Genomic DNA, 54,986 nt, shown 5'->3' with positions numbered 1-54,986 from the left:
CGAGCGCGGAGAGGGTGAGAACCATGGCTCCGCCCACGAACGCGGTTCCTGCCGTGCTGCGCGAGATGCGCATCGTGCCTCCTGGTGTATCAACAGCCCAACGCCAGGGAGTACGGATGGCAGTGGCGAAACAATCACCGTTCCGGAAGGAATCTTCTGTCGCCGGCACCCGGTGACGACGACCGGTGCGGTGGTACGGCACCGGGTGCCCCGACTTGTGAACTCAGGCCTCGTACGAGGCATTCTGGACGGTGCGGGTCGCCTTGTCGCCGTCGTTCCGCTCGGCAGACCGGCCCGCAAGCAGGTGGCCACGGCGGCCCGTACCCGTGTGACCAGGGATTTCTTGCCGTCGAAGGATGTTCCCGGCCAGATCCCGTTCAGCGGGCTGCCGCCATCGCCGCTCCGGAAGGGATGAGGGCGCCGGATCCGGAGGTGTCGAAGATCACATGCGGATCCGGGCGCCGGAAGCAGGCGTGCGACGACACGCGCAGCAGCAGAGCGGGCGCATGCCGGCCGCCGCCGACGGCCGCCCTGCCCGGGCGGCAGGGCGGCACCCGGCCGGGCGTCAAGCCGGTCGAGCCGAACGCGTCAGCCAGTCGTACGCGGCCCGTGCCGTGAACTCCCGCTGGCCACCTCGCAGCAGCAGCCCGGCAGTGGCGAACTCCGGCGCGTCGGCCTGCGCCGCGACATACGGGATCGCGATGCAGCGCATGCCCGCGGCGTGCGCGGCCGCCGCGCCCGGGGCGGCGTCCTCCAGCACCACGCAGTCGGCCGGGTCCGCGCCGAGCCGGCGGGCCGCCTCCAGGAAGACGTCCGGAGCGGGCTTGCCGTGCGCGACCTCCTCGGCCGAGACGGCGATGCGCAGGTGCGCGTCCAGGCCCGTGCCGGCCAGGATCGCCTCGATCGCCTCGGGTGAGGAGCCGGAGGCCACGGCCATCGGAACGCCTTCGGCCGCCAGCAGTTCGACGAACGCGCGCATCTCGGGGTACGCGTGCGTGGAGGCACGGGCCAGCCCGAGGTAGTGACGGTTCTTGACGCTCAGCAGCTCCTCCACCGGGGCCCGCAGCCGGTACCGCTCCCGCCAGTCGGCGATCGTCTCCCGGGTGCTGATCCCGACGTAACGCTCGTGCTCCGCCCAGGAGAAGTCCGGCACGCCGTACTCGGCGAGGGTCAGCCGGCCCGCCTCGTAGTAGTTCGGCTCGCTGTCCACGAGTGTGCCGTCGAGGTCGAAGACGGCCGAGAGTGTGTCGAGAGTGCTCATGGGGCCCAGGATGCCAAGGCGTCCAGTGCGTCAGGTGCTGTGCCCGAGCCGTCCGGCCGATCGACCCCAGCAAGCGGACCGAGAGCTTTGGTTTAGACCTGGAGGGTTTGGCTGCTAGCGTCGCTCCGGTCGGTGCGAAACCGGTCGGAGACCGGTGGGGACCGGCAGGATCAGCCGCGGACGGCGGAGAACCGGAGGGGATCAGGCGTGACGGACGGCAGACGGCGGGCGTTCATCGGATCGTTCACGGCGGCGGGAGGCCCGGGCATCGTCACCGTCTCTGTCGCCCTCGACGACGGCGCACTGACCGTCCTGGGCGCCCTGAACGATCTGCCCGACCCCTCCTGCCTGACGCTCTCGCCCGACGGGAGGACGCTCTACGCGGTCAGTGAGACGGCCGAAGGGGCCGTGGCCGCATACCGGGTGCCCGGTGCCGGTGCCGGAGACGTACCGGAGCCGGTCGGTTCCCCGGTGACGGTCCATGGGGACGGGCCGACCCACCTCTGCGTCTTCGCCGGACACGTCCTCACCGCCAACTACGGTTCCGGCAGCGTCACCGCCGTCCCCGTCCGCACCGACGGCGGCCTGGGGCGGTCCGCGTCCGGGGTGTTCCGGCACACCGGCTCGGGCCCCCACCCGCAGCGCCAGCAGGGGCCGCACGCCCACCAGGTACTGCCCGACCCGAGCGGCCGCTGGGCGGTCGGCGTCGACCTCGGTACGGACTCGGTGCGGGTGTACACCCTGGCCGACGGCGCTCCGGCGCAGCACCGGGAGGTCGCGCTGCGCCCCGGCTCCGGCCCCCGTCACCTGGCCTTCCACCCGGACGGCGCACGCGCGTACGTCCTCAACGAGCTCAGCCCCACCCTGGTCGTCTGCCGCTGGGACGCCACCGAGGGCGAGCTCCGGCCACTTGCCGAGATCCCGGTCCTGCCCGGCCCCCCGGCGGGCGACGCCTACCCGTCGGGCGTCGCCGTCTCGCCCGACGGGCGCTTCGTGTGGACCGCGACCCGCGGCGAGGACGTGCTGTCGGTTCTCGCGGTCGAGGGGCACGCAGACGGGGGGGCCGGAACGGCCGGGGCGGCCGGAATGGCCGGGTTGCGGCTGACCGCCACCGTGCCCTGCGGCGGTCACTGGCCCCGCGCGCTCACCGAGTCCCGCGGCTTCCTGTACGTCGCGAACGAGCGCTCCGGGGACGTGACCTGGTTCGCGGTCGACCCGGACACGGGCGCACCCCGGCGCGGCGGTGCGATCCCGGTGGCAGCGGCGTCCTGTGTGGTCGTCGACTGAGAGCGGCCCATGAGAGCCGCCCACCTCGGCGGACACAAGCCGAAAAGCCCGCCCCGATGGTCGGAGCGGGCCTTTCGGTGTCGTACGAGCGGATGAGCCGTCCCGGTCAGTGCGCCGGAGTGCTCTGCGCCTGCTGCGGGGCGATGCCCAGCGCGGACGTGTACTTGGCAAGGGCGAGCTTGCCGATCGCCGGGTAGGGGCCCAGCGCCTCGGAGGCGGCGCAGTCGACCTCCTTCGCGGCCTCCTCGACCAGGCTCGCGTCGATCTCGGGACCGATCAGGTACGGCGCGAGAGCCAACTGCTGCGAACCGGAGTTGCGCAACTGCTCGGCCACCGACGCGATCGAACCCTCCTCGTCCAAGGCCGCCGCCATCACCGGCACGGCGAGACGCGCGGCGAGCAGCATGCCGGTGATTCCGGCCGCCTGCACGGCCTCGTCACCGCCCACGGAGGCGAGGATGATGCCGTCCGCGGCGGTCGCCACGGTGAACAGCCGGGCCCGGTCGGCGCGGGCCAGGCCGGCCTCGGACAGCCGCACGTGCAGAGCCTCCGCGAGCAGCGGGTGCGGACCGAGCACATCGGTCAGCTCGGCGGCGACGCGGCTGTCCATCAGCGCCTGACGGACCTGGCGCAGCAGCGAGCTGTCCGGACCGGCGAGCAGCGGCACGACGACGGCGACGGGGCCGTCCGGTTCCTTGACGTCCACGCCGGCGGCGCGAGCCTGCTCGAAGCGGGCGGTGCGCTCCTCGGCGGCGTACGCGAGTACCGCCTGCAGCGTGGGAAACTCCTCGTCGTCTCCGTCGAGGTAACCGATCCGGGCGTCCAGACCGGGGAGCTCGGAACGGGCGATGCTCACGACCTCGTCCGCGAGGGATCGGGTGGCACTGCTCGGAGTACCCGGCACGGCGAGGACGAGCGCGGGCGCGCCCTCGGGAGCCACCAGAGGCTCGGGACGGCGGTGCCGTCCGGGCTGGCGGGGGCGCGGCATTCGTACTGGCAGGCCGGACGCGGGCCCAGTGGGGGTGCTCATGGAGCGGAATGTTAGTGGTTTCCTGGGCTCCTCTGTTCGGGGAGGGTACGTCTGCGAGACATCCATCCGGATATGTCTGATGTGTTATGTGCCGGCATCGGGTGCGGCGATGCCCCCTCCACCTGCCGGACTCGTCACGCACAGCATCTTCTCGTCACCCGGAAGGGTGAACGAACCGGTCGCGAGGTCGGTGGCGATACGCACCGCCCCGTGCAGCGGATTGCCCTCGGCCGTCACCCGCCGAGCCCTCGGCAGCCGTTTCGCCAACTCCTCGCCCAGGGGTACGAGAAGAGGGTCGCCCATGTTGAACAGGCCACCGGTGAGCGCCACCAGAGGCTCGATCGAACCCGAACCCGAACCTGCGCCGGCACCCGAACCCGTGCCGGCACCCGTGCCCGGACCCGTCTCCGGGCAGACGGCCGCCGCCGAGTCGGCCATGTGTCGGGCAGCCGCCCGCAGGATGTCCGCGGCGACGGCGTCATCGGCGGCGCACTCCGCCACCCGGGGAGCGAAGGAGGCGAGGACGGCCGGCCGGTCGGTGCGCGGATACAAGTGGCCGGGCAGTGCGGCCGCCGGGCCGAACATCTCCTCGGCGCACTCCAGCAGCCGGCTGGAGCCGCCGTCCCGTCCGTCATGGGCGCGCAGCGCCGCCTCCAGGCCCGCCCGCCCGATCCACGCGCCGCCGCCGCAGTCGCCGAGCAGATGCCCCCAGCCGTCCGCCCGGCGCCACCCGGCCAGATCGGTGCCGACGGCGATCAGGCCCGTACCGGCGGCGATCACGGCGCCCGGCCGGGACCCCAGAGCGCCGACGTAGGCGGTGACGGCGTCGGCGGCCAGTGCCACACGCCGTACCCCCAGCTCCCGGGTCAGCGCCCCCGGCAGCTCGGCGCGCAGCGCGTCCCCGAGGCTGGCCAGTCCGGCCGCACCGACGGCCGCCGTGTCCAGTCGCCCGATTCCGGCCTCGGCGGCCAGTCCCCTTGCCATGGGCACGAGTTGCTCCATGAGGTGCTCCGGGTCGATCCCTCGGGCACCGGTCCGCACCGGTTCACCGGAAGCACCCCGGGCGAGCGGACCGCGCCCGGCGGCACCGACGACGACACGCAGCCCGGAGCCCCCGGAATCCACGGCGACGAATCCGGGTCCGGCGGACGGAGACACCGCGTTCCCCACCTCCTTGACGACCATGACGCGGAGGAACACTAGCGTCCGGACGCCTTTTCGGCGTAGGGGCCGGGCCGCTTGGTACGGGGTGTCGGTGTGAGCCACTAGAGTGATCCGGCGTGGCACCACGACCCTTGCATGAACTTGTTGAGCCCGGCTGGGCGGAGGCCCTGGAACCGGTGGCCGGACGCATCGCGGCCATGGGGGACTTCCTGCGCGCCGAGGTGGCGGCCGGCCGGACGTACCTCCCGGCGGGAGCGAACGTGCTGCGGGCGTTCCAGCAACCCTTCGACGACGTACGCGTCCTGATCGTCGGTCAGGACCCCTATCCCACACCGGGAATGGCGATCGGCCTGAGCTTCGCGGTCTCGCCGGACGTGCGGTCGCTGCCGGGCAGCCTGGAGAACATCTACCGGGAACTGAACGCGGACCTGGGCCTGCCCAGGCCCGCCAACGGCGATCTGACCCCGTGGACCGAGCAGGGGGTCCTGCTGCTCAACAGGGCGCTCACCACCGCCCCGCGCAAGCCGGCCGCTCACCGGGGCAAGGGCTGGGAGGAGGTCACGGAGCAGGCGATCCGCGCCCTCGCCGCGCGGGGCGGCCCGTTGGTGTCGATCCTGTGGGGCCGGGACGCGCGCAACCTGCGTCCGCTGCTCGGGGACTATCCCGCCATCGAGTCGGCTCATCCCTCGCCGATGTCGGCGGACCGGGGTTTCTTCGGCTCGCGTCCGTTCAGCCGGGCCAACGACTTCCTGGTCCGGCAGGGCGCCGCCCCCGTCGACTGGCGGCTGCCGTCGGCCCAGGAGACGAACACGGCGGTTCAGCAGGGACGTTGACGCGGATTCCCGGGCCCGCCAGGAGGACGACCCCGACGGCCCGAGTCCCGCGGTGCGCATCTGACCGGTCCGCACCGCGGGGCCTCGGATCTCTCCGGCCCTCACCTCCCCAGTCCCCTCAACCCCCTCAGACAACCGCGGCCCGCACGCACAACACGTCCGGCAGATGCGCCGCGAGCTGTTGCCAGCTGTCGCCGTCGTCGGCCGACGCGTACACCTCACCGTTACGGTTGCCGAAGTACACGCCTGCGGGGTCGGCGCCGTCGTGGCACATCGCGTCGCGCAGCACCGTGCCGTAATGGTCCCCCTGTGGCAGGCCCGCGGTGAGCGGCTCCCAGCTCCTGCCCGCGTCCGTGGTGCGGAAGACGCGGCAGCGCCGGTCGGCCGGGACCCGGTCGGAGTCGGCGTTGATCGGGAACACGTACGCCGTGTCACCTTGATGCGGATGCGCCACCACCGCGAAGCCGAACGTCGACGGCAGGCCCTCGCCGATGTCCGTCCACCGCGCGCCCGCGTCGTCGCTGCGGTAGACGCCCCAGTGGTTCTGCAGATACAGCCGGTCCGGTGTCGCCGCGTCCCGGGCGACCTTGTGCACGCACTGCCCGAACTCCGGGTTCGGATCCGGCAGGAACACCGCGGAGACCCCGGAGTTGGAGGGGTCCCAGCTGACGCCGCCGTCGCGGGTGCGGAACACGCCCGCCGTGGACACGGCCACCGTCACCGCACGCGGATCCCGCTCGTCGGTCAGCACGGTGTGCAGACCCTCGCCGCCACCGCCCGGCACCCACTTGGAGCGGGTCGGATGCTCCCACAGCGGGCGGACCAGATCGAAGGTCTCCCCGCGGTCCTCCGAGCGGTAGAGCGCGGCCGGCTCGGTGCCCGCGTACACCACGTCCGGCTCCGCCGCGGCCGGATGAAGCTGCCAGACCCGCTCCAGCGACGCCCCCGTGTCCGTGGGGAACCTGACGGCGGGCCGCGCCGGTTCGGTCCAGGTGCGGCCCAGGTCGTCGGAGTGGAACACGGACGGGCCCCAGTGCGCGCTGTCCCCGCCGACCAGCAGCCGGGGGACCGGGTCCCGGGTGTCGACGGCGATCGAGTACACCGCCTGGGCGTTGAACCAGGGGCTGTCGTCGAACTCCCAGACGCCACCCCGTCGGCGCCCGATGAACAGGCCTTTACGGGTGCCCACGGCGAGCAGTACCTCGGTCATGCCGATCACCTCCGCGACGTCGCCGACGCCTTCGTCGACGCATCCGTTCCGGACACCGGCCAGTGTGCACCCCGCCACTGACAGTCACTTGTGGATCAGGCGTCGTCGCAGGTCGGGCCGGTGCGGCGGCCTACGGGGCTGGAATCGCGCGGTCCACGATCGAGCCCAGGTCGGCCCCGTCGGGCAGCGTGCCGAACGAGTGCCCCCAGTCACCGCCGAGCCGCGTCGCACAGAAGGCGTCGGCGACCGCGGACGGGGCGTGCCGGACGAGGAGGGAGCCCTGGAGGACCAGGGCCAGCTGTTCCACCAGCCGCCGGGCCCCCGCCTGTGAGCCCTCCGACAGACGGCCCTCGAGTCGGCTCACGGCCGCGTCCAGACGGGCGTCCGCCCCGCGGCTGAGCGCGAGTTCGGCGAAGAACGCCTGCGCCGTGGCCGTGTCCCGGCCCAGCGCCCGCAGCACATCGAGGGCGTTGACGTTGCCCGAGCCCTCCCAGATCGACAGCAGCGGGGCCTCACGGTAGTGCCGGGGCATGCCCGACTCCTCGACGTAGCCGTTGCCGCCCAGGCACTCCAGGGCCTCGGCGGTGAAGGCCGGACCCCGTTTGGTGACCCAGTACTTGCCGACGGCGGTCGCGATCCGGCGGAACGCGGCCTCCTGCGCGTCCCCGCGCACCGCGCGATCGGCCGCCCCGGCGAGTCGCAGGGTCAGCGCTGTCGCGGCCTCCGACTCCAGGGCGAGATCGGCCAGCACGTTGCGCATCAGCGGCTGGTCGATCAGCCGGGCCCCGAAGGCACTGCGGTGGCGCACATGGTGCCCTGCCTCGACGAGCGTCTTGCGCATCAGCGCCGCCGACATCATCACGCAGTCCAGCCGGGTGCAGTTGACCATCTCGATGATGGTCTTCACGCCCTGTCCCTCCGGGCCGACCAGCCAGGCGACGGTCCCGTCGAACTCCGGCTCGGAGGACGCGTTGGACCGGTTGCCCAGCTTGTCCTTCAGCCGCTGGATGCGGAACGTGTTGCGTGTGCCGTCCGGCAGGACGCGCGGCAGCAGGAAGCACGACAGGCCTCCCGGAGCCTGCGCCAGCACCAGGAACACGTCGCACATCGGCGCCGACGTGAACCACTTGTGTCCGTGCAGCGTGTACACACCGGGCTCCGCGGTCGGCGTCGCCCTCGTGGTGTTGGTCCGGACGTCGGAGCCGCCCTGCTTCTCCGTCATCCCCATGCCGGCCAGCAGCCCGCGCTTCTCGCCCGGCACCCGCAGGCCCGGCTCGTACTCCCGGCTGGTCAGCAAGGGCTCGTACACCCGAGCCAGCTCCGGCTGCCGGCGCAGGGCGGGTACCGCCGCGTACGTCATGGAGGTCGGGCAGCCGTGCCCCGCGTCCGTGTGCCCCCATACGAGTCCGCCGGCGGTGCGCGCGACATGGGCGCCGGGCCGGTCGTCCGCCCAGGGCGCGCCGGCCAGCCCTTCGGTGACGGCCGTGCGCATCAGGTGGTGCCAGCTCGGATGGAACTCGACCTCGTCGATCCGGTTCCCGTACCGGTCGTGCGTGCGCAGTTCGGGCTCGTGGCGGTTGGCCCGGTCGCTCCACTCCTGCACCCGGGCACTGCCGGCCAGCCTGCCGAGCCGCCGCAGATCCTCCTCCGCCCAACCGGCGCCCTCGCGCCGCACCCCCTCCAGGAGGGCGGTGTCGTCGGAGGCGTCGTAGGGGGTCAGGGGAGCGGGCTGATTCAGGACCTCGTGCGTGGCGTACCCGCGGGGTGCCGCGAGTGCCTTCGGTGCCGCGTGTCCCTCGGGGGAGGCGGCGAGTCCGCCGTGCTGCTCATGCGCGATTGTCGTGGCCATACATCGAGTGTTGCATCATCTCTACGGTTGTAGCAATGATGCAACGCATGTCGTCCGGCAGTGCGCCGCAGGGTGAGCAGCGCGCCGTACAGTACGCATTCATGCGGATGAACGACCCGGAGCGAACCGGTGACCTGCGACTGCGTCCCCTGTCCGCGCGGTCGGTCGTGCTGAGCCTGCTGCTCGGCACGCACCCGCCGCAGCTTCCGGCGCGGGAACTGGGGCGGCTCGTGGAGCGCTTCGGCGTCGGCGGGTCCACGCTGCGGGCCGCCCTCAGCCGGATGGTGGCCGCCGGTGATCTGTTGCGCACCGAAACCGGTGCGGGTTACCGCCTCAGTGACCGGTTGCTCGACCGCCAGACCCGCCAGGACGAGGCCGTACGGCCGAGCACGCGTGCGTGGGACGGCGACTGGGAGATGGTGGTGATCACCGTGACGGGTCGCGGTCCCGCCGAGCGGGCGGATCTGCGTACCCGGCTGGCCGCCCTCCGGCTCGCCGAACTCCGCGAGGGCGTGTGGCTCCGGCCGGCCAACCTGGACCGCCCGCTGTCCGTGCCTCTCGACCGGGTGGCCCAGCGCTACACGGCCCGCCCCGACAGGCCCGCCGCCGACCTGGCCGGGAGTCTGTGGCCGCTGGACGCCTGGGCGGGCACGGCCCGCGCGCTCCTCGCGCACATCGACGGCGTCGACCGCCCCGCCGACCGGCTCGCCGTCTTCGCGGCCGTCGTACGCCACCTGCTCACCGATCCCGTCCTGCCTGCGGCCCTCCTGCCCGCCGACTGGCCGGGCGACGCGCTGCGGGCCGCGTACACCGACTACCGGCGTGAACTCATCGGCGAGATCCGCGCGAGCGTGGGCGGGCCCGGTGGGTCCGGCGAGATCAGTGGGACCAGTGGAACCAGCGGGCGCACCGGTGACAGCGGACCGGGCGGGCGGAGGTAGCGCGGAGGCGGCGGGCGGGGCGCGAAGCGGCGGCCGTACGGAGCACCGCGCGGGGCGCTCCGTACGGCCGCCGCCTCACCGTGGGGAGCCGTTGTGCGGGGAAGGGCTACCTGTAGGTGATGTCGGACGACCCGTACTTGCAGTACGTGCCGTCGGCGTCCGAGCCGTTGGTGCCGGGCTCCTTGCCGGTGTTGTTGCCGATGTACTTCTGGCAGGGGATGATCTTCTTGCTGCTGTCCCCGATGACCGTGATGTTGCGCAGGGTCGCGCTGTCGCCGTAGTTGGTGTTGATCCCGGCGATCCTGCCGCCCTTCCAGTTCACCTCGATCGTGTTGAGGTTGATCGTGCGCTTGTACTGCGTGGAGCAGTTGCCGCAGGAGCGCACGAAGGTGCCGAAGTTCTTGACCGCGAAGTTCGACACGTTCAGCGTTCCGGCGCCGTTGAACTGGAACACCTTGTCGCTGGCTTCCTTCGCCCCGCCGCCGCTGACGGTGTAGACCGATGACGACGACTTGCCCTTGAAGGTCGCCGCGTCCTCGCCGACGTCCTCCCACCACACGTTCTGCAGCGTGCAGGACCCCTTGCAGTGGACGCCGTCGGCGGCCGGGGCGCCGAGGACGACGTTCTTCAGGACCGCGCCGTCCGCCAGCTCCAGGATCGGGCCCTGGTCCTCGTCCTGGCTGCCGGAGCCCAGGGCGCCGGTGCCGTAGAGGCGCTTCATCCCGTAGTCCTTGGTGCCGGACACCGAGATGGTGGAGGAGACCCCCTCGCTGCCGTTGGGGGTCGGCCAGGTGGCGGCGCCGGCCGGGGAGGCGCCTGCTGTCATAAGCATGCCAACCGAGAGCCCGAGGGTGGCCAGTGCGCCGGTCAGCGCCCGCCCGTGGGCGCGCGGTGTTGTCACCGAAGTCATGTTCCGGTTCCTTCTGTCGTGATGTGGGGGTGTCGGCGACGCGGGGGTGCGGAGGTGCCGTGGGTGTGCGAGGTTCACGTCGCTGAACGGAACGTAGAGGGAAAGCGCTTTCTGGTCAACGCCCCGTACGGCAGGTATTCGGCCATCTGCAGCGGCAGTGAGCGCGTTCTCCAGTGGAGAGGTGAGGGCGTCGTGGCCCCGGCTCCTCGGCCGCACGGCCGAAGTGGCACCCGCTCCGCTGACAGGGTGCCCTCCACCGGTCGGGGTGCGTGTTCGTCCGTAGGGAAAGTGCTCACGTGGTTACGTTGCGAGCGTGCTTGAGGAGTCTTTCCTTCATCTTTCCGATCGTTCTCCGGCGGACGGTGCCGTGTCCGTGCGGCCTGCCTGGGAGGTGCGCGAAGGGGAGCACACGACGCGCTGGTTCGATGTGCGGCTGACCTTCGCGGACGGAGCCGGGGTCGAGGCGCTCGCGATGGTGTCCGGGCACAGCGTCTGCGTCGAGGACGTACGGGCCCGGCCCGCGCTGTCGCTGGAGGACCTGGCGCTGTTCGCCGACTGGATCGAGGGGCCGCTCGCGCGGGCCTGCGGCACCGAGGACGAACCGGCCGCCGGTGCCCCGTCCGGTACGGGGGAGCGGCGGACCCGCGTGGTCGGGCCGCAGGAACCCGTGGGAAGGCGCTTCGTGGCGCGGGAGTACCGCGCGGCCCAGGAGGAAGGTGCCGACCCGGTGCTCGCCGTGATGTGCGCGACCGGATACAGCCGGCGCGGGGCGCTGCGGGTCATCGGCCGGGCACGTGACGCGGGCCTGCTGAGCCCGCGTCACACCCGGCGGTGAACGGCTCCGACGCGGGCGTCACAGGAGATCGCGCATCCGCGTGATCTCGCTCGTCTGCTGGGCGACCACGTCGTCGGCCATCTCCTCGATCTGGATGTTGTTGCCCTGCGCCTTCACGTCCGTGGCCATGGTGATCGCCCCCTCGTGATGGGTGATCATCAGTGTGAGGAAGAGCTGGTCGAAGGCCTTCCCCTCGGCCGCGCGCAGGTTCTTGAGCTGGGCCGGGGTCGCCATTCCGGGCATCGCCGCGTGGTCGTGGTTGTGCTCGTCGGCCTTCTCGGTCTTCTTGTGCGTCGTCAGCCAGCCCTCCATCGCCTTGATCTCCGGCTGCTGCGCGGCCGCGATCCGCTCGGCCAGCTTGACGATCTTCGGCGACTCGGCGCGGTCCGGGACGAGTTCGGTCATCTCCAGGGCCTGGGAGTGGTGCTCGATCATCATGCGGGTGTAGGAGACGTCCGCGGAGTTGGGGGAGTCGTCCTCGGCGCGCTGCTCTGCGGCCTCCGCGGCCGACAACGTCCGGTTCGGCTGTCCGGGCTCGCCCGGTGCGATCACCGAAGGCCCCTTGGCGGCAGCCGACTTGGCGTCGTCCGTATCGGAGTCGCAGCCCGCGAGCCCGAGTACGACCAGGGCGGTCAGCCCGGTCGCGACGACGGACACGCGTGACACACGGCGGAAGAGCACGGGACCTCCTGTGGCTGGGGGACCCCTCTGGGGAGGGTTGCGGGACACCTCGTGAGTGCCGACGACTGTCCTAGCACGCTTCCGCGCGGCAGTGAGCAGAAAACTTCGTTGCGAGTGCGTTGCCCACTGTTGTTATGTGCATGATCAGGAAGATACTGCCGGTGCACCACCCGTTCCGAGTCGAACGGTACAAGGGAGGAAAGACAGTGATCCTGTTGAAAGATCCCCGAACCCGGCGCAGACGGCTGGGAGTCGTCGCAGCGGCCGGGGGACTGCTGGCCGCGCTGCTCACCGCCGCACCGGCCGCGGCGATCCCCGACCCCGGGGACGAGCCGACCGCCCCGAAGGAGATGTCCCGAAGCGCGCAGGCCGAGGCGCGTGAGGCCATCGAGAGCGGCGAGATACCCGCCCAGGACGAGGTCGTCCGCTCCGACAACATCCGGCACGTGGCCAACATCCCCAAGGACGCGCTGACCGGATTCAACTCGGACCTGGCGTTCCAGGGCCGGTACGCCTTCGCGGGCAACTACGACGGCTTCCGCATCTTCGACATCAGCAACCCGAAGTCACCGAAGACGGTGGCCCAGGTGCTGTGCCCCGGCTCCCAGAACGACATCTCCGTCTCCGGTGACCTGCTGTTCCTCTCCACCGACTCCTCGCGCAGCGACAGCAGTTGCAACAGCACCACGCAACCGGCGACCGAGAAGTCCTCGTGGGAGGGCATGAAGGTCTTCGACATCAGCGACAAGCGGAACCCGCGCTACGTCGCGGCCGTCGAGACCGCCTGCGGCTCGCACACCCACACGCTGGTGCCCGAGCGCAAGAACGTCTACATCTACGTCTCCTCGTACTCGCCGAACGCCGCCTACCCCGACTGCCAGCCGCCGCACGACGGCATCTCCGTCATCAAGGTGCCGCGCAAGGCCCCGCACAAGGCGGCGGTGGTCGAATTCCCGGTGCTGTTCCCCGGTGAGGGGCCGGACGGCGGCGGAAACCCGGGCGCGCCCACCAACCCGGGCGTCTCCAAGACCACGGGCTGCCACGACATCACCGTGCTGCCGTCCGAGGACCTCGCCGCCGGTGCCTGCATGGGCGACGGCATCCTGTTCTCCATCAAGAACCCCGAGCGCCCCAAGGTGATCGACCGGGTGCAGGACAACGTCAACTTCGCCTTCTGGCACTCGGCGACCTTCAACCAGCGGGCCGACAAGGTCGTGTTCACCGATGAGTTGGGCGGCGGTGGCGCCGCCACCTGCAATGCGGCCGTCGGACCGGACCGGGGCGCGGACGGCATCTACGACATCGTCGGCAAGGGCGACAAACGCCGGCTCGTCTTCCGCAGCTACTTCAAGATTCCCCGTCACCAGGCGGACACCGAGAACTGTGTGGCCCACAACGGCTCGTTGATCCCGGTCAAGGGCAAGGACATCCTGGTCCAGGCCTGGTACCAGGGCGGCGTCTCCGTCTGGGACTTCACCGATTCCTCGAAGCCGAAGGAGATCGCCTACTTCGAGCGGGGTCCGCTGGCCACCGACCGGATCGTCACCGGCGGCTCCTGGTCGGCGTACTACTACAACGGCTACATCTACTCGAACGACATCGAGAAGGGCCTCGACGTCCTGAGGATCGACGACCGGCGCACGGACCCGGCCGACAGGATCCAGCTGCGCGAGCTCAACCCGCAGACGCAGCCTGACTACTTCGACGACAGGGACTAGGACCTGTCCGGGGCGGGGCGGCGGGGTGGGGCTGAGGGTCCCGGGGCCGGCTCGGTCGCGAAGAACCGCGACACATCCGTCCGGTCCGACGCGCCCGTTCCGCCGGCCGCGTCCGTCCGGTCCGTTCCGTCCGTCCGACCGGTCCGGTCCGACGCACCCGTCCCGCCCGGCACCTCGGTGCCGGGCGGGACACCCAGCTCCCAGTCGAGCCGGTAGCGCTTGAACAGCTCCGTGCGCAGTGCCTCGACGGGCATCGGCGCACCCGGCAGCAGGGCCGAGAACACGGCGCCCATCAGCAGGGCGCGCAACATCGAGTAGTCGCTGTCGACCTCGCTGGAGCCGTGCCGGGCGACGGTGTCGCTGAGTAGTTCGGCCAGGCGCCGCTGCTCGGGGCAGGGCAGGAAACCCTCGGCCTGCAGCAGTCCGGCCATGTGCTGGCGCATCAGTACGGGGCGGTCGCGGGCCAGGCCCAGGATCGCGTCGATGGCCCGCGCCATCCGCTCCCGCCCGTCGTCGGTGCGCGGTTCGCGCTCCAGCGCCTCCTCCAGTGTCCGGTGCATCAGCCGGTGCACCGCGGACTGCACCAGGTGGCGCTTCCCCGGGAAGTAGTACGAGACCAGACCCCGGGCGGACCCCGCGCGGTCGGCGATGTCGCCGAGCGTCGTCGCCTCGTATCCGCGCTCGCTCACCACCTCGACGGCGGCTTGCAGAAGCCGTTCCTTCGAACGCCTCCGCAATTCTTCATTGACCGAGGGGCTGCGCGGGGACATGCTGGACTCCTGCGTTGACTGGCTGGCAGCCAACTATACTCAACGCGTCCGGCCGGATCCCCTGGTGGGTCCACTCCGGGCTGCCGTTCTCCTCGGGCGACGCGGGGGATCGCCCGAGGAGAACGGCGCTGACGAGATGCCCCCTCCCGCCCTGCGGGCGACCGCCCGGGCCGTTGTGGTGCGTCCGGCCCTCGTGCGTCCCGCCGGACCGGCACCGGGAAGTGGTCACGGAGGTCCCGCGGGAGATTTCCGGGAGACGCGGACCGTGCGGTCTCACGGGTGTCGACGCCGGTGGACGCGCACCGCCACGGCCACGACCAGGGCGCCGAAGAGCCACCCCCCGAGCACGTCCGTAGCCCAGTGGACGCCGAGCCAGACGCGGGTGAGACCGACGCCGGCCACCGAGAGCGCCGCCACGGTCGCGGCCCACACCCACACGGTCCGGCTCACACCGTGCCGGTGCAGGAGCCACAGCAGGAGACCGAGGACGACGGTGGCGGTCATGGCGTGGCCCGACGGGAAGGCCGCGTAGTGGGCCGAGTCGACCGGGTTCGCCCACACCGGGCGGGCGCGGCCCACCGCCGCCTTGAGGACCTGCTGCAGCACCGTCCCCACGGCGCAGGTCACCACAAGCCACACCGCGGTCCAGCGGGCCGCGTACCGGAACACCAGCAGCAGTGCGACCGCCCCGGCCAGCAGGCGCATGGTCCACGGGTCCCAGACCCAGTCCGTCAGGACGCGGGCCGTCTGCGTCAGCCCCGGCTCTTCGACCGCCCAGCGGTGCGTGGTACGGGCGATGTCGCCGTCCACACCGGTCAGCGGGCGCCACTCGGTGCCGACCAGGATCAGCAGCACCACCGAGCACAGAGCCGGTACACCGAGGGACAGGACAGCCAGGCGGTGCCGGTGCTCCGGTGGCCGGGGCGGCGATTCGAGGTCGGGGGGAGACATGTGGGGGGAGTGCATGAGGCGATCCTCGCCGACCGCCGGGGCCCGGGGCCAACACCGACGCCCCGATCGCCCGGGAGCCCTGAAGCGAAGAGGGCTTCAGCGTATGCCTCCGAGCAGTCCTACTCCAGCGCCCGCAGCCCGGGGGCGAACGCGACCAGGATCGGGATCACCGGAACCAGTGACGCCACGGCCGTCAGCCGCAGCCCCGCCGTGAGCCGGTCCGGCCAGGGGGCCCGCGCGAGCAGTCTGGGACCGACGACGGCGGTCAGGGCACCGAGCAGCAGCGCCACGGGGAGCATCATGCGGCCGGCCCATGAGCGCGGAGGACTTTCGGGTACGGCCCATCGGGCACAGTGACGCGGGCGACGGTCCCGCTCGTCGGCCCGCGGCCGGCCGCCCCGCCTCACATCGTCAGCAGCATCGCCACCATCGCGATCCCCATGGACAGCCGGCACGCCCGCGCCAGCTCGGGCCGGTCCCCCCAGCCCGAAGCTCCGGAAGGCCCCGCGCCGGTGGCCGCCAAGTGCTCCGGCGCGGCGGCCACCGGTACCAGCCGTACGCCCGTCACCAGCACGTACCCGGCGAAGTACAGCAGCAGGAGCCCGGTCAGCGCGGGTATGCCCGCGCCGCCGTGTCCGTGCTCCCCGCTGGGGGAGGCGGCCATCACCACCGCCATGTAGGCCATGGCCCCGGCGCCCACCGGATGGTGCAGATGGCGCGGGCTCCCACGCCCTGCCCACAGGGCCTGCACCGCGGCCGCGCCGAACACCACCGCACAGGCGGGCCACGCCCACGAGGGCGGGGTGAACACCGCCGCCGGTACGGCCATCGCGGCCATGCCGAAACCCATCAGCGCCTCACCGCCCGCAGCGCGGCGCTGCTCCTCGACGCTGCTGCGCATCCGCAGCAGACAGTAGGCGCCGGTCGCCGCGCAGAGCGCGACCAGCAACCAGCCGAACGACGCCGGTCCGTGCACGCGCACCTCCCCCGGACCCGCTCCACGGTCGGTCAAGGCATGCCCCCGCCCGGCGGTGTGCACGCGGGCGCACAGGCGTACACGGGGAGCATTTGGGGGAGCAGCGCAGGTCACGTAGATGTTTTACGAGTAAAAGACCTGGTAGCGTTGTACGACATGAGCAGTGCGACCCCCCGTCCCACCCCGAACCCCACCCCCACGCCGAAGCCCCGGCGCTTCCCGCTGGTCGACGTACTGCGCGTCGGACGGCCCTCCAACATCTGGTTCAAGCCCGCCTTCAGCGTGGTGGCCGCGGTCGCACCGCCCAACCTGATCCTGGTCGCCCTCGGCCGACTGGACCTCGCCGCCTACACCATGGCCGGCTCCCTGTGCGCCCTCTACGCCCACAACCGTCCGTACGCCGCCCGCGCCAAGGCGCTCGCGGGCGTGGTGCTCGGCATGGTCGGCAGTCTCGCCGTGGCCCTGGTCGCCGCCTCACTCACCAGCGACGCCGTGGTCCTGGTCGCCATCGGCGCCCTGTTGGCCGCCGTGCAGAAAGTGCTGTGCGACGTCACGCGCATCGGCCCGCCCGGCAACGTGATCCTCACCTTCGTCAGCTCCGCCTCGCTGTTCGTCCCCCAGACCCTCGGGCAGGTCCCCGGCCACCTCGCACTGGCAGCGGTGGCCGGGGTCTGGGCCTGGCTGGTCGGCATGGCACCCGTACTGGTCCGGCCGCACGGCCCCGAGCGCCGGGCCACCGCCGACGCACTGAACGCCACCGCCGCGTACGCCGAGACCGGCGGCACCGGCGACGGCCACGCACGGGCCCGTGCCGCCGCCTACGCCGCCGTGCAGGCCGCCTGGCAGTGCCTGCTCCTCACCGGAACCCGCTCCGTCGCCACCCGCCGGGCCCTCGAACGGCTGGTCGTCCGCGCCGAGATCGCGCTCGCCGCGCCGGCGGAGGCCGACCCCGCGCGGTTGCGCGCCCAGGCCCGTGAGCTGCGCGGCACGGGCCGTGTCCCGGGCGCCGACGCCCCCCGCTCGGGTGCCGACGAACTCCTCGGTGTGGCCGCCGAGCGCGCCATCCCCCACCGCTCCCTGTGGTCCCGGCTGGGACCGCTCACCCCCATCGCCGTACGCACCGTCCTCGGCTGCGGCCTCGCCGGGTACGCCTCCCTGGCCATCGGGATCGGACGGCCCTACTGGGCCCTGACCACCGCCGCGGCGCTCTACCAGGCCAACATCACCCTCACCTGGAGCCGGACCGTGCAGCGGGTCTTCGGCAACCTCGTCGGCGTGCTGATCTTCGCGGCCGTCGCCCCGATCGCCGACCTGGGACCGCTCGCCCTCGTCCTGTGCTGCCTCGTCTTCAACTTCGGGGCCGAAGCGCTCATCGGCCGCAACTATTGGCTCGGCAGCGTCTGCGTCACCCCGCTGGCCCTGCTCATCACCGAGTTCCCCGGCTACCAGGCGGCCGGCCCCCTGATCACCGATCGTGTGGTGGACACCCTGGTCGGCGCGCTGGTCGGCTTCGCCGCCGCCCTGGCCGTCACCAACCGGCGGGCGGGCAACCGCGTCGCGACGGCGCTCAGCACGGCCGGCCTCCGGCGCGAACACGCGGCCCGGCTCCTGACCGACCCGCAGGCCGACCCCGCCGCCCTGGAGACCGCCCGGCGCGGCCTGGCCGCCGCCCTCGTCGACCTGCGGGCCGCCGCCGACGCGGCCGCGGGCGAATGGTGGCTCCGCACGCTGCCGCAGGAACACGTCGTGCTCGCCGAGCGGGAGGGGCACCGTACGCTCGCGGCGACGGTACGACGCCAGAGGCTGCTGACCGACCCCGGCGAGGCCCCGAACCCCGGCACGGACATGAACCCGGGTACGGATCCGGGCACGAACACGAAGGACATACGGCCATGACGGCGACCGAACGGCTCCCGGCCGACGCAGGACTTCAGCTCGAGGAAGGACTTCCCACCGACGGGGGGCTCCCGGCCGACGCGGGGAACCCGCCCGGCGAGGGGCTTCCGGCGGCAGGCGGCGACACCGTGGCCGCGGTGGTCCGGCAGTGGCGGGCCGTGTACCCCGGCCTCGACACCGGACCCATGGAGGTCATCGGGCGCATCAACCGCTGTGCCGCCCTGCTCCAGCAGGCCGAGGACGCCCCGCTGAGCCGGGCGGGACTGACCCGCCCCGAGTTCGACCTGCTCGGCGCGCTGCGTCGCACCGGACGCGAACTGACGCCGGGCGAACTGGCACGCGAGACCTTCTCCTCCGGCGCCGCCGTCACCAAACGCCTCAAACAGCTCACCGGGCGCGGCCTGGTGGAACGCCGCGGCGACCCGCGCGACCGCCGCATGGCCCGGGTCCGCCTCACCGACGCCGGACAGGGCGTCGTCGACGGCATCATGCCCGCGCAACTCGCCTACGAGAACGCCGCGCTCTCCGGTCTGGGCGGGCCGGATCTCGGAGAGCTGGCCGCGCTGCTCGGCGGGCTGCTGGGGCAGCTGGAAGGACGCCTGAGCGCCGTACAGGTGTGACGCGGCCCTCGCGCCCCTCCCGGTGTCGGACCACCGGTCTCAGAGTCCCGGCCGGTACCGCAGCGGATGGTCGGCCGGAGTCTCCACCAGGACGATGGGTGTGCCGTCGGGGTCGGCGGTCCACATCTCGATGAGGCCCCACGGCTCCCGCACCGGCGGCCGGACGATCTCGACGCCCTTGTCCCGCAGCTCCTGGTGGGCCGCCGCCACGTCCGCGACCTGGAGCCACAGCCGCGCCGCCGTGGCCGCAGGGGCCGCCGGGGTGTCGGACCGGCCGGACAGCTCCAGGAAGCCGCCGCCGAGGAAGTAGACGGTGCCGCGCTCCGGGCCGGTGCCGAACTCGCGGTACACGGCGAGGCCCAGTTGCTCGCCGTAGAAGGCGCGGGAGCGCTCGGGATCGGTGGGGCGCAGCAGAACGCGGCTGCCGAGTACATGCACCATGCGGCCGAGCGTAGCGGCCGGGTTAGTCTCTTCCGTGCCCTGGCCACGCCGGGAAGTGATGAAGAGGCGAGCGAGAAACCGGAGAAGTGCCCCATGGATACCGTCACCGAGAGCGCGCTGACCTTCCGCGACGCCGCCGACGCCGATGTGGACGAGCTCGTCGCGCTGATCGAGTCGGCGTACCGGGGTGACTCCAGCCGGGCCGGGTGGACCACCGAGGCGGACATCCTCGAGGGGCAGCGGACCGACGCCGAGGGGGTGCGGGAGGTCGTCGAGTCGCCGGACAGCCGGCTGCTGACGGTGGAGCGCGAGGGCCGGATCGTCGCCTGCTGCCAGCTCGAACACCGTGGCGACCACGCCTACTTCGGCATGTTCGCGGTCAGCCCCGACCTCCAGGGCGCCGGGCTCGGCAAGGCGATCATCGCGTACGCGGAGCGGCTGGTGCGCGAGACCTGGGGCGCGAACGAGATGCACATGACCGTGATCTCGGCGCGCGAGGACCTGATCGCCTGGTACGAGCGGCGCGGCTACCGCCGTACGGGAAGGACGACGCCCTTCCCGTACGGCGACGAGCGGTTCGGCATTCCGCTCCGTGCCGACCTGCGGTTCGAACTGCTGGTCAAGGAACTTGGCTGACGCCCCTCACGCGGTGAACCGGCCGGTGCGCTTGATCTCCGGGTAGTCGGTGGTCGCGCCGTCGAGCCCGAGGGCCCGGACCAGTCTGAGGTGGTCCTGCGTGTTCACCACCCAGCCGATGATCCTCAGGTCCGCCTTGCGGGCCCGCTCGACGATCTCCAGGGTGAGGCGGCGGATGTTCAGGCAGACGGTCGCCGCGCCGGCGCCGACCGCCCGCTCCACGACGTCCGTGCCGTAACGGCTGGCGACGAGCGCGGTGCGCACCCCGGGCACCAGGCGCGCGATCTCGGCGATCGCGTCGTCGTGGAACGAGGACACCTCGATCCGGTCCGCCAGGCCCCGCCGGTTCATCACCTCGGCCAGCGCCCTGGCCGCCTGTACGTCCTTGATCTCGGCCTGCAGCGGTACGTGGACGGCGTCCAGCACCTCCTCGAAGACGGGGACGTGCTCGCCGCGGCCGGCGTCCAGGGCGCGCAGTTCGGCGACGGTCCGGTCGGCGATCGGACCCGTGCCGTCCGTCGTGCGGTCCAGTTCCGCGTCGTGCATGACGACGAGCTCGCCGTCCTTGCTCAGATGCAGATCGAGTTCGATGACGTCCAGGCCGGCCTCCTGGGCGGCGACGAAGGACCGGATGGTGTTCTCGGGCTCGGCACCCATGACTCCGCGGTGACCGATGGTGAGGAAGTTCAAGATCCGACTCGCTTCCGTCGACGGCGGCGCAGGGCCGCGTCCCTACGGCCCTCCTGGACCGTATCGCCTGTGCCCGTTCCGTCCAGACACTGAACATCGTTTTTGAGGAGTGTCGTCCGCCCGTGCGATGGGCAGGAAGAAATGCGGTGACGACCGGGGTGGCGCAGGATAATTTGCGGAGACTCCCCTTGCTGGGAGAAACCCCGTACGTATACGGTCGTCGTACGCAGTTTCTTTGGCGGAGGATGGGACATGACGGAAGTTCTTGTGCAGGTGGGTGCGGAGAGAAACGTTCCTCCGGTGTCGAGGGTGGTCGAGCACCCGGCATGGCCCGTGCTCAAGGATGCCGTGCAGCGGATCCGGCCCTGGCAGGCGAAGGACGGCTCGATCGACTTCGACGCCGAGGACGCCCCGGCCCGCACCGAGGCCGAGGCCGAGGTGCGCCGGGTGACCGACGCGCTCGACGAGCTGTCCCCGCTGCTCCCGCACGACCGCGCCTACCACGAGGCCCTGGTGAAGGATCTGCGCCGCTGGGCCGAGGGCGGCTTCGAGGTGCCCGACTTCCTCGACTCGCTGCTGGCCTTCCAGCCCGCCGCGGGCCGCGAGGACGGCCTCCAGCACCTGGTCGTCTTCCCGATGTACACGCAGAACGGCAACCCCGACCGCAACCTCGAGGCGGTCGTGCTGCGCATGGTCTGGCCCGACTGGCTGGCCGAACTGGAGCGCACCCGCTACGACAACCCGCTGTTCTGCGGCATCACCTTCGAGGACTTCACCGCGGGCTACGACACCAACTCCGCGGTGCTCTTCCCCGAGACCATCGCCGTGCGCGAGGCCCCCGAGCGATTCACCTGGGGCGGCATCTTCTGCGACCGCGAGGCCGCCCGCTTCCGCCGCGTCACCGCCGCCGCCGTCGACATCCTGGGCCTGGAGCTGCCCGCGGACGTCGCCGCGATGGTGCACGACCAGAAGCGGTGTGAAGAGGCGTTTGTGCTCTGGGACATGGTGCACGACCGCACTCACAGCCACGGCGACCTGCCCTTCGACCCGTTCATGATCAAGCAGCGCCAGCCGTTCTGGATGTACGGCCTGGAGGAGCTGCGCTGCGACCTCACCGCCTTCAAGGAGGCCGTCAAGCTGGCCGGCGACGGCGTCCCGCAGGCACGTGACGTGCAGGTCGCGGTGCTGTTCGACCGGATGTTCCGCTTCCCGGTCACCGGTGAGCGGGTCCGCAACTACGACGGCCTCGGCGGTCAACTGCTCTTCGCCTACCTGCACAAGCACGATGTCGTCCGCTGGACCGACAACAAACTCAGCATCGACTGGGACCGTGCCCCCCAGGTCACCAACCAGCTGTGCGCCGAGATCGAGACGCTGTACCGCGACGGCATCGACCGCCCGAAACTCGTCCACTGGTTCGCCGGCTACGAACTGGTCTCCACCTACCTCTCCCCGCACCCGGGATCCAAGTGGGCCAAGGGCCCCGAGGCACTGGACCTGACGCAGCCGCCGCGGAAACTCGTCGATGACGTGCTTCCGGACGAGTTTCCGCTGAGCATGTTCTATGAGGCACTGTCCAAGAAGTTGAAGAACGTGATCGCTTCAACCCGGGGCATCACGGCGGACAGCGCCGAGCGGGTCGCCGCGTGAGCGATCTCGTTCACACCACTGCTCAGGAGGCGAGGACCATGGGGAACGGGGCGCTCGACGGTGCGGTGATCGCGGTGGCCGGCGCAGGAGGACCCGCGGGGCGCGCGACACTGCTCAGGCTGGCCGAGGCGGGGGCGACGGTGGTCGGCTCCGACAACGACCCGGAGCGACTGGCGGAGGCCGTGGACGCGGCGCGCTACGCGCACGGCGGCGCCACCGTCACCGGTGACACGGTCGACCTGCTCGACCTGGACTCCACCCGCGAGTGGGCCGCCCGCACCGAGAAGGAGTTCGGCCGGGTCGACGGACTGGTCCATCTGGTCGGTGGCTGGCGCGGCAGCGAAACCTTCACCAAGACCAAACTGGACGACTGGGACCTGCTGGAGCTGCTGCTGGTACGCACCGTGCTGCACACCTCCCTCGCCTTCCACGAGGCGCTCCAGCGCAGCGACCGCGGCCGGTACGTCCTGATCAGCGCGGCCGGCGCCAGCAAGCCCACCGCGGGCAACGCCGCCTACGCCGCCGCCAAGGCCGCCGCCGAGGCGTGGACGCTGGCCATGGCCGACTACTTCCGCAAGGCGGGGGGCGAGCAGGGGCCCACATCGGCGGCTGCGATCCTGGTGGTGAAGGCGTTGGTGCACGACGCGATGCGTGCCGACCGCCCCAACGCGAAGTTCGCGGGCTTCACGGACGTCAAGGACCTCGCCGAGGCCATCGCCGGCGTCTGGGACAAGCCCGCCGCGGAAGTGAACGGAACCCGTCTGTGGCTCACCGAGAAGCCGTGAACCCACCCAGGACCGACGCACGTCGTCATCACGACCCGGACGTCCGCGGTTTCGCCAGCGACAACTACGCCGGGGCCCACCCGGAGGTGCTCGCCGCCCTGGCCCTGGCCAACGGCGGACACCAGGTCGCGTACGGCGAGGACGCGTACACGGAGAACCTCCAGCAGGTGATCCGCAGCCACTTCGGCCCCACCGCCGAGGCCTTCCCGGTCTTCAACGGCACCGGCGCCAACGTCGTCGCGCTCCAGGCGGTCACCGACCGCTGGGGCGCGGTGATCTGCGCCGAGAGCGCCCACATCAACGTGGACGAGGGCGGGGCACCGGAGCGGGTCGGCGGCATCAAGCTGCTCACCGTGCCCACCCCGGACGGCAAGCTCACCCCCGAGCTGATCGACCGGCAGGCGTACGGCTGGGAGGACGAGCACCGTGCCATGCCGCAGGTGGTGTCCATAGCCCAGGCCACCGAACTGGGCACGGTGTACACGCCGGACGAGATCCGTGCCCTCTGCGAGCACGCGCACGCCCGGGGCATGAAGGTGCACGTCGACGGCTCCCGGCTGGCCAACGCCGCCGCCACCCTGGACGTGCCGATGCGCACCTTCACCAACGCGGCCGGCGTCGACCTGCTCTCGTTGGGCGGCACCAAGAACGGCGCCCTGTTCGGCGAGGCCGTCGTCGTACTGAACCCGGACGGCATCCGGCACATGAAGCACCTGCGCAAGCTCTCCATGCAGCTCGCCTCGAAGATGCGCTTCGTCTCGGTGCAGTTGGAGGCCCTGCTGGCCCGGGACCTGTGGCTGCGCAACGCCCGGCACGCCAACGAGATGGCCCAGCGCCTCGCCGAGGGCGTACGCGCCGTGCACGGCGTGGAGATCCTCCACCCGGTACAGGCCAACGCGGTCTTCGCCCGCCTGCCGCACGACGTGAGCGAGCGGCTGCAGAAGCGCTTCCGCTTCTACTTCTGGGACGAGGCCGTCGGCGACGTCCGCTGGATGTGCGCCTTCGACACGACCGAGGACGACGTGGACACGTTCGTGGGGGCGCTCAAGGAGGAGATGGCGCGCGCGTAGGGACTGCGTGGGTGTGCGGCCGATCGAGAACGCGTTGACTCCCGATCGGCCGCGCTCTTGCGGGTGAACCCCCCGTTCTTGCCATTCTCGAAGGGGGTTCGCCCGGGCTCAGCGTGCCTCGGCCGCGCGGACCTGTTCCGGCGTCGGGGCCGTCCCGCCGAGGTGCGCCGGCATCCACCAGGTGTCGTCCTGGCCCCTGGGGCGCACCGGGTAGGCGCGCTGCGCGGCCTCCAGCAGCTCCTGGACGCGCTCCCGCACCTGCCGGGTGATCGCGCCCGCGTACTTGTCCCTGGACGCCTCGAGCGCCTCACCGACACGGATGGTGATCGGGGTGTGGCTGCGCTTGAAGTTGCGGGGGTGGCCCTTGGTCCACAGCCGCTGGGTGCCCCACACCGCCATCGGGACCAGCGGCACGCCGGCCTCCTGCGCCAGGCGCGCGGCACCCGACTTGAAGCTCTTCAGCGTGAACGACTGCGAGATGGTCGCCTCCGGGAAGACCCCCACGATCTCGCCGGATCGCAGCGAGTCGAGCGCGTGCGCGTACGCCGTCTCGCCCTGCTTGCGGTCCACGGGGATGTGCTTCATCCCGCGCATCAGCGGGCCGGAGACCCGGTGCCGGAACACGGACTCCTTCGCCATGAAGCGCACGAGGCGCTTCTGCGGAAGGGCGGCGAGACCGTTGAAGACGAAGTCCAGGTAGCTGATGTGGTTGCTCACCAGCACGGCGCCGCCCGATCGCGGGATGTTCTCCGAACCCCGGCAGTCGATCTTGAGGTCCCACACCTTGAACAGAGTCTGGGCGAAACCGATCACGGGGCGGTAGACGAGTTCTGCCATGGGTGGGGTGGAACCCTTCCTGCTCTCTGTCTGGGAAGGGGACTCCCAGCCGAAGTTACGCAGCCGTAGGTTTACGGCTCGTCGCTGATGGTGCCCCAAGAACGACCGGCGAACCAGCCCTGACGGCCGCCTGCGGCGAGATTCTTGTCACGTCCACCCCCTTGATCCACCTCGGGCTTTTGCGTCGCCATTACCGCGCGCACCGTCATCCGCCGCAGGAGCAGGTACATCTCGCGGTCCTCCCGCGTCGATGTCCATGGATCACGTGTCCCGTACGGAAAACCCGTACGGGGCGCCGGGGAATCTTTACGGTCTCGTGAACGCTACGAAGAATCGATGACCGGACTGACCGGACTGACCGGACTGATGGTGTGTGCTGGTGCTCGCGGCGGCGAGTGCCCACGGAGTGCCGCCGCGGCGGCGGAGCGGGAGGGTACGGGTGCGCGGGCGGGACGACGGCAAGCGGCTCCGAGCGCCGGAGATCGGCGCGGAACTGGGTGAACGCGCCACGCTGGTGCAGTTCTCCAGCGCCTTCTGCGCGCCCTGCCGGGCGACCCGGCGGGTGCTCGGCGAGGTGGCCGGCCTGGTCCCGGGCGTGGCCCATGTGGAGATCGATGCCGAGGCCCACCTGGACCTCGTGCGCCGGCTCGAGATCCTCAAGACGCCGACGGTGCTGGTCCTCGACGCCGACGGCCGTGTCGTGCGGCGGGCCACCGGGCAGCCGCGCAAGGCCGATGTGATCGCCGCGCTGGGGGAGGCGGTGTGACGGGGGACGCCCCCCGGGGGGGGCATCTCCCACATCCCGGGACCGACTTGACGGTACGTGGTGCCTATCGTCAGCCTGACACCATGTCCTCGGAGTACTCGGAACTCCTTCACCCCCGGTGGGTGCCCGCCTCGCCGGAGCTGCTGCGCTCCGTCTTCCGGCAGCATGCGGCGGGCGTGGCGGTGATCACCGCGCGCGGGGAGTCCGGCGCGGTCGGCTTCACCGCCACCTCCCTCGCCTCGGTCTCGGCCGAGCCCCCCTTGCTCTCCTTCGGTGTCGGCACCGGAGGCGCCAGTTGGCCCGCCATCGCCGCGAGCGAGCACGTCGGGGTCCATGTGCTGGGCGAGCACCAGCGGGAGCTGGCGGCCACCTTCGCCAGCCCCGGCGCCGACCGCTTCGGCGCGGCCACCGCCTGGCACGAGGGCCCCGAGGGCGTCCCCGTGCTGGACGACGTCCTCGCCCGGGCGGTGTGCGCGGTGGTGACCCGCGTGCCCGCCGGCGACCACCGGATCGTGCTGGCCGAGGTCCTGCTCGGCGACCACACCGGCTCCGGTCGGCCCCTTGTCCACCATCAGGGCCGTTTCCGCGCACTGCGTGACTGACCTGGCCGGGGGTCCCTGCTGCGGGCCCGTCGGGTTCCGGTTACGCTGCGTTGCGAAGGTCACAGTTCAAAGCGCTTGCTCAGTGGGAAAGAACTGGGTGTACTGGCGAGTAATATTTAGTTGGGAAGAGTGCTTCGCCCCGATCGGGAACGGCCGTTTGAGGCGCTTATGCTGCCTGAAGGCAGGCAGCCAGAAATGACGATGCAGTAGGAGAGCCGGCGTGAGCTTGAGGATCGTTGTCACCGTGAAGTATGTGCCCGACGCCACGGGCGACCGGCGCTTCGCCGATGACCTGACCGTCGACCGCGACGACGTGGACGGTCTGCTCTCCGAGCTGGACGAGTACGCGGTCGAGCAGGCGCTGCAGATCTCGGAAGACCGTCAAGAAGCAGGCGACGACGTGGAGATCACCGTGCTGACGGTGGGTCCGGAGGACGCCAAGGACGCGCTGCGCAAGGCGCTGTCCATGGGCGCCGACAAGGCGATCCACGTCGAGGACGAGGACCTGCACGGCACCGACGCCATCGGCACCTCCCTGGTGCTGGCCAAGGCGATCGAGAAGGCCGGCTACGACCTGGTCATCTCCGGCATGGCCTCCACCGACGGTGTGATGGGCGTGGTCCCGGCGCTGCTGGCGGAGCGCCTGGGCGTGCCGCAGGTCACCCTGCTGTCGGAGGTGGCGGTCGAGGACGGCACCGTCACCGGCCGCCGGGACGGCGACGCCGCGACCGAGCAGCTCGAGGCGTCCCTGCCGGCCGTCGTGTCGGTCACCGACCAGTCGGGCGAGGCGCGCTACCCGTCGTTCAAGGGCATCATGGCGGCGAAGAAGAAGCCGGTGACCTCCTGGGACCTGTCCGACCTCGACCTCGAGGCCGACGAGGTCGGCCTGGCCGGCGCCTACACGGTCGTGGAGTCGGCGGCCGAGCGCCCGGCCCGCACCGCGGGCACGATCGTCAAGGACGAGGGCGAGGGCGGCAAGCAGCTCGCCGAGTTCCTCGCGAGCCAGAAGTTCGTCTGAGCCACGAGGCTCGAGCTCGCTTCCCGCCCCTCATACTTCGCAAGCAGGAGAGAAGAAGTCCCATGGCTGAAGTTCTCGTCTACGTCGACCACGCGGACGGCGCGGTCCGCAAGCCGACCCTGGAGCTGCTGACCCTGGCCCGCCGCATCGGCGAGCCGGTCGCCGTCGCGCTGGGCGCCGGCGCCGCCGACACCGCCGCCGTGCTGGCCGAGCACGGCGCGGCCAAGGTCCTCACCCACGAGGCCGCCGAGTACGCCGACTACCTGGTCGTGCCGAAGGTGGACGCCCTGCAGGCCGCGGCCGCGGCCGTCTCCCCGGCCGCCGTGCTGGTCTCCTCGTCCGCCGAGGGCAAGGAGATCGCGGCCCGCCTCGCGCTGCGCCTGGGCTCGGGCGTCATCACCGACGCCGTCGACCTGGAGGCCGGCGACGAGGGTCCGGTCGCCGTCCAGTCGGTGTTCGCCGCCGCCTTCACCACCCGCTCCCGTGTCTGCCGGGGCACCCCGGTCATCACGGTCAAGCCCAACAGCGCGGCCGTGGAGCCGGCCCCGGCCGCCGGTGCGGTGGAGGCGCTGTCGGTGACCTTCTCCGCGCAGGCGACCGGCACCAAGGTCGTGGCGCGGACGCCGCGGGAGTCGACGGGCCGTCCGGAGCTGACCGAGGCCGCGATCGTGGTCTCCGGTGGCCGCGGTGTCAACGGCGCGGAGAACTTCGCGGTCATCGAGGCGCTGGCCGACTCCCTGGGCGCGGCCGTGGGTGCCTCGCGTGCCGCGGTGGACGCGGGCTGGTACCCGCACACCAGCCAGGTCGGCCAGACCGGCAAGAGCGTGTCGCCGCAGCTGTACGTGGCCGCCGGTATCTCCGGGGCGATCCAGCACCGGGCGGGCATGCAGACCTCGAAGACGATCGTGGCGGTCAACAAGGACGCCGAGGCCCCGATCTTCGACCTGGTCGACTACGGCGTGGTCGGCGACCTGTTCGACGTCGTCCCGCAGCTCACCGAGGAGATCAAGGCCCGCAAGGGCTGACCCTCCCGTACGAGGCCCCCGCGACCGCACCTCGAGTCCCCGTGGTCGTGGGGGCCTCGGCCTGTCCCGGCACTTCCTGGTCCGGTACGGCGCCGTCTACCCCAAGGTGAGCGACGCCTGCACCGGCAGATGGTCGCTCGGGAACCGGCCGTCCAGGGCGAAGGTGTTGACCGAGGCGCGGTGCACCGCGGCGCCGGGTGTGGTCAGGATCCAGTCGATGCGGGCACCGCCCGGGACCAGCGGCCCGTACCCGTGGAACGTCCCGTAGGGCTCGCCCCGGTCGGCCGCCGCGTCCCAGGTGTCGACGAGGCCGGCGTCCAGCAGAGTGTCGTACACCGGGTTCCCGTGGGCGGCGACGTTGAAGTCCCCCGTCACGACCACCGGCAGGGAGCGCGCGAGCCCGGCGACGCGCTCGGCGATCAGGGCGGCGGCCCGCTCGCGTGCGTACTGGCTGGCGTTGTCCAGGTGGGTGTTGAGGACGTAGAACTCCCGGTCACCGGCGCGCAGATCGCGGAAGCGGACCCAGGTGACCATGCGGAGGTGGGCGCTGCCCCAGGTGTTCGAGGCGATCGTGTACGGCGTGTCGGACAGCCAGAAGTGGTCGTACTCCAGCGGGGCGAGCCGGTGGGTGTCGTAGAGGACCGCCATGAACTCGTCGCGGCTGCCGCCCGCCCGGCCGGTGCCGATCCAGCCGTAGGACGGCCCCAGGTCGGCCTCGATGTCGCGCAGTTGCTGGTGGAGGCCCTCCTGGGTGCCGATGACGTGCGGCTGCTCGCGGCGCAGCAGCCGGCGTGTCACGGGTCTGCGGGCGGCCCAGCTGTGGGGTTCCGCCGTACTCGCGAAGCGCAGGTTGAACGACATGACCTCCAGCGGCCGGCCCGGACGTCCCCGGGCCGAGGCGGGCTCGGGAGGCAGCGCTGTACTGGAGAACGGGAGCGCGACGGAGGCGGCGAGCGCGGTTCTCAGTCCCAGGCGGCGCGTGACTCGGCTGTGGTTCGGCACAGAAGCTCCTTCGCTGGTGCCGTGCGGCGGTTTCCGGGCGAGTCGGACGGAGGAAGCGAATACAGACAGTGCCAGATGCACGGGGGGCATGCCGAGACGGTGGAGTGGATCGGGGCGCGAGCGGGGCGTAAGACGGTGTTGACCGGTCCGGGGACCGCCCGATAGCTTCGTTCAACGGATTGTTGATTCCGTGCCGCGGAAGATTGGGCGGGTGTGGGATGACCCAGGACCGGCAGGAGCAGGTCGCGACGAGCCTCACGGAAGCCGTCGGCACGGAGATCGGCACCTTCCTGGCGCCCGTCGACGCCGAACTGGAGCGGCGCTACCCCGGAGACCCCGGCACCCGTCAGCCCGTCCACACCGTCTACGTCCCTGGTGACGCCTTCACCGCCGGGACCCTCCGCTCCTGGGGCGACCAGGCCCTGGCCGCGCTTGACGAACACGCCCCGGACGCCGCCTCGTTCGCCGACGCCATCGGGCTGGACCCCGCACTCGCCGAGGACGTGTACGGTCGCGTCCGCTCGAAGCTGGAGCGCGAGCCCGTCGAGGATCTGCGCGTCGACTTCGAGGACGGCTACGGCAGCCGCCCCGACGCCGAGGAGGACGAGACCGCCGCCCGCGCGGCCCGGCTGATCGCCGAGGCGTACCGGAACGGCACGGCCGCCCCCTGCATGGGCATCCGGATGAAGTGCCTCGAGGCCGCCGTGCGCGACCGGGGCATCCGTACCCTCGACATCTTCCTGACCGGCCTGGCCGAGGCCGGCCCGCTGCCCGCCGGGTTGGTGCTGACACTGCCCAAGGTCACTTGTCCCGAGCAGGTCACCGCCATGGTGCGGCTCCTCGAGGCGTTCGAGAAGGCGCGCGGTCTCGAGCCCGGCCGGCTCGGCTTCGAGATCCAGATCGAGACCAGCCAGGCCATCCTCGCAGCCGACGGCACCGCCACCGTCGCCCGGATGATCCAGGCCGCCGGGGGCCGCGCCACCGGACTGCACTACGGCACTTTCGACTACAGCGCCTGCCTCGGTGTCTCCGCGGCCCACCAGGCCAGTGACCACCCAGCCGCCGACCACGCCAAGGCCGTCATGCAGGTCGCCGCCGCGGGCACCGGCGTACGTGTCTCGGACGGCTCCACCAACGTCCTGCCCGTCGGCCCGACCGCACAGGTCCACGCGGCCTGGCGGCTGCACCACCGCCTCACCCGCCGCGCCCTCGCCCGTGCCTACTACCAGGGCTGGGACATGCACCCCGGTCACCTGCCCACCCGTTACGCGGCCGTCTTCGCCTTCTACCGCGAGGGCTTCGAGCAGGCGGCCGCCCGGCTCGCCCGGTACGTCACCCGGACCGCCGGTGACGTCATGGACGAGCCCGCCACCGCGAAGGCCCTCGCCGGACACCTGCTGCGCGGCTTGGATTGCGGCGCCCTGGACATCGCCGAGGTCGCGCGGGCGACCGGCCTCACCCGCGCCGACCTTGAGGGCTTCGCCTCCCCGCGCCGCGGCAACCTGGAGGCGTCCGCCCGGTAGCCCCGTCGTCGGCGTCGGCTACGTGCGGGGCGGCGACAACGACGCACCGGTGTCCGGGCTCCCCGTCCGCTGAGACCGTACGTACCGCTCCAGACCCGACGCCGTCACCAGGTGCTCCTCGGCGAACACCCTCGTGCCCCGTGCGCACAGCAGCCGGTCGGCACGGGCCCGCGCACTGAACTGTTCGGCGGAGACGCCGAACAGTTCCCGCAACCTCCTTGATCCCATGAGGAGTTCGGTGAGCAGGGGGCGCTGCCCGCAGTGGGTGCGCGGGGCTCCGGTGCCGTCGTGGAGGACGCCGTGCCGGTTGACGTAGGCGTGGGCGCCGTGGAGCGGGGTGCCGTCGGGGAGCGCCACGCGGACGTCGGGTGCGGGCAGCCAGGCGCGGTCGTAGTTGCCGTCCGGCAGCGGCACGCCCTCGCTCGCGTCGATCACCGAGAGCTGCTCGGCGTCGAGCCAGATCACGAACAACTCCCGTTCGACGCCAGGGGCCTTGACCGGAGAAGCGGACACATAGCCCATCCGGCTCACATGAGCCGAGACACCCACGTCGACACCGGACGCCCGGGACCGCACCATGGGGACGGGTGAGGCAATTCCGAACCGGGCCAGCTTGTACCGCAATTGGCCGGGGCTGGCGTTGGAACCGAGGGCGAGGACGGGCACCCGGTCCTCGTGGACCAGGCGGTCCAGCGGCAGCAGCCGGTCCCCGTCGAGCAGCGCCGACTCCCGTGGCCACGGCCCCGGATACAGCAACGGATGCTCACGCGGCGCCTCGGCCAGGCCCAGCGCCCGCAGTGTGCGTCCTGCGGGGCCCGGGTCGCCGGTGCGGTCCTCGGCGGACACCGCGGGCTCAGTCCGCCGGGGGCAGCTCGCCGGAGCCGCGGGTGATCAGCCGGGTCGGCAGCTCGATGCGCTCGGGGGCGAGCAGGGTGCCGTCCAACTGGCGGAAGAGGCGCTCGGCCGCGGTCCGGCCGAGGGCCGCCGCGTCCTGGGCGACGACCGTGACGCCCGGCCGGAGCAGATCGGCGAGTTCGATGTCGTCGAAGCCGACGAGCGCGACCTGGCGGGACTGCTCGGTCAGGACCCGGATCACGGTGACGGTCACCCGGTTGTTGCCCGCGAAGACCGCGGTGACCGGATTCGGGTGGGAGAGCATCTCCTCGGTGGCCCGGCGCACCCGCTCGGGGCCGGTGACGCCGAGGGAGATCCAGGCGTCCTCCACCTGTATGCCCGCGTCCTCCATGGCGGCGCGGTAGCCGCGCAGCCGCTCGGACGCGGTGTGGATGCCGGGCATGTCACCGATGAAACCGATTCTCCGGTGCCCGTGGGCGATCAGATGCGCCACGCCGTCACGGGCACCGCCGAAGTTGTCCGAGAGGACGACGTCGGCGTCGATGCGGCCGGCCGGCCGGTCCACGAAGACCGTGGCGACGCCCGCCTTGAGTTCCGGTTCGAGGTACCGGTGGTCGTCACCGGCCGGAATCACCACCAGCCCGTCCACCCGGCGGGCGCACAGCGCCAGCACCAGCTCCTGTTCGCGGTCGGCGTCCTCCGCGCTGGAGCCGTTGATCAGCAGCGCGCCGTGCGCGCGGGCGACCTCCTCGACCGCCCGGCTCAGCGGACCGTAGAACGGGTCCGCGAGATCCTCCAGGACCAGGCCGACACTGGCGGTGCTGCCCTTGCGGAGCACCCGGGCACTGTCGTTGCGGCGGAAGCCGAGGGCGTCGATGGACTCCTGCACCCGGCGCTCCGTCTCCGGCGTGACGCCGGGCTCGCCGTTGACCACTCGCGAGACCGTCTTCAGGCCGACCCCGGCGCGGGCCGCCACGTCCTTCATGGTCGGCCGGTTGCCGTAACGGGACCCTGAGAGGCGGTTGGTGCGACGGGGCGTCTCCGGCACGGTGCGGTGTCCTGTCCTGTCGATCATGGGATGCGTGGATCCATGGGCTTGTATGAGGATGTGGCGTCGAGCATAGGGCCTGGACAACGTTGTCAGGCTCGGGGGACACTGTCCACCGCGCACTCCGGCCCGCAGATCACCGCGAGATCGAGGTGTGGCTCGCCCTGTGTGTCGGTTCCTGGCCGGGCATGGGTCATTTCGGCGCGTTTTTGATGGTTGACGGGGAGATCCGACACTGATGCACACCGACCTCGTGGCCGCGCTCGACATCGGCGGTACCAAGATCGCCGGCGCACTGGTGGACGGCCGTGGCCGGATCCTGGTCCGTGCCCAGCGGCCGACGCCCGCCGAGGAGGACGGCGACACCGTGATGCGGGAGGTCAAGGCGGTGCTGGCGGAGCTCACCGCGTCCCCGCTGTGGGAGAACGCGGGCGCGGTCGGCATCGGCAGCGCGGGCCCCGTGGACGCCTCGGCGGGCACCGTGAGCCCGGTGAACGTGCCCGGCTGGCGCGACTACCCGCTGGTCGCCGGGGTCCGGGCGGCGACCGGCGGGCTGCCCGTGGAACTGATCGGCGACGGTGTGGCGATCACCGCGGCCGAACACTGGCAGGGCGCCGCCCGCGGCCATGACAACGCGCTGTGCATGGTCGTCTCGACCGGGGTCGGCGGCGGACTGGTGCTGGGCGGCCGGCTGCACCCCGGACCGACCGGCAACGCGGGGCACATCGGCCACATCAGCGTGGATCTCGACGGCGACCCGTGCCCGTGCGGCTCACGCGGCTGCGTGGAACGCATCGCGAGCGGCCCCAACATCGCCCGACGGGCCCTGGAGAACGGCTGGCGCCCCGGACCGGACGGCGACACCTCCGCCGCCGCGGTGGCCGCCGCCGCCCGGGCCGGGGACCCGGTGGCCGTGGCGTCGTTCGCCCGGGCCGCGCGGGCACTGGCCGCCGGGATCGCGGCCACCGCGACCCTCGTCGAGATCGACATCGCCGTGGTCGGCGGGGGAGTGGGCAAGGCGGGCGAGGTCCTCTTCGCGCCGTTGCGGCAGGCCCTGGCCGAGTACGCGACCCTGTCCTTCGTCCAGCGGCTCGTGGTGACCCCGGCGCAGATGGGCACCGACGCCGGCCTGGTGGGCGCGGCGGCCGCGGCGCTGGCGAAGCGGAAGGCCCCGGCCGCCGCGGGCGTCTGAGGGGCGGCCGGCCCCACGCACCACGCCGTATCCCCCGCGCCGCGTGACCCCGAGGCGGTTTCGGCAGTTGAGCCCGGCATGAAGAAGCGCAGCATGCTCGCCATCGCCTCCCTCACCACCGGCTTCGTCGTCGCGGCCATCACCCCGTCTCACGCGCTCGGTGAGAGCCTCGACGGCCTTCCCGTCGGCGACACCCTCGGCACCCTCGACCAGACCGTCGCCGACGAGAGCCCGCTCCTCGCCGACGACGACCGGGAGGCCAGGGGCTGACGGGCCCACCACGAGATCCACGGCGCCGGCGCCTCGGAAGGGGGCGTCGGCGCCGGCGGTGTGCGTTCTCAACTGGGGCTGGTTTCCGTGGCAGGGTGGAGCGGGCAAGCCACAGGGGGCCAACAGAAGAGGGGGAACCGTGATCGTCTGGATCAACGGTGCGTTCGGTGCGGGCAAGACGACGACCGCACGGGAACTGATCGAACTGATCCCGAACAGCGCGCTCTTCGACCCCGAGGTCATCGGCGGGGCGCTGGGCCATCTGCTTCCGCCCAAACACCTCGCCGAGGTCGGCGACTACCAGGACCTTCCCATCTGGCGCCGGCTGGTGATCGACACGGCGGCGGCGATGCTCGCCGAACTCGGCGGGACCCTCGTCGTTCCGATGACCCTACTGAGACAGGAGTACCGGGACGAGATCTTCGGCGGCCTCGCGGCCCGCCGCATTCCGGTCCGGCATGTTCTCCTCACTCCGGCGGAAACGATCCTGCGCGAGCGGATAGCGGGCCGGGAGGTCCCACCGGACCTCCCGGACGGCGAGATGCGGGTACGGCAGTGGGCCTACGACCACATCGAGCCGTACCGGGCGGCCCTGGCCTCCTGGCTCACCGCCGACGCCTACCCGGTCGACACCGGCCCGCTGACTCCGTACGCCACCGCCGTCCGCATCGCCGAGGCGGTCGGCAACGGAGAGGTGCCCGCCTGCGACATCGTGCAGACACCCGAGCCGACCGCCGAGACCGTGGCCGCCGGTGTCCTCCTCTTCGACGAGCGGGACAGAGTGCTCCTCGTCGACCCGACCTACAAGCCGGGCTGGGAGTTCCCGGGCGGGGTCGTCGAACCCGGTGAGGCACCCGCGCGGGCGGGCATGCGCGAGGTCGCCGAGGAGACCGGGATCCGCCTCGACGACGTACCGGCACTGCTCGTCGTCGACTGGGAACCACCCGCACCGCCCGCCTACGGCGGTCTGCGTCTGCTCTTCGACGGCGGTCGCCTCGCCGCCGCCGACGCCGCGCGGCTGCTGCTGCCCGGCCCCGAACTGCGCGACTGGCGCTTCGTCTCCGAGACGGAGGCCGCCGACATGCTGCCCCCGGTGCGCTACGAGCGCCTCCGCCGCGCCCTGCGGGCGCGGGAACGCGGGAAGGCCATGTACCTGGAAGCAGGGGTACCGGTCGGCTGAGGAGAGGACGCGGGACGACGGCGGGCCGCTCGGCCCCCGTGGGCTCAGCGGGACGCCCCGCCGCGTCCACCGCCCGCGCGGAGCGCTGCCGCCGCGCGTGTGTCCGGATGCGCGCACGGCGGCGACGCGGCAGAACGTCGGACGGGCCCGGCGGGGTCAGCTCACGGCGGCCGCGTAGTTGCGCAGGAACAGCGCCTCCGTGACCGACAGCCGCTCCAGTTCGTCGGGGGAGACGCTCTCGTTCACCGCGTGGATCTGGGCCTCCGGCTCGCTCAGCCCGATGAGGAGGATCTCCGCCCGCGGGTAGAGCGCCGCGAGGGTGCTGCACAGCGGGATGGAGCCGCCCTGACCGGCGTAGCTCATCTCCTGGCCCGGGTAAGCGACCGCCATCGCGTCGGCCATGGCACGGTAGGCCGGGCTGGTGGTGTCGGCGCGGAACGCCTGGCCCTGACCGATCTGCTCGGTGCTCACCCGCGCACCCCACGGCGTGTGCGCCTCCAGGTGGGCCTGGAGCAGCTTGGTCGCCTCGACCGCGTCCACACCCGGCGGCACGCGCAGACTGATCAGCGCGCGGGCGCTCGCCTGCACGGACGGGGTGGCGCCGACGACCGGCGGGCAGTCGATGCCGAGGACGGTGACGGCCGGGCGGGCCCAGATACGGTCGGCGACCGTGCCGGAGCCGATCAGGTCCACGCCGTCGAGCACCTTGGCGTCCTTGCGGAACTGCTCGTCGTCGTACTGCAGTCCGTCCCACGTGCTGTCGCCGGCCAGCCCGTCGACGGTCGTGCTGCCGTCCTCGGCGCGCAGCGAGTCCAGGACACGGACCAGGGCGGCCAGGGCGTCGGGGGCGGCGCCGCCGAACTGGCCCGAGTGCAGGTTGCCTTCGAGGGTGTCGACCCGCAGCCGCACGAGTGTCATGCCGCGCAGGGTGGCGGTCACCGTCGGCAGACCGGCGCGGAAGTTGCCGCTGTCACCGATGACGACGGTGTCGGCCACCAGGAGCTCGGGGTGCTGCTCGGCGTACCGCTCCAGGCCGCCGGTGCCCTGCTCCTCCGACCCCTCGGCGATCACCTTGACGTTGACGGGCACGCCACCGTTGGCCTTGAGAGCGCGCAGGGCCAGCAGATGCATGAGCACGCCGCCCTTGCAGTCGGCGGTCCCGCGCCCGTACCAGCGGCCGTCCCGCTCGGTCAGTTCGAACGGCGGGGTGTCCCAGCCCGCCTCGTCCAGCGGCGGCTGCACGTCGTAGTGGGCGTACAGGAGCACTGTCTTCGCCCCCTCGGGGCCGGGGAGGTAGCCGTACACCGACTGGGTCCCGTCCGGGGTGTCGAGGAGGGCCACGTCCTGGAACCCCTCGGCGGTGAGCGCATCCGCGATCCAGCGCGCGGCGCCCTCGCTCTCACTGCGCGGGAACTGGTCGAAGTCCGCCACCGACTTGAAGGCCACCAGTTCGGCGAGCTCCTCCTTCGCCCGGGGCATCAATGAGGCGACGGTCACGGCGACCGGATTCGACGACATGGGCACGCTCCTTGTGGGTGCGACGTTGTACGGATGCGTACTTTCGTGTGCGGGACGATCATTCGGCACGGGCGAGGCCCTTGTACGGGGCATCCATGCCGTCCGATCCTCCCACAGCGGCCTCGGGTGATCGTCGCCGTAGTATGCGGGAGACAGATGGGGTACCCCCTGCTCGAGCGAAGCCGAGAGCTTGGGGGAGGCAGGCGGCTGGATCGGGAGCAGTAGACCATCGTGAGCAGCGAGAACTCTTCGGCGGACGACGCGCGGCAGGTATGGGACGTCGTCGTGGTGGGCGCGGGACCCGCGGGGGCCTCGGCCGCCTACGCGGCGGCGGTCGCGGGGCGGCGCGTGCTGCTGCTGGAGAAGGCTGACCTGCCGCGCTACAAGACCTGCGGCGGCGGCATCATCGGCCCCTCGCGCGATTCGCTGCCCCCCGGCTTCGAACTTCCGCTGAAGGACCGCGTGCACGCGGTGACGTTTTCCCACAACGGCCGCTTCACCCGCACCCGCCGGTCGAGGCAGATGCTGTTCGGACTGATCAACCGGCCCGAGTTCGACCACCAGCTGGTGGAACACGCGCAGAAGGCGGGCGCCGAACTGCGGACCGGTGTCGCCGTGCAGCGGGTCGAGCAGCACGGCTCGGCCGTGCCGGACCGCCGCACGGTCGCCCTCGTCCTGCAGGGCGGTGGGACCGTGCTCGCGCGGGCCGTGGTCGGCGCGGACGGCAGCGCCGGCCGGATAGGGGCGCACGTCGGGGTCAAGGTCGACCAGGTCGACCTGGGGCTGGAGGCGGAAATCCCGGTGCCGGAGACCGTCGCAGAGGACTGGAAGGGGCGGGTGCTCATCGACTGGGGTCCGATGCCCGGCAGTTACGGGTGGGTCTTCCCCAAGGGGGACACGCTGACCGTCGGTGTGATCTCGCGACGGGGTGAAGGCGCCGCGACCAAGCGGTACTTGGAGGACTTCATCGGACGCCTCGGCCTCGCCGGCTTCGAACCGAGCATCTCCTCCGGTCACTTGACCCGTTGTCGCACCGAGGACTCGCCGCTCTCACGCGGCCGGGTGCTCGTGTGCGGGGACGCCGCCGGACTGCTGGAACCCTGGACCCGCGAAGGCATCTCCTTCGCGCTGCGCTCGGGCCGGCTGGCGGGGGAGTGGGCGGTGCGCATCGCCGAGGCGCACGACGCCGTGGACACGCGCCGGCAGGCGCTGAACTACGCCTTCGCGGTCAAGGCGGGACTCGGGGTCGAGATGAGCGTCGGCAAACGGATGCTGGCCGCGTTCGAACGGCGTCCCGGGGTGTTCCACGCCGTCCTCACCGGCTTCCGCCCCGCCTGGAGGGCGTTCCGGGACATCACGCGCGGGGCGACGACACTGGGCGAGCTGGTCCGCACCCACCCGATGGCTCACCGCGCCATGACCGCGTTGGACCGGCGCCCCGCGGGCGGCGGGTCCGACTCCGAGGGCGCGTCCGTCAGTTCGTGACCGTGATCCGGAAGACCGGGTGGTCGGGTGCGGACGCGACGATCTCCTCGTCGGAGGACTCGGCGGTGACCCCCTGGAAGTACTGGTTCACCTCCCAGCCCCACTTCTTCAGGTAGGTCCGCAGGATCGGGAGCTTCTCCTCGTCGGGAAGCTCCACCGCGGTGAAGGAGCGGACCTTGCGTCCGACGCGCAGTTCCCCGCCCCCGGCGGCGCGCATGTTGCGCACCCACTGGGAGTGGCCGCGCGCCGAGACCAGGTACTGCGCGCCGTCCCAGGTGTGCGGGTTGACCGGGATGCGTTGCATCCGTCCGCTCGTGCGGCCGCGGACGGACATCTCGGCGGCGCCGGCGAGGCTGACTCCGTGCCGGGCCAGTCGGCCGATGACGCTGTTGAACCGGACGGCCAGGGGACTGCTCTTGCGGTAGTAGGGCGTTGACGACGACATCGGGACCTCCGGTCGGAATGCCATGGAGAGCGCTGATCTCTTTTGTGAGCACTGCTCTCGCCGTGCCCTCAGTCTGCACGATGTCGACGCGGCAAGGCAAGAGCACTGCTCTCGTTTGTGTGCGCTGCTCCGGGTTCGTGGGACACTGATCCCCATGAGCAGTACTGCACACGGCGCCCGTGTCCGGGCGAGGCTCGAAGTCACCGCGGCCATCAAGGAAGCAGCTCGCAGGCAGCTCGCGGCGGAAGGCGCCGCCAAGCTCTCACTGCGGGCCGTGGCCCGCGAACTGGGCATGGCCTCCTCCGCGATGTACCGGTACTTCCCGAGCCGCGACGACCTGCTGACCGCGCTCATCATCGACGCCTACGACTCCCTCGGCGACGCCGCCGATGCAGCCCATGGTGCGGTCGCCGGCGCCGCGCCGGCCCGGCGCTGGACCGCGGTCTGCGAGGGCGTGCGCGACTGGGCGCTCGGGCACCCGCACGAGTACGCGCTGATCTACGGGTCGCCGGTGCCCGGATACAGCGCGCCGGAGACCACCGTTCCGGCCGCCGCTCGTGTGGGGTTCCTGCTCAGGGACGTCCTGCGGGACGCGCAGCGCGACTCCGCACTGGCGAAACCCCCGCTTCCGGCCGGGCTGCGGCCGGAGGCCGAGCGGATGGCCGCCGACCTCGCGCCGGACCTCCCGCCGGAGGTGGTGGCGGCGATGGTGGCCGCCTGGGCCGAGCTGTACGGACTGGTCGGGTTCGAGCTGTTCGGGCAGTTCCACCGGGTCGTGGAGGACCGCGCGACGTTCTTCCGGCACGCGGTGGGTCGGCTCGCCCACTCCGTGGGCCTGCCGGCACTGACGTAGCGGCGTCCCCGGGCACCCTTGACGGCGTACTTCGCCGGGAGCACACGGGAGCACGACGCCGGGGTGATGCCGCTCTCCGTCCCCGTCGTCCAGCGTGACGGGCATGGACGAGCAGCACGGGTGCCGAGGCGGGCCGCCGGGGACGCGGCGGCCCGGCCCGCCCGGCCGGGGCCGCCGGACCGGCGGGGGCGTCGAGCGCTGCCGTCCCCGGCGGCCCTGGCACGGCGCTCCACCGCGCTTCTCACGGCCTTCGTGCCGATCGGCTCCCACTTCGCCGAACACGCCCAGGCGGGCGAGCGGATGGCGTTGGACCCCCTCGCGCGACTGCTGCTGTTCGTGTCCGGATACGGCACTCCGGATCGCGGCACGCGCGCGTGCGCGTCGAACAGGACGCGGGGTGGCTGCGGCCGCGTATCGACGACGGACCCGCCACCGGATCCCTGTCCGAACTCACCGAACAGGAGCGGGAGATGATGGCTCTGGTCGGCATCGGCCTGTCCAACGAGGAGATCGCCCGCCGCCTGGTCGTCAGCCCGCTCACCGCCACGACCCACGTCAGCCGGGCCATGGTCGAACCGGGTGCCCACGACCGGGCACAACTGTCCTTCCTGGCCTACGAGTCGGGCTCGGTACGGCCGGACTGGCGGGGCTGAGAAACCATCCGGAACCGCAGCAGCACACTGGCCACACGCACGAGGAAGAGTACCGGCGCGAGTACCAGCCCGGTATGGAGCAGGAGACCTTCGACGGTGCCCGGGAGGCTGAAGAGGAGCGCGGGACCTGCCACCGCCCCGAAGAGGACCGCCGCGGCGAACGCCGCGCTGCACAGGGCGTAGCCGATCTCGATGGTGATCGCGTCCCGCTCGGCCTGAGTCCGCCGCACCTGTGCCCCCCCCCGAACAAGTCCCTGCTTGGTTTTCCCGAAGTCAAGCAGCCCGGCGCCGGGCGGGCAAGCAGCTCACCCGACCGCATTGCACGGACACGGCCTGCGCGACGGCGACCGGGGCCGTGAGCACCCGCTGGTACGCCGTCGGGGTGAAGCCGTAACCCGTGTGAACGCCTCGAATGGTGGGAGCGACTCATGTGACTGACGGTTAATCACGTCGGGGCCCGGTCAACCGTGCTGGCCAGGTGTCAGCAGCCGGGTGCGCCGACGGAAGGACAGTCAGATGCGCTCTGCCCGCATGCTGCTCGCCACCGCGACGGCCACCGCGGCCCTCGTGGTCGGGGCGCCCGCAGCCTTTGCCGCCCATATGGGCGACTCGGACCACGACAAGTCTTCCTACAGCAAGGAGCACGAGGAGGACAGCCGCCACGACGAGGACAGCAGGCACGACAAGCCGCATGGCGGAATGCACGCCGGCGGCGGCGCTCTCACGGCCGTGGCCGGGGACGACGGCGATTACGGCGAGTACAAGGACGAGGACGAGGACGAGTACAAGGACGAGAGGTGCGAGGAGCGCGAGGAGGAGAGGTGCGACGAGCGTAAGGACGAAAGGGGCGACGAGCGCAAGGGCGAGAGGGGCGAGGAGGGCGAGGGCGGCCACAAGGAGAAGCCGCGCGGCGGAGTGCACACCGGCGGCGGCGCTCTCGCGGCCGTGGCCGGGGGCGACGGCGATTACGGCGAGTACAAGGACGAGGACGAGGACGAGGACGAGTACAAGGGCGAGAGGTGTGAGGAGCGCGAGGAGGAGAGGTGCGACGAGCGTAAGGATGAGAGGGGCGAGAAGGGCGAGGGCGGCCACAAGGAGAAGCCGCGCGGCGGAGTGCACACCGGCGGCGGCGCTCTCGCGGCCGTGAACGAGGGTGACTGGAGCGGCAAGCACGACGACGGCGAACACAAGGGCAAGAAGGACGAGGGTGGTTACAAGGACGAGGGCGGCTACAAGGACGAGGGTGGTTACAAGGACGAGGGCGGCTACAACGACGAGGGCGGCTACAACGAGAAGCCGCACGGCGGAGTGCACGCCGGCGGTGGCGGCCTCGCGAACCCGGCTGTCTCCGGCGGCGGCCTGGCTGCCCTGGCGCTCCTCGGTGCGGGTGCCTACGCGCTGAAGCGCAAGAAGGCTTTCGGAAGCGTGGCCTGAGCCATGCCTGACGTCATAGGAGCCGGGGCCGCCGTACGCGCGACGCGCGTACGGCGGCCCCGGCTCGCCCCTTTCGTATGCCGTGTTCGCTGCCGTGTCCGAATGAGGTGGTCCCCCGATGGCAGCCCGCCCCCTTTCCCCCGACGACACCGATCCGACTCCGGCGAGGCGGAGACTGCGCGCCCTCATGACGGCGATCTTCTGGGGTACGGCGGCCCTGGTGCTTGCGGTGAGCCTGCTCGGCGGCGGGGAGGAGCCCTCCGCCGACGCCCGCGGCCCGCACTCTCCCCCCGCGGCCTCCGCCGTGATGTCCCCGTCGGCGTCCCCTTCGACCTCCGGTCCCGCCACGACCGCGCCGACGAGCAAGCGACTGCCGCGGTCCGCCCCGACCCGGATCCGCATCCCTGACATCGACGTCGACGCGCCCTTCACCGATCTCGCCATCGGAGCCTCGGGCCAACTCGACGCACCGCCGCCGGACGACACCAACCTGGTCGGCTGGTTCGCCGACGGGGCGTCCCCGGGTGAGCACGGAACGTCGATCATCGCCGGACACGTGGACACGAAGACCTCGCCGGCCGTGTTCGCCCGGCTCTCCGAACTCGAGAAGGGCGACCGGTTCACGGTGGAGCGGGCCGACGGACGGAGCGCGACGTTCGTGATCGACCACGCGGAGTCGTTCGCCAAGAACGACTTCCCCAACGAGCGGGTCTACGCCGACACGGACGACGCCCAGGTCCGGCTCATCACCTGCTCCGGAGCCTACGACCGCGCGGCCAAGGACTACACCGAGAACCTGGTGGTCTTCGCCCACCTGGTCTGACCCGGACGGACCGCCCGCCACGGACGGACGTCGGCATGGGTTCGCTGCCCGGAGGGAGGAGGAAGGCACCCTTCCGGGCAGCGCGTTCGTCAGGCCACGGAGCAGGCGGACCCGTTGAGGGTGAACGCCGAGGGACTCGGAGCGCGGTCCGTCGTGGTGGTCGTGAAGCCGAGGGTGACGGAGCCGGCCGCGGGGATCGCCGCGGTGTAGGGGGCCGAGGCGACACTGACCGCGGAACCGCTCTGGGCCGGGGTGCCGCCCCACATGTTGGTGATGCGCTGGCCGCCCGGGAAGACCCAGCTCAGCGTCCAGCCGTTGACCGCCGAGCCGCCGGTGTTGCGGAGGGTGACCTCGCCCTGGAAGCCGCCGGGCCATTCGTTCGTCACCCGGTACCCGACCTCGCAGGTGCCCTGGCTCCCGCCGGAGGACGTGGTGACCGTCACCGTGGCGGAACGCTGTGAGCGGTTGCCGGCCGCGTCGCGGGCGTACACGGCGAAGGTGTAGGAGGTCGCGGGGGAGAGCCCGGTGAGAGTCGCGGAGGTGCCGGTGGTGGTGACGACCGTCTCGTCACCGTCGTCGATCCGGACGACGTCGTAGCCCGTCACTCCGTTCGTGTCGGTGGCCGCCGTCCAGGAGAGAGTGGCGGACGACGAGGTCACCGAGGAGACGGCCGGCGTGCCGGGAGTGGTCGGGGCCGTGGTGTCACCGCCCGGGCCGGAGGAGTAGATCGCGGCCTCCTCGGAGGTGGCCGCGATTCCGTTGGCGCCGTCGAAGAGGCGCTCACCCCAGCTGGTCAGCCGGTTCGGGTCGAAGTTCACGACCATGTCCAGGTATTCGACCCCGCCGCCGTTGCCACTCCAGGACCAGCCGAGGTAGCCGAGCCCGAGCCGGCGGGTGACGGCCAGAATGGTGTCCTCGTCGGGGTCGCCGTCGGAGTGGTCGTGCCCGAACTCGCCCACGACGAGGGGCAGCCGCGCGGCGACGAAACGGCCCAGGTAGTCGCTGATCTCGGCCGCGGTGTCGAAGACGCCGTACATGTGGATGGAGAACACCGTGTTGGCGTCCGGGTCGGCGGCGAACACCGAGGCGGCGTTGTCACGCATGGTGAACGCCCAGTCCTGGCCCCAGTTGGGGGCGTCGACCATCAGCGTGTGGTCGAACCCGGCGTCGCGCAGCTTCCGGATCGCGGCCTTGGTGTCGGCCGTCCAGTTCGTGTAGCCGGTGTTGCCGTGGGGCTCGTTGCCGATGTTGACGATGACATGGTCCTCCTGACCGGTCAGCGCGCTCTGCACGCCGATCCAGTAGTCGGCGGCGCGGGAGAGCGTCACCGCTCCGCTCTGCTCGCCGTAACCCGTGGTGTCGTGCACCTCGAGGACGCAGATCAGCCGGTTCTGCTTGCACCGCGCGACGACGTCGGCCACGTCGGCGGTGTCGTTGGCGGCCCATCGGTCGCCACTGGAGAGAACCACGCGCACGGTGTTGGCGCCCTTGGCCTTGATGTGTGCGAGAGAGCTGATCCGGTCCGCGTACCAGGTGTGGGCATGGTTGACGCCGCGCATCACGAAGTCGTTCCCGGAGGCCTCCAACAGTCGGCCGTTCTCGACGCGGAAGCCGGTGGGGGCCGCGTGGGCCGGGGTGCCGGAGGCGAGCAGCGGGAGGAGGAGCCCCAGGAGAGCGGCGACCAGACCGGCCACGCGGGGGGCGGCGGATGCGGGGAAGGGCATGCGGGAAGCGCGGGTTCTCATGGCGGCTCCAGAGGTGCGGTTCGGGGGTCGGTCCGGTCCTGGTCCGTGCCGTGCGTCATGGGGGCGTGCCCGGTGTGTGCCGTGGCTCAGGAGGCTGCCGTGGCCGTGCAGCCGACGGTCGCCGCCGGGGCGCCGGACGTCGCCGGGGTGTGGGCGAGGAAGCCGAAGGCGGCACTCGCGCCGGGAGCCAGGGCGCCGTTCCAGCTCGCGTTGGTGACGGTCACCGTGCCGTCGGCGGCGGCGCCGAGCGTGCCGTTCCACACCTGGGTCAGTCGAGCGCCGTCGGCCGGTGCGACCGTCACGGTCCAGGCGGAGAGGGGGACGGCGGAGGTGTTGCGTACCGTCACCTCGGCCTGGTAGCCGCCCTGCCAGGACGAGACGGCCCGGAACGACGCGATACAGGCCGGTTCGCCGTCGCCGGGGTCACCGGGACCGCCCGGGACACCTCGGTCGAGGAGTTCGGACAGGGCCGGGTACCAGCGGGCGGCGATCTTCTGGTTGCCGGAGTCGTTCGGGTGCACGCCGTCGTAGGCGTCGGCGGCGGTGTCGAAGCCCGTCCACTGGTCGACCACGGTCACCGGGGAGCGGCTGGTGCTCGTCGCCTCGGCCCACCCGGGGATCAGGGCGTTGAGGTCGACGACGCGCTGGGCGCAGCCGGCGCAGCTCGCGGGGTTCATCGGAATGATCCGGGCCACCAGGAGCCGCGTGTCGGGATCGGCCGCGCGCATCTGCGTCACCAGCTTGGTGTAGGCGGCGAGGATGCGGCCGGGGGAGACGTTGCTTCAGACGTCGTTCGTGCCGAAATGCATGACAACGATGTCCGGCCGGGTCGCCGCCAGTCGTTCGGGCAGCAGATCCTGGTCCGCGACGTTGGTCACCAGTTCGTCTCCGTGGCCCTCGTTGTCGCCGTCGTACGCCAGGCCGCAGCCCTGGCCGGGCAGCGTGCCGACGAAGTCGATGTCCGTGTGGCCGGAGTTCCACAACCGGTTCCACAGCGTGGCCCGCCAGCAGCCGGGTGAGCCGGTGATCGAGTCGCCCAGCGGCATGATGCGGACGGGGTCCGCGTTCGGTGTGGCCGCCGCGCGTGGCACGAGGGGCCGAGGGCGAGGCCGAACGGGAGGAGCAGGGCGGTCAGTACGAGCAGCGCCCGCAGTGGTAAGCGGTCGGTGACGCGCATGGTGTTTCCTTCCCTGGATGAGGTGGGAGCGCTCCCATGAAGACATCGAGCCACCCTTGTCAGTGACGCGTCAAGGGGGGCGGCGGAGGGAAGTGCGTGCGGCGGTGCCGCGATGTCGGAACGCGCCGTGGGTGGGGTGCGCCTGTGCACCACACCCACGGCGCGGAGAACTCCACGAGCGGATCAGGGTTCGACGCGCCTGCGGAGCAGTACCTTCCTCAGCAGCGGCCAGGCCAGCAGCAGCACGATGACCGCGTACACGATCACCGAGAAGGGCGTGTCGACCAGACCCGAGACGCTGCCGTCACTGATCTGCAGCGCGCGGCGGAGCTGCTGCTCGGCGGCCGGGCCGAGGATGACGGCGATGATGGCGGGCAGCACCGGCAGGCCGTACCGCCGCATCCCGAAGCCGATCAGACCGATGATCAGCAGAATCACCAGGTCGATCACCTCGCCGCCGACCGCGTACGCGCCGACCGCCGCGAAGAACAGGATTCCGGCGTACAGGTACGGCCGCGGGATGCGCAGCAGCTTCGCCCACACCGGTGCCAGCGGGAGGTTGAGGGCGAGCAGCAGCACCATGCCGACGAACAGGGAGGCGATCAAGCCCCACACCAGCTCGGGCTCACGTTCGAAGAGCAGCGGGCCCGGCTGGATGCCGTACTGCTGGAAGGCGGCCAGCATCACCGCCGCGACGGCCGTCGTCGGCAGGCCGAGCGTCAGCATGGACACCAGCGTGCCCGCCGCCGAGGCCGACGCCGCCGACTCCGGTCCCGCCACGCCTTCGATGGCGCCCTTGCCCCACTCGTCCTGGTGCTTGGACAGCCGCTTCTCCGTGACGTACGACAGGAACGTCGGGATCTCCGCGCCGCCCGCCGGGATCGCCCCGAAGGGGAAGCCGATGAACGGGCCGCGTGCCCAGGACTTCCACGTGCGCCGCACGTCGTCGCGACCCAGCCACGGCCGGCCCACCGGAATCGGCTCGGGCGGCCTGCGCCGCAGGTGCGCGGCGACCCACAGCGCCTCGCCGATGGCGAACAGGCCCACCGCGACGATCACCACATCGACGCCGTCGGCCAGTTGGAGGGAACCGAAGGTCAGCCGCTGCTGGCCGGTCATCTGGTCCAGACCCACCAGACCGATCGTCAGGCCGATCAGCAGCGAGGCCAGACCCCGGATCCGCGACGAACCCAGCACCGACGTCACGGCGATGAAGGCCAGCACCATGATGGCGAAGTAGTCCGGCGCGCCGATGTCCACGGCGAGTTCGGCGACCGCCGGCGCCAGCGCGACCAGCAGGATCGTGCCGACCATGCCACCCGTGAAGTGACCGATCGCGGCGGCGGCCAGCGCCTGCGCACCACGACCCGACTTGGCCATGGGGTTGCCCTCCATGGCCGCGACCACGGCGGCGCTCTCCCCCGGTGTGTTCAGCAGGATCGAGGTCGTCGAACCGCCGAACATCGCGCCGTAGTAGATCCCCGCGAACATGATGAACGCGGCGATCGGATCGAGTCCGTACGTCACCGGCAGCAGCAGCGCCACCGCCATCGCCGGGCCGATGCCGGGCAGTACGCCGATCGCGGTGCCCAGCAGCACACCGGTCGCGGCCCACAGCAGGTTGATCGGGGTCAGGGCCGTACCGAAGCCGTCCAGGAGGGAGTTGAGGGCGTTCACGTCACAGCACTCCCATCAGCGGACCACCGGGCAGCGGTACTCCGAGCAGGTTGTTGAACACGGTGTAGGAGACGAGGGAGACGACCGCCGCGATCAGCGGATCGCGGTCGAACCGGCGGCTGCCGAGGACGAAGGCAGCGCCCCAGAAGAGCAGTGCGCCCGCGCCCGGGAAGCCGAGCGGTTCGATGAGGACGGCCGAGCCGAGGAACACCCCGGCGAGCAGCAGCACCGTGCGCCAGTCGGCGGGTTCGGACAGGTCGACGTCCTCGCCTGCCTCGGCCTGCCCCCGGCCGCCGCGCAGTACGTCGACCGCGAGCAGGGCGGCGACGAGCAGCAGTCCGACGCCGACCACGACCGGTACCGTCCTCGGTCCGACGGGGCCGCGCTGGGTGATGTCGACGTCCATGGTGAGGGCGTCGGTGAGGACGAGGACGCCGAGCGCCAACAGCAGGGCACAGACGCCGAGTTCCGAGTGGTCGCGCAGCCAGGAGCGCCGCTCGGTGGCGGGCTCGGGGGTCAGGTCGGTGGTCGGTGTGGTCACAGTCCGAGCTCCTTCAGGACGGACACCACGCGCTTGTCCTCGGCCTCCAGGAAGTCACCGAACTTCTCTCCCGTCAGGAAGGCGTCGTCCCAGCCGTTCTGCTTCATGGACGTGCGCCATTCATCCGAATCGTGCAACTCCTCCACCAGTGCCACGAGTTTGTCGCGTTCTGCGTCGGTCAGTCCGGGCGGGGCGACGAGGCCGCGCCAGTTGGTGAAGTTCACGTCGTAGCCCGCCTCCCGCAGGGTGGGCGCGTCGAGCCCGGGGATCCGCTCCGGTCCGGTGACCGCGAGCAGGCGCAGCTCACCCGCCTTGATCTGGTCGAGGTACTCACCGACACCGGACACGCCGAACCCGACCTTGTTGCCGAGGATCGAGGCGAGCAGCTCGCCGCCGCCGTCGAAGGGGATGTAGTTGACCTGCTTCGGGGCGATCCCGGCGGCCCGCGCCATCAGCATCGGCGCGAGGTGGTCGGGTCCGCCGGGGGAGGAACCGCCGCCCACCGGGAGCTTGCCGGGGTTGTTCCTCCAGGCGCCGATCAGGTCGTCGATCGTCTTGTACGGGGAGTCCTTGGCGACCACGACGACGTCCTGCTCCTCGGTGAGCCGGGCGATCGGGGTGGTGTCGCCGAGGGTCTTCGGCGCGCCGTTGGACCGGACGGCGCCGACGACACCGAGGCCCATCGACATGGCGAGCTTGCCGTTGCCGTGTTCGCTCACCAGCCTGCTGAGGCCGACGGTGCCGCCGGCGCCGGGCAGGTTGAACACCTCGATGTTGTGGGTGAGCCCGGCGTCCTCGGCGTTCTTCGCGGCCGTACGGGCCGTGATGTCGTAGCCGCCGCCGGGCGTGTTGGGAACCATGAGGCGCAGGCCCGGGATCTGGGTGCCGGTCTCGGTGCCGCTGCCGGTCGTGAGCAGCGGCGGACCCACGAGCACCAGCACGGCGGCCCCGAGCAGGGCGAGGGGAGTGCGCAGGCGCACGAATGCCACCACCTGTCGGTCGGTCGTCTGGGGGTCACGCGAAGCCCTGTGGGGAGGGCGGCGTGCGCCACATGGTGCACGTGTGCCGGCGGGCTGTCCCGCTTGCGGAACCAACGGAGGTTTTGTTCATTGCGTCAGCGGCCCGCCGGGCGTCCGGGCCGGGGACCCGGCGCGGCACGGGCCCGGTCGTCGGCGTGACGAGGTCGTCGTGCGGCACGGCCGGGTGCTGGTGGTGAACCGGATGACCGTCACCGAGGACGGGCGTCTTCTCGGCCCGGTCACCACTCTGCACGACCGCACCGAACTCGCCCGTCTGGAACGGGAGACCGGGTCCTTCCGCAGCTCCTCCGAGTCGCTGCGCGCCCAGGCGCACGAGTTCGCCGACCAGCTGCACACGATCTCCGGGCTCATCCAGATCGGTGAGCAGGACGAGGTCGTGCGCTCCACACGTGCTCTGAACCGGCGCCGTCAGTCCCTCGACGTCACGCTCAGCCGGCGGGTGCGGGACACCGCCTTCGCCGCCCTGCTGGCGGCGAAGGCATCCCTCGCCGCCGAGCGCAGGGTGAGCCTGCGCATCTCCGACGACAGCGGCCTCGACCGGCCGGCCCCCGAGGACGCCGCCGAGGCGGCGACGGTCGTGGGCAACCTCGTGGACGCGGCGGCCACCGTGGGCGATCCGGGAACCGGGGCCCCGGCGGAGAGGGAGGGCACGACGCCTGGGGCGAGGTCGAACTGCGCCACGACGCCGCCAGTGTGGAGATCGTCGTCCGTGACTCCGGCCCCGGAGTCACCCCCGGACCGGCCCGCGAGGTCTTCTCGCACGGCTTCACCACCAAGGCCGCCCAGGAGGGCGAGCGCGGTATCGGACTGGCGCTCACCCGTCTCGTCTGCGAACGTCACGGCGGTGAGATCTCGGTGACCAACACCCCGGACGGAGCGATGTTCACCGCCCGCATGACCGTGAGCCACCTCGCCGACGCGGTGGCGGAAGGAGCCGGCCGATGACCAGTACGCACGGTGAGCACGCCGGGCCCGCGCGCGCCGACACGATCGACGTGCTCGTGGTCGACGACGACTTCATGGTGGCCCGGGTGCACCGCGCCTTCGTCGACCGCGTCGAGGCGTTCCGGGTGGTCGGCGTCGCCGGCACCGGCGAGCAGGCCGTCGCCGCGGTGGACGAACTCCGTCCCGACCTGGTCCTGCTCGACCTGTATCTGCCGGACCTGTTCGGCCTCGACGTGATCCCCCGGCTGCGCAGCGCGGGGCACGACTGCGACGTGATGGCCATCAGCGCCGCACGGGAGGCGGAGACGGTGCGCGGGGCGGTCCGGCACGGGGTCGTCGACTATCTGCTCAAGCCGTTCGAGTTCGAGGACCTGCGGGCCAGGCTGGAGCGGTACGCCGTCCAGCGCGGTCGGTTGCTGGGCACGGTCGTGCGTGGCCAGGCCGACGTGGACCGGGTGCTGGCCGGAGCGGCGGCGCCGGTCGTGACGTACGCGGCTCCGATGCTGCCCAAGGGCATGAGTGCGGAGACCGCCGAACTGGTCGAACGCACCCTGCGCGAGGCCGACGGCACGCTGTCGGCCTCCGAGTGTGCCGCCCTCACCGGCGTCTCCAGGGTCAGCGCCCGCCGCTACCTGGAGCACTTCCACACCGTCGGCACGGCCGAGGTCTCGCTGCGGTACGGGGCCGCGGGACGGCCGGAACGCCGCTACCGGTTCGTCGGAGGGTCCCTGCGGCAGGCCGGCGGGCGGGCCGGTGAAGTCCGCCCGCGGGGCGGGGCGCGGCTCTAGGCGTGCTGTCCCGGGACCGGCGGGCCGCGCCGCTCCCGGGGACGGTGTTCATCCTCCCCGGTCGGCGGTCACCGGGCCCGGGACGGGCGTGGCCTTCCGCTTCCGTACGAGGCGGGAAGGCGGGCTGACGCCAGGGCGAGGGCGGCGGCCGCGCTCGCGATGCCGAGAACCGCGCCGGCGGCGACGTCTCCCGGGTAGTGCACGCCCGTATGGATGCGTGAGTAGCCCACCGCGCCGGCCAGTGCGCCGAGCGGGCCGGAGGCCGCGGGCAGGACCGTACCGACGGCGGTGGCGAAGGCGACCGCCGACGCGGTGTGCCCGGAGGGGAAGGAAGCCGAGGTGGGCATCGGGACATGCCGGTCCACGGTCACCCGGGCGGCTTCCCGGTCCGGCCGGTCCCTGCGGACCAGACGCTTGCCGAGCAGGTTGGCCGACGTCGACGCCACGGCTATGGCCCCCACGCCGACGAGCGCGGCCCGGCGCTGCCGCGACCCGCCCAGGGCGAGGGCACCGGCGATGGCGAACGAGATCTTCGAATGGTCGGCCGCGTGCGAGAGGCGGCGCAGGGCCCGGTCGAGGGTGGGGGTGGGAGTGGCCGCCACCGCCGCGTACAGGGCACCGTCCACGGCCCTGAGATCGCCGAGGACGGCGGACGCCATCCGACGGAGTCCGTCGGCGGGCCGGGCGGGCGCGGTGAGCGGACGGGCACCGCCCTGGTCGGTGGTGGTCGGCTCGTTCATTCGTCTCTCCCGCGGTGGCGTTGTGGAGGGGGTCCGTGTGTTGGGGGCTCGCCAGGTCCTGTCCGGCGGATCATGCCGCAGACGCGGGGGCGTGCCGCCCTCCCCCAAGCTCTTCGAGCAGGGCCCCCAGCGGCGTTGTCGTCGGTCGCCATGGCTTCCTTCCCTCCCAGCTCCCGGCTTCTCCCCGCTCTCGGCTTCTCCCCCACTCTCGACTTCGCTCGAGCGGGAGGGACCCCCATGAGCGGGGGACCCCCTTGAGCAGAGGAGACCCCGACCGACTTTCTCCGCCGCCTTGCGGCTGACCGCACCAGGCCCCGCTCACCGGCGCTGACGAGGCACCGTCGAGTTCCTGCGGCCTGATCCGCCGGACAGGCCCTGGGCGCACCCGCACCGTGGACCGGGAATCACCGGGTGCCCACGGTACGCGTGATCCATCCGGTACGTCTCCGCGCCCCCCGCCGCAGCCCGGCCGTCACACCCGTCCGGGTGGCCGCCGACGGTCAGGTCGCCCGGAAGGTACGCAGGCGGAGGGAGTTGCCGACGACGAAGACCGAGGAGAAGGCCATCGCCGCCCCCGCGATCATCGGGTTGAGCAGGCCGGCCGCGGCGAGCGGCAGCGCGGCGACGTTGTAGGCGAAGGCCCAGAACAGGTTGGACCGGATCGTGCCGAGAGTGCGGCGGGCCAGCCGGATCGCGTCCGCCGCGGCCCGCAGGTCGCCCCGGACGAGGGTCAGGTCGCCGGCCTCGATGGCCGCGTCCGTGCCGGTGCCCATGGCCAGCCCGAGGTCGGCCTGGGCCAGCGCGGCCGCGTCGTTGACCCCGTCGCCGACCATTGCGACCGAGCGGCCTTCCGCCTGAAGGCGCTTGACGACATCCACCTTGTCCTGCGGCAGCACCTCGGCGATGACGTCCTCCGGTGCGATCCCGACCTCGCGGGCGACGGTCCGGGCCACCGCCTCGTTGTCGCCGGTCAGCAGGACGGGCCGGAGGCCGAGCGCGCGCAGCCGGCGCACCGCCTCGGGGCTGGTCTCCTTCACCGCGTCGGCGATCTCCAGCACCGCGCGCGCCTCGCCGTCCCAGGCCACCGTGACGGCGGTGCGTCCGGCGGTCTGGGCCGTCTCCAGGGCCCGCGCCAGCTCGGACGGCAGCTTCAGTTCCCACTGCGCCAGCAGCTGTTCCCGGCCGACGAGCACCGCGTGGCCCTCCACGACACCCTGGACGCCGAGTCCGGGCACGTTGCCGAAGTCCTCGGGAGAGGGCAGCGTGCCCAGCTTCTCCAGGGCGCCGTCGGCGACGGCGCGGGCGATCGGGTGCTCGGAGGAGTGCTCCAGGGCGCCTGCCAGCCTCAGCACGTCGGCCTCGTCGGTCCCTTCGGCCGGGTGCACGGCGAGCAGGGTCATCCGGCCGGTGGTGACCGTGCCGGTCTTGTCGAGCACCACGGTGTCGACGCGGCGGGTGGTCTCCAGGACCTCCGGGCCCTTGATGAGGATGCCGAGCTGCGCGCCGCGCCCGGTGCCGACCATCAGCGCGGTCGGCGTGGCGAGGCCGAGGGCGCACGGGCAGGCGATGATCAGTACGGCCACGGCGGCGGTGAACGCGGCGGTCATCCCGGCGCCGTTGCCCAGCCAGAAGCCCAGCGTGCCCAGGGCCAGCGCGATCACGATCGGCACGAAGACCGCGGAGATCCGGTCCGCGAGCCGCTGCGCGGCGGCCTTCCCGTTCTGCGCGTCCTCCACCATCTTCGCCATCCGGGCGAGCTGGGTGTCGGAGCCGACCCGGGTGGCCTCCACGACGAGACGCCCGCCCGCGTTGAGCGTGGCCCCGGTGACCGCGTCCCCGGGGGCCACCTCCACCGGCACGGACTCTCCGGTGAGCATGGAGACGTCCACCGCCGAGGTGCCCTCGACGACGGCCCCGTCGGTCGCGATCTTCTCGCCGGGGCGTACCAGGAAACGGTCGCCGACCGCCAACTCCTCGACGGGCACCGTCTCCTCGCGCCCGTCGGGCCGGAGCACGGTGACGTCCTTCGCTCCCAGTTCCATCAGCGCCCGCAGCGCCGCGCCCGCCTTCCGCTTGGCGCGCGCCTCGAAGTACCGCCCGGCCAGGATGAACGCGGTGACGCCCGCGGCGGCCTCCAGATAGATGTTCCCGGCGCCGTCCGAACGGGCGATGGTCAGTTCGAAGGGGTGGGTCATGCCCGGGGTGCCCGCGGTGCCGAAGAAGAGCGCCCACAGCGACCACAGGAACGCCGCCGAGGTGCCGACCGAGACCAGGGTGTCCATGGTGGCCGCACCGTGCCGCGCGTTGGTGAACGCCGCCCGGTGGAAGGGCCACGCCGCGTACGTCACGACCGGGGCCGCCAGCGTCAGGGACAGCCACTGCCAGTACTCGAACTGCAGGGCCGGGATCATCGCCATCGCGACGACGGGCACCGACAGCACCACGGCCGTGATCAGCCTCTCCCGCAGAGACCGGAGCTCGTCGGGGGATCCGGTGGAGCCGGAGGAGGCGGGCTCGTTCTCGCGCGCGGGCGGTGCGGGCTCCCGTGCCGTGTACCCGGTGGCCTCGACGGTGGCGATCAGGTCCCGGACGGTGACTGCGGCGTCGTGCGACACCTTGGCCTTCTCGGTGGCGTAGTTGACCGTGGCGGTGACCCCGTCCATCCGGTTGAGTTTCTTCTCGACCCGCGCGGCGCAGGAGGCGCAGGTCATCCCGCCGATGACCAGCTCCACCTCTCCCCGGGCCCCGGCCTCGGTCTCGTTGCCGGCTGTACGGACGGTCATGGGCGCTCCTGGTGACGAGGGCCGGCCGGAACATGCCGGCAGCCGATTGCAGTATACGGGTCGGGGGTATCTCTTCCGCTTCCCAGGTATACCCCCGGGAGGTATCTGGTTTCAAGGGCCGCCCAGTCTCGACTGGATACCCCCCAGGGGTATTGTGGGGTGTGTGGGCGCCGACCCGGACCCGGGCCGGTCGCGCTGTTCCGAGGAGATGCCGAGGAGCTTCCGGGGAGAGACGACCATGCATACCGGATGGAAGATCACCGCATTCGCCGCAGCCCTGGCCGCGACCTTCGGCACGGTCTACGGCGTCGGCCAGGGGGTGGACCCGGTCGTCGCGGACAGTGCGCCCGCACCGGCGCACGACGAGAAACACACCCCCGCGTCACCCGCGCCCGGCGAGGGCGCGGGCCGAGGCCACTGATGCTCAGCCCAGGGCGCGGTCCAGATTGAACGCGGCGCTGATCAGCGAGAGATGCGTGAACGCCTGCGGGAAGTTGCCCTGCTGCTCCCCGGTGTGGCTGATCTCCTCGGCGTACAGGCCCAGATGGTTGGCGTACGTCAGCATCTTCTCGAAGGCGAGTGACGCCTCGTCGAGCCGTCCGGCCCGGGTCAGTGCCTCGACGTACCAGAACGAGCAGATGGAGAACGTGCCCTCGTCACCGTGCAGGCCGTCCGGGCTCGCCTGCGGGTCGTACCGGTAGACCAGCGAGTCCGACACCAGGTCCTCGGTGAGGGAGTCGAGCGTGGACAGCCATTTGGGGTCGGTCGGCGCGATGAACTTCGTCAGCGGCATCATCAGCACCGCCGCGTCCAGCAC

The 54,986-nt window shown here is 71.9% G+C and carries 53 protein-coding genes and 5 pseudogenes (2 of these 58 only partly in view); 28 read left to right on the top strand and 30 right to left on the bottom strand.

Going from position 1 to position 54,986, the window contains the following annotated elements; genetic code table 11:
* Both AB0I73_RS02265 and AB0I73_RS02260 read right to left on the bottom strand, forming a co-directional pair.
* Window positions 1-73 carry the start of a DUF4142 domain-containing protein gene (locus AB0I73_RS02265; protein ID WP_363032865.1) on the bottom strand. 677 nt of this gene lie to the left of the window's left edge, so only the first 73 of its 750 coding nucleotides appear in the window; the start codon lies at window positions 71-73; the stop codon falls past the left edge of the window.
* 492 nt (window positions 74-565) lie between these two features.
* On the bottom strand, window positions 566-1,261 hold the full coding sequence (locus AB0I73_RS02260; protein WP_363032863.1) for an HAD family phosphatase: 696 nt from the start codon (window positions 1,259-1,261) through the stop codon (window positions 566-568).
* A gap of 207 nt (window positions 1,262-1,468) precedes the next feature.
* Between AB0I73_RS02260 and AB0I73_RS02255 the strand changes: the two genes are divergently transcribed.
* Window positions 1,469-2,548 (top strand): lactonase family protein, encoded by a 1,080-nt coding sequence (locus AB0I73_RS02255; protein ID WP_363032861.1) that lies wholly within the window; start codon window positions 1,469-1,471, stop codon window positions 2,546-2,548.
* 106 nt (window positions 2,549-2,654) lie between these two features.
* Here the strand turns inward: AB0I73_RS02255 and AB0I73_RS02250 are convergent, their stop codons facing one another.
* Together AB0I73_RS02250 and AB0I73_RS02245 are read right to left on the bottom strand one after the other, a co-directional pair.
* Window positions 2,655-3,578, bottom strand: a complete 924-nt coding sequence (locus AB0I73_RS02250) for a hypothetical protein (RefSeq protein WP_363032859.1) — start codon at window positions 3,576-3,578, stop codon at window positions 2,655-2,657.
* 84 nt (window positions 3,579-3,662) lie between these two features.
* Window positions 3,663-4,763 carry a BadF/BadG/BcrA/BcrD ATPase family protein gene (locus tag AB0I73_RS02245; RefSeq protein ID WP_363032857.1) on the bottom strand — a complete coding sequence of 367 codons (1,101 nt, stop codon included), beginning with the start codon at window positions 4,761-4,763 and terminating at the stop codon, window positions 3,663-3,665.
* Window positions 4,764-4,858: 95 nt separating this feature from the next.
* Here AB0I73_RS02245 and AB0I73_RS02240 point away from each other — a divergent pair, with 95 nt between their 5' ends.
* On the top strand, window positions 4,859-5,575 hold the full coding sequence (locus tag AB0I73_RS02240) for a uracil-DNA glycosylase (protein WP_363032855.1): 717 nt from the start codon (window positions 4,859-4,861) through the stop codon (window positions 5,573-5,575).
* A gap of 127 nt (window positions 5,576-5,702) precedes the next feature.
* On the opposite strand, the gene AB0I73_RS02235 is transcribed toward AB0I73_RS02240, so the two are convergent.
* Window positions 5,703-6,863 carry an exo-alpha-sialidase gene (locus AB0I73_RS02235; RefSeq protein ID WP_363032853.1) on the bottom strand — a complete coding sequence of 387 codons (1,161 nt, stop codon included), beginning with the start codon at window positions 6,861-6,863 and terminating at the stop codon, window positions 5,703-5,705.
* A gap of 52 nt (window positions 6,864-6,915) precedes the next feature.
* On the bottom strand, window positions 6,916-8,634 hold the full coding sequence (locus AB0I73_RS02230) for a DNA alkylation response protein (protein ID WP_363032851.1): 1,719 nt from the start codon (window positions 8,632-8,634) through the stop codon (window positions 6,916-6,918).
* A gap of 101 nt (window positions 8,635-8,735) precedes the next feature.
* On the opposite strand from AB0I73_RS02230, the gene AB0I73_RS02225 reads away from it, so the two are divergent.
* Window positions 8,736-9,575, top strand: coding sequence for a PaaX family transcriptional regulator C-terminal domain-containing protein (locus tag AB0I73_RS02225; RefSeq protein WP_363032963.1), 840 nt, complete (start codon window positions 8,736-8,738; stop codon window positions 9,573-9,575).
* Between the two features lie 106 nt (window positions 9,576-9,681).
* Here the strand turns inward: AB0I73_RS02225 and AB0I73_RS02220 are convergent, their stop codons facing one another.
* Window positions 9,682-10,485: a pectate lyase gene (locus AB0I73_RS02220; RefSeq protein ID WP_363032849.1), complete on the bottom strand. Its 804-nt coding sequence runs from the start codon at window positions 10,483-10,485 to the stop codon at window positions 9,682-9,684.
* A gap of 367 nt (window positions 10,486-10,852) precedes the next feature.
* Here AB0I73_RS02220 and AB0I73_RS02215 point away from each other — a divergent pair, with 367 nt between their 5' ends.
* Window positions 10,853-11,320: a DUF6214 family protein gene (locus AB0I73_RS02215; RefSeq protein ID WP_363032847.1), complete on the top strand. Its 468-nt coding sequence runs from the start codon at window positions 10,853-10,855 to the stop codon at window positions 11,318-11,320.
* An 18-nt stretch (window positions 11,321-11,338) separates the two neighbouring features.
* On the opposite strand, the gene AB0I73_RS02210 is transcribed toward AB0I73_RS02215, so the two are convergent.
* Window positions 11,339-12,001: a DUF305 domain-containing protein gene (locus AB0I73_RS02210; protein ID WP_363032845.1), complete on the bottom strand. Its 663-nt coding sequence runs from the start codon at window positions 11,999-12,001 to the stop codon at window positions 11,339-11,341.
* A 206-nt stretch (window positions 12,002-12,207) separates the two neighbouring features.
* Between AB0I73_RS02210 and AB0I73_RS02205 the strand changes: the two genes are divergently transcribed.
* A complete protein-coding gene (locus tag AB0I73_RS02205) occupies window positions 12,208-13,719 on the top strand; it encodes a hypothetical protein (protein WP_363032843.1) in 1,512 nt (503 codons plus the stop codon).
* Here AB0I73_RS02205 and AB0I73_RS02200 read toward each other — a convergent pair.
* From AB0I73_RS02200 to AB0I73_RS02185, 4 genes are all read right to left on the bottom strand, one after another.
* A complete protein-coding gene (locus tag AB0I73_RS02200; RefSeq protein WP_363032841.1) occupies window positions 13,716-14,489 on the bottom strand; it encodes a helix-turn-helix domain-containing protein in 774 nt (257 codons plus the stop codon). The two genes, AB0I73_RS02205 and AB0I73_RS02200, sit on opposite strands and share 4 nt — an antisense overlap.
* A gap of 273 nt (window positions 14,490-14,762) precedes the next feature.
* Entirely contained in the window at window positions 14,763-15,455 is a 693-nt protein-coding gene (locus AB0I73_RS02195; protein WP_363032839.1) for a phosphatase PAP2 family protein, read from the bottom strand.
* 104 nt (window positions 15,456-15,559) lie between these two features.
* Window positions 15,560-15,742, bottom strand: coding sequence for a hypothetical protein (locus tag AB0I73_RS02190; protein ID WP_363032837.1), 183 nt, complete (start codon window positions 15,740-15,742; stop codon window positions 15,560-15,562).
* A 101-nt stretch (window positions 15,743-15,843) separates the two neighbouring features.
* Complete coding sequence (locus AB0I73_RS02185) at window positions 15,844-16,416, bottom strand: DUF5134 domain-containing protein (RefSeq protein ID WP_363032835.1); 573 nt, start codon at window positions 16,414-16,416, stop codon at window positions 15,844-15,846.
* A 156-nt stretch (window positions 16,417-16,572) separates the two neighbouring features.
* Here AB0I73_RS02185 and AB0I73_RS02180 point away from each other — a divergent pair, with 156 nt between their 5' ends.
* Window positions 16,573-18,312: an FUSC family protein gene (locus AB0I73_RS02180; RefSeq protein WP_363032833.1), complete on the top strand. Its 1,740-nt coding sequence runs from the start codon at window positions 16,573-16,575 to the stop codon at window positions 18,310-18,312.
* Entirely contained in the window at window positions 18,309-18,932 is a 624-nt protein-coding gene (locus AB0I73_RS02175) for a MarR family transcriptional regulator (RefSeq protein WP_363032831.1), read from the top strand. Before AB0I73_RS02180 ends, AB0I73_RS02175 begins: the two co-directional genes overlap by 4 nt.
* A gap of 39 nt (window positions 18,933-18,971) precedes the next feature.
* On the opposite strand, the gene AB0I73_RS02170 is transcribed toward AB0I73_RS02175, so the two are convergent.
* Window positions 18,972-19,373: a VOC family protein gene (locus tag AB0I73_RS02170; protein WP_363032829.1), complete on the bottom strand. Its 402-nt coding sequence runs from the start codon at window positions 19,371-19,373 to the stop codon at window positions 18,972-18,974.
* A gap of 93 nt (window positions 19,374-19,466) precedes the next feature.
* Between AB0I73_RS02170 and AB0I73_RS02165 the strand changes: the two genes are divergently transcribed.
* Entirely contained in the window at window positions 19,467-20,009 is a 543-nt protein-coding gene (locus tag AB0I73_RS02165) for a GNAT family N-acetyltransferase (RefSeq protein ID WP_363032827.1), read from the top strand.
* A gap of 6 nt (window positions 20,010-20,015) precedes the next feature.
* Here AB0I73_RS02165 and AB0I73_RS02160 read toward each other — a convergent pair whose 3' ends face one another.
* Complete coding sequence (locus AB0I73_RS02160) at window positions 20,016-20,699, bottom strand: glycerophosphodiester phosphodiesterase family protein (RefSeq protein ID WP_363032825.1); 684 nt, start codon at window positions 20,697-20,699, stop codon at window positions 20,016-20,018.
* 252 nt (window positions 20,700-20,951) lie between these two features.
* Here AB0I73_RS02160 and AB0I73_RS02155 point away from each other — a divergent pair, with 252 nt between their 5' ends.
* Genes AB0I73_RS02155 through AB0I73_RS02145 form a run of 3 tightly spaced genes read left to right on the top strand, consistent with a single transcriptional unit; the run spans window position 20,952 to window position 24,204 of the window.
* The gene (locus tag AB0I73_RS02155) at window positions 20,952-22,349 is read left to right on the top strand and encodes a DUF6421 family protein (RefSeq protein ID WP_363032823.1); all 1,398 of its coding nucleotides are present in this window, start codon (window positions 20,952-20,954) and stop codon (window positions 22,347-22,349) included.
* A gap of 38 nt (window positions 22,350-22,387) precedes the next feature.
* Window positions 22,388-23,134, top strand: a complete 747-nt coding sequence (locus tag AB0I73_RS02150) for an SDR family NAD(P)-dependent oxidoreductase (RefSeq protein WP_363032961.1) — start codon at window positions 22,388-22,390, stop codon at window positions 23,132-23,134.
* Complete coding sequence (locus AB0I73_RS02145) at window positions 23,131-24,204, top strand: low specificity L-threonine aldolase (protein ID WP_363032821.1); 1,074 nt, start codon at window positions 23,131-23,133, stop codon at window positions 24,202-24,204. The genes AB0I73_RS02150 and AB0I73_RS02145 overlap by 4 nt, the downstream gene beginning before the upstream one ends.
* A gap of 108 nt (window positions 24,205-24,312) precedes the next feature.
* On the opposite strand, the gene AB0I73_RS02140 is transcribed toward AB0I73_RS02145, so the two are convergent.
* Entirely contained in the window at window positions 24,313-25,041 is a 729-nt protein-coding gene (locus AB0I73_RS02140) for a lysophospholipid acyltransferase family protein (RefSeq protein ID WP_363032819.1), read from the bottom strand.
* Between the two features lie 71 nt (window positions 25,042-25,112).
* The gene (locus AB0I73_RS02135; RefSeq protein ID WP_363032817.1) at window positions 25,113-25,271 is read right to left on the bottom strand and encodes a hypothetical protein; all 159 of its coding nucleotides are present in this window, start codon (window positions 25,269-25,271) and stop codon (window positions 25,113-25,115) included.
* Window positions 25,272-25,395: 124 nt separating this feature from the next.
* Here AB0I73_RS02135 and AB0I73_RS02130 point away from each other — a divergent pair.
* From AB0I73_RS02130 to AB0I73_RS02115, 4 genes and pseudogenes are all read left to right on the top strand, one after another.
* Window positions 25,396-25,807, top strand: a pseudogene (locus tag AB0I73_RS02130) (thioredoxin family protein).
* An 83-nt stretch (window positions 25,808-25,890) separates the two neighbouring features.
* Window positions 25,891-26,409 carry a flavin reductase family protein gene (locus tag AB0I73_RS02125; protein ID WP_363032815.1) on the top strand — a complete coding sequence of 173 codons (519 nt, stop codon included), beginning with the start codon at window positions 25,891-25,893 and terminating at the stop codon, window positions 26,407-26,409.
* A gap of 220 nt (window positions 26,410-26,629) precedes the next feature.
* Window positions 26,630-27,427, top strand: a complete 798-nt coding sequence (locus AB0I73_RS02120) for an electron transfer flavoprotein subunit beta/FixA family protein (protein WP_363032813.1) — start codon at window positions 26,630-26,632, stop codon at window positions 27,425-27,427.
* 62 nt (window positions 27,428-27,489) lie between these two features.
* On the top strand, window positions 27,490-28,452 hold the full coding sequence (locus AB0I73_RS02115) for an electron transfer flavoprotein subunit alpha/FixB family protein (protein ID WP_363032811.1): 963 nt from the start codon (window positions 27,490-27,492) through the stop codon (window positions 28,450-28,452).
* A 96-nt stretch (window positions 28,453-28,548) separates the two neighbouring features.
* On the opposite strand, the gene AB0I73_RS02110 is transcribed toward AB0I73_RS02115, so the two are convergent.
* Window positions 28,549-29,454, bottom strand: a complete 906-nt coding sequence (locus tag AB0I73_RS02110; RefSeq protein ID WP_363032809.1) for an endonuclease/exonuclease/phosphatase family protein — start codon at window positions 29,452-29,454, stop codon at window positions 28,549-28,551.
* Between the two features lie 218 nt (window positions 29,455-29,672).
* Between AB0I73_RS02110 and AB0I73_RS02105 the strand changes: the two genes are divergently transcribed.
* Window positions 29,673-30,977, top strand: a complete 1,305-nt coding sequence (locus AB0I73_RS02105) for an aldolase/citrate lyase family protein (RefSeq protein WP_363032807.1) — start codon at window positions 29,673-29,675, stop codon at window positions 30,975-30,977.
* 18 nt (window positions 30,978-30,995) lie between these two features.
* Here AB0I73_RS02105 and AB0I73_RS02100 read toward each other — a convergent pair whose 3' ends face one another.
* Both AB0I73_RS02100 and AB0I73_RS02095 read right to left on the bottom strand, forming a co-directional pair.
* Window positions 30,996-31,823, bottom strand: coding sequence for a hypothetical protein (locus AB0I73_RS02100; RefSeq protein WP_363032805.1), 828 nt, complete (start codon window positions 31,821-31,823; stop codon window positions 30,996-30,998).
* Window positions 31,824-31,830: 7 nt separating this feature from the next.
* Window positions 31,831-32,907, bottom strand: coding sequence for a LacI family DNA-binding transcriptional regulator (locus AB0I73_RS02095; RefSeq protein ID WP_363032803.1), 1,077 nt, complete (start codon window positions 32,905-32,907; stop codon window positions 31,831-31,833).
* Between the two features lie 211 nt (window positions 32,908-33,118).
* Here AB0I73_RS02095 and AB0I73_RS02090 point away from each other — a divergent pair, with 211 nt between their 5' ends.
* The 3 genes from AB0I73_RS02090 (at window position 33,119) to AB0I73_RS02080 (ending at window position 35,522) form a co-directional block, all read left to right on the top strand.
* On the top strand, window positions 33,119-34,072 hold the full coding sequence (locus tag AB0I73_RS02090; protein ID WP_109382765.1) for an ROK family protein: 954 nt from the start codon (window positions 33,119-33,121) through the stop codon (window positions 34,070-34,072).
* A 78-nt stretch (window positions 34,073-34,150) separates the two neighbouring features.
* Window positions 34,151-34,342, top strand: a complete 192-nt coding sequence (locus AB0I73_RS02085) for a hypothetical protein (RefSeq protein WP_363032800.1) — start codon at window positions 34,151-34,153, stop codon at window positions 34,340-34,342.
* Window positions 34,343-34,481: 139 nt separating this feature from the next.
* Window positions 34,482-35,522, top strand: coding sequence for an NUDIX domain-containing protein (locus AB0I73_RS02080; protein ID WP_363032798.1), 1,041 nt, complete (start codon window positions 34,482-34,484; stop codon window positions 35,520-35,522).
* Window positions 35,523-35,678: 156 nt separating this feature from the next.
* Here AB0I73_RS02080 and AB0I73_RS02075 read toward each other — a convergent pair whose 3' ends face one another.
* A complete protein-coding gene (locus AB0I73_RS02075) occupies window positions 35,679-37,040 on the bottom strand; it encodes a dipeptidase (RefSeq protein ID WP_363032796.1) in 1,362 nt (453 codons plus the stop codon).
* Between the two features lie 231 nt (window positions 37,041-37,271).
* On the opposite strand from AB0I73_RS02075, the gene AB0I73_RS02070 reads away from it, so the two are divergent.
* Window positions 37,272-38,525, top strand: coding sequence for a geranylgeranyl reductase family protein (locus tag AB0I73_RS02070; RefSeq protein WP_363032794.1), 1,254 nt, complete (start codon window positions 37,272-37,274; stop codon window positions 38,523-38,525).
* Here the strand turns inward: AB0I73_RS02070 and AB0I73_RS02065 are convergent.
* Complete coding sequence (locus AB0I73_RS02065; protein WP_363032792.1) at window positions 38,515-38,970, bottom strand: nitroreductase/quinone reductase family protein; 456 nt, start codon at window positions 38,968-38,970, stop codon at window positions 38,515-38,517. The genes AB0I73_RS02070 and AB0I73_RS02065 overlap by 11 nt on opposite strands.
* A gap of 154 nt (window positions 38,971-39,124) precedes the next feature.
* On the opposite strand from AB0I73_RS02065, the gene AB0I73_RS02060 reads away from it, so the two are divergent.
* The 3 genes and pseudogenes from AB0I73_RS02060 to AB0I73_RS02050 all read left to right on the top strand — a co-directional run.
* Window positions 39,125-39,823: a TetR/AcrR family transcriptional regulator gene (locus AB0I73_RS02060; protein ID WP_363032790.1), complete on the top strand. Its 699-nt coding sequence runs from the start codon at window positions 39,125-39,127 to the stop codon at window positions 39,821-39,823.
* Window positions 39,824-39,926: 103 nt separating this feature from the next.
* Window positions 39,927-40,168 (top strand): annotated as a pseudogene (locus AB0I73_RS02055) (sensor histidine kinase); the annotation flags it as partial.
* A gap of 95 nt (window positions 40,169-40,263) precedes the next feature.
* Window positions 40,264-40,476 (top strand): annotated as a pseudogene (locus AB0I73_RS02050) (helix-turn-helix transcriptional regulator); the annotation flags it as partial.
* Here the strand turns inward: AB0I73_RS02050 and AB0I73_RS02045 are convergent.
* Entirely contained in the window at window positions 40,437-40,706 is a 270-nt protein-coding gene (locus AB0I73_RS02045) for a DUF6332 family protein (RefSeq protein WP_363032788.1), read from the bottom strand. The pseudogene AB0I73_RS02050 and the gene AB0I73_RS02045 overlap by 40 nt on opposite strands.
* A gap of 286 nt (window positions 40,707-40,992) precedes the next feature.
* On the opposite strand from AB0I73_RS02045, the gene AB0I73_RS02040 reads away from it, so the two are divergent.
* Window positions 40,993-41,910 carry a hypothetical protein gene (locus AB0I73_RS02040; RefSeq protein WP_363032787.1) on the top strand — a complete coding sequence of 306 codons (918 nt, stop codon included), beginning with the start codon at window positions 40,993-40,995 and terminating at the stop codon, window positions 41,908-41,910.
* Between the two features lie 187 nt (window positions 41,911-42,097).
* Window positions 42,098-42,733, top strand: coding sequence for a class F sortase (locus tag AB0I73_RS02035; RefSeq protein ID WP_363032959.1), 636 nt, complete (start codon window positions 42,098-42,100; stop codon window positions 42,731-42,733).
* Window positions 42,734-42,822: 89 nt separating this feature from the next.
* Here AB0I73_RS02035 and AB0I73_RS02030 read toward each other — a convergent pair whose 3' ends face one another.
* The 5 genes and pseudogenes from AB0I73_RS02030 to AB0I73_RS02010 form a co-directional block, all read right to left on the bottom strand.
* Window positions 42,823-44,478: a cellulase family glycosylhydrolase gene (locus AB0I73_RS02030; protein WP_363032785.1), complete on the bottom strand. Its 1,656-nt coding sequence runs from the start codon at window positions 44,476-44,478 to the stop codon at window positions 42,823-42,825.
* 86 nt (window positions 44,479-44,564) lie between these two features.
* A pseudogene (locus AB0I73_RS02025) lies at window positions 44,565-45,655 on the bottom strand (cellulose binding domain-containing protein).
* A gap of 183 nt (window positions 45,656-45,838) precedes the next feature.
* Window positions 45,839-47,332, bottom strand: a complete 1,494-nt coding sequence (locus tag AB0I73_RS02020; RefSeq protein WP_363032783.1) for a tripartite tricarboxylate transporter permease — start codon at window positions 47,330-47,332, stop codon at window positions 45,839-45,841.
* Window position 47,333: 1 nt separating this feature from the next.
* Window positions 47,334-47,873 carry a tripartite tricarboxylate transporter TctB family protein gene (locus tag AB0I73_RS02015; protein WP_363032781.1) on the bottom strand — a complete coding sequence of 180 codons (540 nt, stop codon included), beginning with the start codon at window positions 47,871-47,873 and terminating at the stop codon, window positions 47,334-47,336.
* Window positions 47,870-48,853, bottom strand: coding sequence for a tripartite tricarboxylate transporter substrate binding protein (locus tag AB0I73_RS02010; protein WP_363032957.1), 984 nt, complete (start codon window positions 48,851-48,853; stop codon window positions 47,870-47,872). The genes AB0I73_RS02015 and AB0I73_RS02010 overlap by 4 nt, the downstream gene beginning before the upstream one ends.
* A 193-nt stretch (window positions 48,854-49,046) precedes the next feature.
* On the opposite strand from AB0I73_RS02010, the pseudogene AB0I73_RS02005 reads away from it, so the two are divergent.
* Both AB0I73_RS02005 and AB0I73_RS02000 read left to right on the top strand, forming a co-directional pair.
* Window positions 49,047-49,858 (top strand): annotated as a pseudogene (locus tag AB0I73_RS02005) (ATP-binding protein); the annotation flags it as partial.
* Window positions 49,855-50,646, top strand: a complete 792-nt coding sequence (locus tag AB0I73_RS02000; protein ID WP_363032779.1) for a response regulator — start codon at window positions 49,855-49,857, stop codon at window positions 50,644-50,646. The pseudogene AB0I73_RS02005 and the gene AB0I73_RS02000, both read left to right, overlap by 4 nt.
* Before the next feature lie 68 nt (window positions 50,647-50,714).
* On the opposite strand, the gene AB0I73_RS01995 is transcribed toward AB0I73_RS02000, so the two are convergent.
* Together AB0I73_RS01995 and AB0I73_RS01990 are read right to left on the bottom strand one after the other, a co-directional pair.
* Window positions 50,715-51,386, bottom strand: a complete 672-nt coding sequence (locus AB0I73_RS01995; protein WP_363032777.1) for a phosphatase PAP2 family protein — start codon at window positions 51,384-51,386, stop codon at window positions 50,715-50,717.
* Window positions 51,387-51,886: 500 nt separating this feature from the next.
* Window positions 51,887-54,169, bottom strand: a complete 2,283-nt coding sequence (locus tag AB0I73_RS01990) for a heavy metal translocating P-type ATPase (protein ID WP_363032775.1) — start codon at window positions 54,167-54,169, stop codon at window positions 51,887-51,889.
* A 238-nt stretch (window positions 54,170-54,407) separates the two neighbouring features.
* Here AB0I73_RS01990 and AB0I73_RS01985 point away from each other — a divergent pair, with 238 nt between their 5' ends.
* Window positions 54,408-54,590 carry a hypothetical protein gene (locus AB0I73_RS01985; RefSeq protein WP_363032965.1) on the top strand — a complete coding sequence of 61 codons (183 nt, stop codon included), beginning with the start codon at window positions 54,408-54,410 and terminating at the stop codon, window positions 54,588-54,590.
* Between the two features lie 3 nt (window positions 54,591-54,593).
* On the opposite strand, the gene AB0I73_RS01980 is transcribed toward AB0I73_RS01985, so the two are convergent.
* Window positions 54,594-54,986: the 3' end of a glycoside hydrolase family 15 protein gene (locus AB0I73_RS01980; protein WP_363032773.1), read on the bottom strand. It continues 1,449 nt past the right edge of the window; the window shows 393 of its 1,842 coding nt (coding positions 1,450-1,842); the start codon falls outside the window, past its right edge; the stop codon is at window positions 54,594-54,596.

The organism is Streptomyces sp. NPDC050388 (genome assembly GCF_040655635.1).
Taxonomy (GTDB): Bacteria; Actinomycetota; Actinomycetes; order Streptomycetales; family Streptomycetaceae; genus Streptomyces.
The sequence above is the reverse complement of the archived record's forward strand: the minus strand, read 5'-3'. Positions and strand labels throughout refer to the sequence as shown.

What these genes read in the sequence shown, in the direction of transcription:
- AB0I73_RS02260 (WP_363032863.1), bottom strand. Translation starts at nt 1,261, where the DNA reads ATGAGCACTCTCGACACACTCTCGGCCGTCTTCGACCTCGACGGCACA.
- AB0I73_RS02250 (WP_363032859.1), bottom strand. Translation starts at nt 3,578, where the DNA reads ATGAGCACCCCCACTGGGCCCGCGTCCGGCCTGCCAGTACGAATGCCG.
- AB0I73_RS02245 (WP_363032857.1), bottom strand. Translation starts at nt 4,763, where the DNA reads ATGGTCGTCAAGGAGGTGGGGAACGCGGTGTCTCCGTCCGCCGGACCC.
- AB0I73_RS02230 (WP_363032851.1), bottom strand. Translation starts at nt 8,634, where the DNA reads ATGGCCACGACAATCGCGCATGAGCAGCACGGCGGACTCGCCGCCTCC.
- AB0I73_RS02225 (WP_363032963.1), top strand. Translation starts at nt 8,736, where the DNA reads ATGCGGATGAACGACCCGGAGCGAACCGGTGACCTGCGACTGCGTCCC.
- AB0I73_RS02220 (WP_363032849.1), bottom strand. Translation starts at nt 10,485, where the DNA reads ATGACTTCGGTGACAACACCGCGCGCCCACGGGCGGGCGCTGACCGGC.
- AB0I73_RS02200 (WP_363032841.1), bottom strand. Translation starts at nt 14,489, where the DNA reads ATGTCCCCGCGCAGCCCCTCGGTCAATGAAGAATTGCGGAGGCGTTCG.
- AB0I73_RS02195 (WP_363032839.1), bottom strand. Translation starts at nt 15,455, where the DNA reads ATGCACTCCCCCCACATGTCTCCCCCCGACCTCGAATCGCCGCCCCGG.
- AB0I73_RS02190 (WP_363032837.1), bottom strand. Translation starts at nt 15,742, where the DNA reads ATGATGCTCCCCGTGGCGCTGCTGCTCGGTGCCCTGACCGCCGTCGTC.
- AB0I73_RS02180 (WP_363032833.1), top strand. Translation starts at nt 16,573, where the DNA reads ATGAGCAGTGCGACCCCCCGTCCCACCCCGAACCCCACCCCCACGCCG.
- AB0I73_RS02175 (WP_363032831.1), top strand. Translation starts at nt 18,309, where the DNA reads ATGACGGCGACCGAACGGCTCCCGGCCGACGCAGGACTTCAGCTCGAG.
- AB0I73_RS02170 (WP_363032829.1), bottom strand. Translation starts at nt 19,373, where the DNA reads ATGGTGCATGTACTCGGCAGCCGCGTTCTGCTGCGCCCCACCGATCCC.
- AB0I73_RS02165 (WP_363032827.1), top strand. Translation starts at nt 19,467, where the DNA reads ATGGATACCGTCACCGAGAGCGCGCTGACCTTCCGCGACGCCGCCGAC.
- AB0I73_RS02155 (WP_363032823.1), top strand. Translation starts at nt 20,952, where the DNA reads ATGACGGAAGTTCTTGTGCAGGTGGGTGCGGAGAGAAACGTTCCTCCG.
- AB0I73_RS02150 (WP_363032961.1), top strand. Translation starts at nt 22,388, where the DNA reads ATGGGGAACGGGGCGCTCGACGGTGCGGTGATCGCGGTGGCCGGCGCA.
- AB0I73_RS02140 (WP_363032819.1), bottom strand. Translation starts at nt 25,041, where the DNA reads ATGGCAGAACTCGTCTACCGCCCCGTGATCGGTTTCGCCCAGACTCTG.
- AB0I73_RS02135 (WP_363032817.1), bottom strand. Translation starts at nt 25,271, where the DNA reads ATGTACCTGCTCCTGCGGCGGATGACGGTGCGCGCGGTAATGGCGACG.
- AB0I73_RS02125 (WP_363032815.1), top strand. Translation starts at nt 25,891, where the DNA reads ATGTCCTCGGAGTACTCGGAACTCCTTCACCCCCGGTGGGTGCCCGCC.
- AB0I73_RS02115 (WP_363032811.1), top strand. Translation starts at nt 27,490, where the DNA reads ATGGCTGAAGTTCTCGTCTACGTCGACCACGCGGACGGCGCGGTCCGC.
- AB0I73_RS02105 (WP_363032807.1), top strand. Translation starts at nt 29,673, where the DNA reads ATGACCCAGGACCGGCAGGAGCAGGTCGCGACGAGCCTCACGGAAGCC.
- AB0I73_RS02095 (WP_363032803.1), bottom strand. Translation starts at nt 32,907, where the DNA reads ATGATCGACAGGACAGGACACCGCACCGTGCCGGAGACGCCCCGTCGC.
- AB0I73_RS02090 (WP_109382765.1), top strand. Translation starts at nt 33,119, where the DNA reads ATGCACACCGACCTCGTGGCCGCGCTCGACATCGGCGGTACCAAGATC.
- AB0I73_RS02085 (WP_363032800.1), top strand. Translation starts at nt 34,151, where the DNA reads ATGAAGAAGCGCAGCATGCTCGCCATCGCCTCCCTCACCACCGGCTTC.
- AB0I73_RS02075 (WP_363032796.1), bottom strand. Translation starts at nt 37,040, where the DNA reads ATGTCGTCGAATCCGGTCGCCGTGACCGTCGCCTCATTGATGCCCCGG.
- AB0I73_RS02065 (WP_363032792.1), bottom strand. Translation starts at nt 38,970, where the DNA reads ATGTCGTCGTCAACGCCCTACTACCGCAAGAGCAGTCCCCTGGCCGTC.
- AB0I73_RS02060 (WP_363032790.1), top strand. Translation starts at nt 39,125, where the DNA reads ATGAGCAGTACTGCACACGGCGCCCGTGTCCGGGCGAGGCTCGAAGTC.
- AB0I73_RS02040 (WP_363032787.1), top strand. Translation starts at nt 40,993, where the DNA reads ATGCGCTCTGCCCGCATGCTGCTCGCCACCGCGACGGCCACCGCGGCC.
- AB0I73_RS02035 (WP_363032959.1), top strand. Translation starts at nt 42,098, where the DNA reads ATGACGGCGATCTTCTGGGGTACGGCGGCCCTGGTGCTTGCGGTGAGC.
- AB0I73_RS02030 (WP_363032785.1), bottom strand. Translation starts at nt 44,478, where the DNA reads ATGAGAACCCGCGCTTCCCGCATGCCCTTCCCCGCATCCGCCGCCCCC.
- AB0I73_RS02000 (WP_363032779.1), top strand. Translation starts at nt 49,855, where the DNA reads ATGACCAGTACGCACGGTGAGCACGCCGGGCCCGCGCGCGCCGACACG.
- AB0I73_RS01995 (WP_363032777.1), bottom strand. Translation starts at nt 51,386, where the DNA reads ATGAACGAGCCGACCACCACCGACCAGGGCGGTGCCCGTCCGCTCACC.
- AB0I73_RS01990 (WP_363032775.1), bottom strand. Translation starts at nt 54,169, where the DNA reads ATGACCGTCCGTACAGCCGGCAACGAGACCGAGGCCGGGGCCCGGGGA.
- AB0I73_RS01985 (WP_363032965.1), top strand. Translation starts at nt 54,408, where the DNA reads ATGCATACCGGATGGAAGATCACCGCATTCGCCGCAGCCCTGGCCGCG.